Annotated in this window: 36 protein-coding genes and 1 pseudogene; 14 read left to right on the forward strand and 23 right to left on the reverse strand. The window is 72.5% G+C overall.

Annotated elements, in window-relative coordinates:
- Both MXD61_RS24410 and MXD61_RS24415 read right to left on the reverse strand, forming a co-directional pair.
- Positions 1-527, reverse strand: a 527-nt coding sequence (locus tag MXD61_RS24410; RefSeq protein WP_374629502.1) for a protein kinase, incomplete at its 3' end; no start/stop codon positions are given.
- A 10-nt stretch (positions 528-537) separates the two neighbouring features.
- Positions 538-3,192 (reverse strand): serine/threonine-protein kinase, encoded by a 2,655-nt coding sequence (locus MXD61_RS24415; RefSeq protein ID WP_248815756.1) that lies wholly within the window; start codon positions 3,190-3,192, stop codon positions 538-540.
- 318 nt (positions 3,193-3,510) lie between these two features.
- On the opposite strand from MXD61_RS24415, the gene pgi reads away from it, so the two are divergent.
- Positions 3,511-5,175 carry a glucose-6-phosphate isomerase gene (gene pgi / locus MXD61_RS24420; RefSeq protein WP_248815757.1) on the forward strand — a complete coding sequence of 555 codons (1,665 nt, stop codon included), beginning with the start codon at positions 3,511-3,513 and terminating at the stop codon, positions 5,173-5,175.
- Positions 5,176-5,361: 186 nt separating this feature from the next.
- Entirely contained in the window at positions 5,362-5,700 is a 339-nt protein-coding gene (locus MXD61_RS24425) for an STAS domain-containing protein (RefSeq protein ID WP_163550548.1), read from the forward strand.
- A gap of 57 nt (positions 5,701-5,757) precedes the next feature.
- Here MXD61_RS24425 and MXD61_RS24430 read toward each other — a convergent pair whose 3' ends face one another.
- Positions 5,758-6,183 (reverse strand): hypothetical protein, encoded by a 426-nt coding sequence (locus MXD61_RS24430; protein ID WP_248815758.1) that lies wholly within the window; start codon positions 6,181-6,183, stop codon positions 5,758-5,760.
- A gap of 296 nt (positions 6,184-6,479) precedes the next feature.
- Between MXD61_RS24430 and MXD61_RS24435 the strand changes: the two genes are divergently transcribed.
- Positions 6,480-6,815, forward strand: coding sequence for a hypothetical protein (locus tag MXD61_RS24435; RefSeq protein WP_163550547.1), 336 nt, complete (start codon positions 6,480-6,482; stop codon positions 6,813-6,815).
- 291 nt (positions 6,816-7,106) lie between these two features.
- Here the strand turns inward: MXD61_RS24435 and MXD61_RS24440 are convergent, their stop codons facing one another.
- From MXD61_RS24440 to MXD61_RS24450, 3 genes are all read right to left on the reverse strand, one after another.
- Positions 7,107-10,340, reverse strand: coding sequence for an AAA family ATPase (locus MXD61_RS24440; protein WP_248815759.1), 3,234 nt, complete (start codon positions 10,338-10,340; stop codon positions 7,107-7,109).
- Between the two features lie 116 nt (positions 10,341-10,456).
- Positions 10,457-10,723: a hypothetical protein gene (locus MXD61_RS24445; RefSeq protein WP_248815760.1), complete on the reverse strand. Its 267-nt coding sequence runs from the start codon at positions 10,721-10,723 to the stop codon at positions 10,457-10,459.
- Between the two features lie 115 nt (positions 10,724-10,838).
- The gene (locus MXD61_RS24450; RefSeq protein WP_248815761.1) at positions 10,839-11,309 is read right to left on the reverse strand and encodes a MarR family winged helix-turn-helix transcriptional regulator; all 471 of its coding nucleotides are present in this window, start codon (positions 11,307-11,309) and stop codon (positions 10,839-10,841) included.
- A 186-nt stretch (positions 11,310-11,495) separates the two neighbouring features.
- Here MXD61_RS24450 and MXD61_RS24455 point away from each other — a divergent pair, with 186 nt between their 5' ends.
- Together MXD61_RS24455 and MXD61_RS24460 are read left to right on the forward strand one after the other, a co-directional pair.
- A complete protein-coding gene (locus tag MXD61_RS24455; protein WP_163549990.1) occupies positions 11,496-12,092 on the forward strand; it encodes a nitroreductase family protein in 597 nt (198 codons plus the stop codon).
- Positions 12,093-12,335: 243 nt separating this feature from the next.
- Positions 12,336-13,106, forward strand: a complete 771-nt coding sequence (locus MXD61_RS24460) for a hypothetical protein (RefSeq protein ID WP_248815762.1) — start codon at positions 12,336-12,338, stop codon at positions 13,104-13,106.
- Here the strand turns inward: MXD61_RS24460 and MXD61_RS24465 are convergent.
- The gene (locus MXD61_RS24465; RefSeq protein ID WP_248815763.1) at positions 13,084-16,551 is read right to left on the reverse strand and encodes a patatin-like protein; all 3,468 of its coding nucleotides are present in this window, start codon (positions 16,549-16,551) and stop codon (positions 13,084-13,086) included. The genes MXD61_RS24460 and MXD61_RS24465 overlap by 23 nt on opposite strands.
- Positions 16,552-16,768: 217 nt before the next feature.
- Here MXD61_RS24465 and MXD61_RS24470 point away from each other — a divergent pair, with 217 nt between their 5' ends.
- Positions 16,769-18,601 carry an acyl-CoA dehydrogenase gene (locus tag MXD61_RS24470; RefSeq protein ID WP_248815764.1) on the forward strand — a complete coding sequence of 611 codons (1,833 nt, stop codon included), beginning with the start codon at positions 16,769-16,771 and terminating at the stop codon, positions 18,599-18,601.
- A 155-nt stretch (positions 18,602-18,756) separates the two neighbouring features.
- Entirely contained in the window at positions 18,757-19,149 is a 393-nt protein-coding gene (locus MXD61_RS24475) for a hypothetical protein (RefSeq protein WP_248815765.1), read from the forward strand.
- A 105-nt stretch (positions 19,150-19,254) separates the two neighbouring features.
- Here the strand turns inward: MXD61_RS24475 and MXD61_RS24480 are convergent, their stop codons facing one another.
- The 4 genes from MXD61_RS24480 to MXD61_RS24495 form a co-directional block, all read right to left on the reverse strand.
- Entirely contained in the window at positions 19,255-19,491 is a 237-nt protein-coding gene (locus tag MXD61_RS24480; protein WP_101836413.1) for a hypothetical protein, read from the reverse strand.
- A 120-nt stretch (positions 19,492-19,611) separates the two neighbouring features.
- Positions 19,612-21,285 carry a dihydrolipoamide acetyltransferase family protein gene (locus MXD61_RS24485; RefSeq protein WP_248815766.1) on the reverse strand — a complete coding sequence of 558 codons (1,674 nt, stop codon included), beginning with the start codon at positions 21,283-21,285 and terminating at the stop codon, positions 19,612-19,614.
- 13 nt (positions 21,286-21,298) lie between these two features.
- The gene (locus MXD61_RS24490) at positions 21,299-22,273 is read right to left on the reverse strand and encodes an alpha-ketoacid dehydrogenase subunit beta (protein WP_248815785.1); all 975 of its coding nucleotides are present in this window, start codon (positions 22,271-22,273) and stop codon (positions 21,299-21,301) included.
- A gap of 230 nt (positions 22,274-22,503) precedes the next feature.
- Positions 22,504-23,772, reverse strand: coding sequence for a thiamine pyrophosphate-dependent dehydrogenase E1 component subunit alpha (locus tag MXD61_RS24495; RefSeq protein WP_374629514.1), 1,269 nt, complete (start codon positions 23,770-23,772; stop codon positions 22,504-22,506).
- Between the two features lie 131 nt (positions 23,773-23,903).
- Between MXD61_RS24495 and MXD61_RS24500 the strand changes: the two genes are divergently transcribed.
- Positions 23,904-24,833, forward strand: coding sequence for an LLM class F420-dependent oxidoreductase (locus MXD61_RS24500; protein ID WP_248815767.1), 930 nt, complete (start codon positions 23,904-23,906; stop codon positions 24,831-24,833).
- Positions 24,830-26,014, forward strand: coding sequence for a CapA family protein (locus tag MXD61_RS24505; protein ID WP_248815768.1), 1,185 nt, complete (start codon positions 24,830-24,832; stop codon positions 26,012-26,014). The genes MXD61_RS24500 and MXD61_RS24505 overlap by 4 nt, the downstream gene beginning before the upstream one ends.
- Positions 26,015-26,093: 79 nt before the next feature.
- Here MXD61_RS24505 and MXD61_RS24510 read toward each other — a convergent pair whose 3' ends face one another.
- The 7 genes from MXD61_RS24510 to MXD61_RS24540 all read right to left on the reverse strand — a co-directional run bounded on the left by MXD61_RS24510 (position 26,094) and on the right by MXD61_RS24540 (position 33,629).
- A complete protein-coding gene (locus MXD61_RS24510) occupies positions 26,094-26,579 on the reverse strand; it encodes a Fur family transcriptional regulator (RefSeq protein ID WP_248815769.1) in 486 nt (161 codons plus the stop codon).
- A 6-nt stretch (positions 26,580-26,585) separates the two neighbouring features.
- Positions 26,586-28,334, reverse strand: a complete 1,749-nt coding sequence (locus MXD61_RS24515; RefSeq protein ID WP_248815770.1) for a hypothetical protein — start codon at positions 28,332-28,334, stop codon at positions 26,586-26,588.
- Positions 28,335-28,948: 614 nt separating this feature from the next.
- A complete protein-coding gene (locus tag MXD61_RS24520; RefSeq protein WP_248815771.1) occupies positions 28,949-30,163 on the reverse strand; it encodes a pyridoxal phosphate-dependent aminotransferase in 1,215 nt (404 codons plus the stop codon).
- A gap of 3 nt (positions 30,164-30,166) precedes the next feature.
- On the reverse strand, positions 30,167-31,048 hold the full coding sequence (locus MXD61_RS24525; RefSeq protein ID WP_248815772.1) for a metal ABC transporter permease: 882 nt from the start codon (positions 31,046-31,048) through the stop codon (positions 30,167-30,169).
- Positions 31,045-31,914, reverse strand: coding sequence for a metal ABC transporter permease (locus MXD61_RS24530; RefSeq protein ID WP_163548012.1), 870 nt, complete (start codon positions 31,912-31,914; stop codon positions 31,045-31,047). The genes MXD61_RS24525 and MXD61_RS24530 overlap by 4 nt, the downstream gene beginning before the upstream one ends.
- Positions 31,914-32,678, reverse strand: coding sequence for a metal ABC transporter ATP-binding protein (locus tag MXD61_RS24535; RefSeq protein ID WP_163548013.1), 765 nt, complete (start codon positions 32,676-32,678; stop codon positions 31,914-31,916). The genes MXD61_RS24530 and MXD61_RS24535 overlap by 1 nt, the downstream gene beginning before the upstream one ends.
- 117 nt (positions 32,679-32,795) lie before the next feature.
- Positions 32,796-33,629 carry a DUF2470 domain-containing protein gene (locus tag MXD61_RS24540; RefSeq protein WP_308222837.1) on the reverse strand — a complete coding sequence of 278 codons (834 nt, stop codon included), beginning with the start codon at positions 33,627-33,629 and terminating at the stop codon, positions 32,796-32,798.
- A gap of 238 nt (positions 33,630-33,867) precedes the next feature.
- Here MXD61_RS24540 and MXD61_RS24545 point away from each other — a divergent pair, with 238 nt between their 5' ends.
- Positions 33,868-34,203, forward strand: a complete 336-nt coding sequence (locus tag MXD61_RS24545; protein WP_248815773.1) for a type II toxin-antitoxin system VapB family antitoxin — start codon at positions 33,868-33,870, stop codon at positions 34,201-34,203.
- Between the two features lie 59 nt (positions 34,204-34,262).
- On the opposite strand, the gene MXD61_RS28580 is transcribed toward MXD61_RS24545, so the two are convergent.
- Together MXD61_RS28580 and MXD61_RS24555 are read right to left on the reverse strand one after the other, a co-directional pair.
- Positions 34,263-34,427 (reverse strand): hypothetical protein, encoded by a 165-nt coding sequence (locus MXD61_RS28580; protein ID WP_308222838.1) that lies wholly within the window; start codon positions 34,425-34,427, stop codon positions 34,263-34,265.
- Between the two features lie 313 nt (positions 34,428-34,740).
- Positions 34,741-35,385, reverse strand: coding sequence for a response regulator transcription factor (locus tag MXD61_RS24555; protein WP_248815775.1), 645 nt, complete (start codon positions 35,383-35,385; stop codon positions 34,741-34,743).
- A 99-nt stretch (positions 35,386-35,484) separates the two neighbouring features.
- Here MXD61_RS24555 and MXD61_RS24560 point away from each other — a divergent pair, with 99 nt between their 5' ends.
- From MXD61_RS24560 to MXD61_RS24570, 3 genes are all read left to right on the forward strand, one after another.
- Positions 35,485-36,171, forward strand: coding sequence for a hypothetical protein (locus MXD61_RS24560; RefSeq protein ID WP_248815776.1), 687 nt, complete (start codon positions 35,485-35,487; stop codon positions 36,169-36,171).
- Positions 36,172-36,407: 236 nt separating this feature from the next.
- Positions 36,408-37,172: a YcnI family protein gene (locus tag MXD61_RS24565; protein ID WP_248815777.1), complete on the forward strand. Its 765-nt coding sequence runs from the start codon at positions 36,408-36,410 to the stop codon at positions 37,170-37,172.
- 6 nt (positions 37,173-37,178) lie between these two features.
- Positions 37,179-38,906: a copper resistance CopC/CopD family protein gene (locus MXD61_RS24570; RefSeq protein ID WP_248815778.1), complete on the forward strand. Its 1,728-nt coding sequence runs from the start codon at positions 37,179-37,181 to the stop codon at positions 38,904-38,906.
- Positions 38,907-38,934: 28 nt separating this feature from the next.
- On the opposite strand, the gene MXD61_RS24575 is transcribed toward MXD61_RS24570, so the two are convergent.
- The 3 genes from MXD61_RS24575 to mscL form a co-directional block, all read right to left on the reverse strand.
- Entirely contained in the window at positions 38,935-40,536 is a 1,602-nt protein-coding gene (locus MXD61_RS24575; protein ID WP_248815788.1) for an RNA polymerase subunit sigma-24, read from the reverse strand.
- 406 nt (positions 40,537-40,942) lie between these two features.
- A complete protein-coding gene (locus tag MXD61_RS24580; RefSeq protein WP_374629511.1) occupies positions 40,943-42,121 on the reverse strand; it encodes a S1C family serine protease in 1,179 nt (392 codons plus the stop codon).
- 562 nt (positions 42,122-42,683) lie between these two features.
- Positions 42,684-43,079 (reverse strand): large conductance mechanosensitive channel protein MscL, encoded by a 396-nt coding sequence (gene mscL, locus MXD61_RS24585; RefSeq protein ID WP_248815780.1) that lies wholly within the window; start codon positions 43,077-43,079, stop codon positions 42,684-42,686.
- Between the two features lie 208 nt (positions 43,080-43,287).
- Between mscL and MXD61_RS24590 the strand changes: the two are divergent.
- Positions 43,288-43,870: pseudogene (locus tag MXD61_RS24590) on the forward strand (hypothetical protein); the annotation flags it as partial.

Here is a 43,870-nt window from a genome sequence, read left to right on the forward strand (position 1 = left end):
GGGCTGGTGGCGGTGGGCACAGAGCCGAGCGGTGGGCGGGCCCCCCCCCCACCCGGGGGCCGCCCGCCGGGGCGGGACGCCGCCCCCGGCCCACCCGCGCCGGGGGCCGCGCGGCGTAGCGGGGGGGCCGCCCCCGGACCGGACAGCGCCCGGCCGCGCAGGCTGCCACCGGTGAGCTGCTCCATCACCAGCAGGCACAGGCCGTCGGTCTCGACATAGTCGTAGATCCGCACCACGTGGGGATGGTCCAGCCCGGCCAGCACCCGTGCCTCGTCGAGGAACCGGGCCCGCAGGTCACGTCCGCCACCGCCGTGACCACCGCTGCCGCTGCCACTGCCATGACCACCGCTGCCACCGGCGGGGTCGAGGTCGGCGGTGGTCAGCACCTTCACCGCCACCGGACGGTCGATCAACCGGTGGCGGGCGGCGACGACGACACCGAAACCGCCCCGGCCGAGTTCGTCACCGAGTTCGTAACCGGGCAGCCCCGCCGCGATCCGGTCCAGGTCGAGCTGATGTCTGGCCATGGTCGCGGGATCAGCCGGTCTGGGCGATCGTCGTGATCGTGCCGTTCGGGTCGATCCGGCGGACCCGGTCGTTGCCGTTGTCGGAGACGAAGATCCCGCCCTCGCCGTCCACCACGACCGAGCTCGGGTTCTCGAACTGGGCGGCGGTGGCCGGCCCGCCGTCCCCGGAAAGGCCCTTGGTACCGGTGCCGGCGATGGTGGTGATGATCCCGTTCGGGTCGATCCGACGGACCCGGTTGTTGTTGTAGTCGGCCAGGTAGAACGTCTTCCCGTCGGTTCCGAGCGACACCGACGGCACGTTCAGCTTGGCGGCGGTGGCCGGCCCGCCGTCACCCGAGTAGCCCTTCTCGCCGGTGCCCGCGATCGTGGTGATGATCCCGTTCGGGGTGACCCGCTGGATGGTGCTGCTGCCGAGGTCGGCGAAGTACAGCGTGCCGTCGGACGCCACGACGAGGTCGTTGGGGCCGTCGACGCGCGCCGCGGTGGCCGGTCCACCGGCGCCGGTGTACCCGGCGGTGCCGGTGCCGACGTAGGTCGTGATGATGCCGGCCGGGTCCACCTTGCGGATGCGGTGGTTCTCGTAGTCGGAGAGGTAGAGGCTGCCGTCAGGGCCGATGGCGACCTTCTCGGCGCTGTTGAGCTGGGCGGCGGTGGCTGGGCCGCCGTCCCCGCTGTAGCCGGCGGTACCGGTCCCGGCGACAGTGGTGATCACGCCGGACGGGTCGATCCGGCGGATGCGGTTGTTCTTCGCGTCCCCGATGTAGAGGTTGCCGGCCTTGTCGCGGATGGTCGAACCCGGGCCGTCCACCTGGGCGGACGTCGCGGGGCCGCCATCGCCGCTGTAGCCACCGGAACCGGTGCCGGCGATGTCGCTGCTCACGCCGGCCGGTGTGATCCGCTGGATGCGGTCGGTCGCGAGGCTGGAAACCAGCAGCGAGCCGTCCTGGTCGAGGTACAGGCTGTACGGGCTCAGGCCCTGCACGTTCAGCGCCGTGCCCCGGTAGGCCGAGGCGGTACGAACGGTCGGGGACACGGTGTCGTCCTTGCCCCCGGAGTTCGCCACCGCCAGCACGACGCCGATGATGGCGGCGACCACCAGGACGGACGCTCCCGCCGCGAGGATCCACGGCGTCTTCGAACGCTGCCCGCCGGTTCTGGACCCCGGCCGGTGCGACCCGTGCGCGCCACCGGGACCCTGCCCACCGGGACCCTGCCCACCGGGACCCGGCCCGACGGGGGCCCGTCCACCGAGACCCGGACCGGGACCCTGCGGCCGGTACGGCGCGTTGGGCCCCGGACCGGGGCCGCTGCCGCCGAGCGGCTGGGGCGGTGGTGTCCGCGAGGGTGGGGTGTGCGGCGGTGGGGTGTTCCCGGGCGGGAAGCCGCCCCAGCCGCTGGCCTGGCCTGGCCCGCCCGCGCGGGTCGTCGGTGCCTGGGTGAACCGGCCGTCCTCGGCACCGGGCGGTCCCGCGGGATGTCCGCCGAAGCCCGCCGGTGGATAGCCGCCGGGGCGTCCCACTCCCGGTCCGGCCGGGCCCGGACCGCCCATCCCGCCTGGTCCGGACGCCGCCGGGGTGTACGGGTTCCGCGGCGGACGGCCGGATGACAGCCCGCCCGGACCCGCGGACCCGCCACCGGGCCCACCCGGGCCGCCGGGGTATCCCGGCGTCGGGCCGGCACCGGGATACCCCGGCCCCACCGGTCCCGGCCCCACCGGTCCCGGCCGTGGCCCGGGTCCTGGCCCGGGGGTGGCCGGTCGTGGCGTCGTCGATCCGCCGAGCGCCGCCTCGCGGATCTCGTCGTCCACCCGGACCTTGATCTCGGAACGCGACAGCCAGTTCGGGCCGAAGGCACGCGCGCCGGCCCGTCCGAGTTCGAGGGCGAACTCGGACGCGTCCCCGAAGCGGACGTTCGGGTCCTTCGCCAGCGCCCGCATGATCACCGCCGAGATCGGTGGTGGCACGCTGGTCAGCGGCTCGGGCATGACGGTCAGATGATGATGGGTGAGCGGCTGCACGGCCATCTGCCGGCCGAACAGCGGCCGGCCGGCGATCATCTCGTAGAGCACCCCGGCGAGCGCGTACAGGTCCGTCGACGGGAACAGTCGGGCGCCCACGATCTGCTCGGGCGCCATGTAGCGAGGTGTGCCCAGGATGGCGCTCGCCGTCGTCTCCGCACCATCGAAGATCTTGGCGATCCCGAAGTCGGTGACCTTGAGCAGCCCGTCCCCGGCGAACATGATGTTGTCTGGTTTGACGTCCCGGTGCAGGACACCGTGGCCGTGCGCGTTGGCCAGCGCCGCCGCGGCGGCGATGCCGATCGAGCAGGTCGTCTCCGGGGACAGCGGGCCGGCGGCGATCCGCTGCTTGAGCGTGCCGCCCGAGAGCAGCTCCATGACGAGTAAGCAGGTGCCGTCATGCTCGACGTAGTCATGGATGCGCACGATGTGCGGATGGTCGAGTTCGGCCAGTACCCGGGCCTCGGACAGGAAGCGGGCGCGCAGGTCGGGGTCGTCCGAGGTGTCCAGCAGGATCTTGATGGCGACCTTGCGCCCGATGAGCCGGTGCTGCCCGGCGAGTACCAGGCCATAGCCCCCTCGGCCGAGGTCACCCTCTACCGAGTAACCCGGAAGCGCCGCCTCCACCAGTGATCTGTCAATCAGCAAGGTTCAGATCCATCCGCTAACGAGGTCGGGCACGCCACCGCACCGCCGTCCCTGACCCGGCCGCACCTCGTCGCTCTCGCGGCCCTGGCCTGCAATGACACGTTCGCCGGTTTCACGGCGATCCTACGACCTCGACCTTCCCATTTCGGCGGGTGCCCCGGGACGCCCCGCCGCGTCGGATCGGCGACATGGGCATGCTGACGGTGGCCGGCGAGTGTCGGCACCGCCACGCACCGCGCGGCTCGCCACCGTCGAGATGGCCTGCTGTGGTGGGTATGGCGGCACGTGATGAACCTGTGAGGAAGGGTGTTCCACGTCATGGCGACAAGTGAGCCCACCGGCCAGGGTGGCCAGCCGGACATCACGGCGAGTACGGAATGGGTGGCCCTCGCGAAGCATCACGACGAGGTGTCGGATGCGACGCTGCGGGCGCTGTTCGACGCGAACCCGGGACGTGGAGAGGCGTTCACGGCGGAGGTGGACGGGCTCTATCTCGACTACTCCAAGAACCTGCTGACCGAACGCACACTCGAGCTGCTGATCGCACTGGCGCACCGCGCGGGCCTGCCCGAGCGGATCAACGCCATGTTCACCGGCGAGCGCATCAACATCACCGAGAACCGGCCGGTGCTGCACATCGCGCTGCGTGCCCCACGGGACGCCCACATCGAGGTGGACGGCGTGAACGTGGTGCCCCAGGTGCACCACGTGCTCGACCGGATGGGGGAGTTCGCCGACCGGGTCCGTGGCGGGCAGTGGCGTGGCGCGACCGGCGAGCGGATCACGACCGTGGTCAACATCGGGATCGGCGGTTCGGATCTCGGCCCCGCGATGGCCTTCGGGGCGCTGCGCGACCACTCCGACCGTTCGATCCGGTGCCGTTTCGTCAGCAATGTCGACCCGACCGACATCTGGGAGGCGACCGCCGATCTCGACCCGGCGACGACGCTGTTCATCGTCGCCTCCAAGACGTTCACCACCCTGGAAACGATCGCGAACGCCCGCGCCGCCCGCGCCTGGCTGGTCGAAAAGCTCGGCGACGACGCGGTTTCCCGGCATTTCGTTGCGGTGTCAACCAACACCGAGAAGGTCGCCGAGTTCGGCATCGACACGGCGAACATGTTCGAGTTCTGGGACTGGGTGGGTGGACGGTACTCGGTCGGTTCGGCGATCGGCCTGTCCCTGATGCTCTCGATCGGCCCCGCCGGTTTCCGGTCGTTCCTTGACGGGTTCGCCGCGATGGACGCCCATTTCCGCACCGCGCCGTTCGAACGGAACCTGCCGGTGCTGCTCGGTCTGATCGGCCTGTGGTACCGCGATTTCCTCGGCTACGACACGCACGCCGTACTGCCCTACAGCCAGTACCTGGACCGGTTCGCCGCCTACCTGCAGCAACTCGACATGGAGAGCAACGGCAAGCAGGTCACCCTCGCCGGACGGCCGGTGCGCGCCCGGACCGGACCGATCGTCTGGGGCACCCCGGGAACGAACGGTCAGCATGCGTACTACCAGCTGCTGCACCAAGGCACGTCCGTCGTCCCGGCCGACTTCATCGGTTTCGTCACCCCGGCCCATCCCGGTGTCGGCGCCGCCGACGGCGCGGACCAGCACGCCCTGCTCATGGCCAACTTCCTCGCCCAGACCGAGGCCCTCGCCTTCGGCAAGTCCGCCGAGGCGGTCGCCGCTGAGGGCGTCGCGGACTGGCTGGTGCCGCACCGCACCTTCCCCGGCAACCGCCCGACCAACACCCTGCTCGCCGACGAGCTGACCCCGTTCACCCTGGGACAGCTGATCGCCCTCTACGAGCACAAGGTCTTCACCCAGGGCGCGATCTGGGGCATCAACAGCTTCGACCAGTGGGGCGTCGAACTCGGCAAGGTTCTCGCCGGACGCATCGTGCCCGAGCTGACCTCCCCCACCGAAACCCCCCTGTCCCACGACAGCTCCACCAACACCCTCATCCGACGCCTGCGCAAGCACTGACCGCCACGCCCCTCGACCGCTGACCCCTGACCCCTGACCCCGGGCCTGGTCGGGCCGGCGACCCACCCATGCCGGCCCGCCAGTCCCGACAGGGCGCCGCCGCACCCCCAGCCCTCGTTATGTTACTCTCCGTAAGCGGCCGGGGGTGTTCGGCTACGCATGGTGATGGTTACGGGGGGCGCCAGGATGCGGGTCGATGCCGGGGCTCTGAGCATGTCCGTGCAACGGTTCGGCGAGGACGTCCGCATCGAACTCGCCGGTCAGCTGGACACCGCCGGCCGCCTGCGGTTCCGCGAGCAGATCGGTGAGCTGCTCGGCCGCGGCGGCGGGACGGTGACCGTCGACGTCGCGGGCCTGAACGCCATCGACATCCCTGGCCTTGCCGCCCTGCTGCGCGCCGACCTGTTGCTGCGCCGCGTCCATTCGGAGCTGCGCATCAGCTCCGCGACCCCGGCGATGCGCGCCCTGCTCCACGACACCGGCCTGGACGGACGGCTACGCGTCGGCGAACCCGGCCGCCACTAGCCGGTTTCGCGCGGATCCTGGGGCCAGCGCCGGTCGCCGGGGCCCGTGGAGGCCGGGTCAGCGGGGAAGCGCGGGTGATCCCATGGGGGTAGGCCCGGTCATCGCGGCGCTGGCGGCCGTCACGGTCGGTCCGGTCATCGCGGCGCCGGCCATGCTGGGGAGGGCCAGCGCCGGGGCGGCCACGGCCGGTCGCGGGCGACGCGGAGGAGTCGTCGGTGCGGCGTCGAGGTGAAAGGGCCCCGCGAGCGCCGGCCGGGCGGATCGATCCGGACCTGCGCCGCCGACCGCCGGCGTGTCCCCGGTGGACGTCGACCCGTCCGCGGACCGCGACGATCCCACGGCCGCCGATGTCTCGCCGGGTCGGGCAGCGGCGGGCCGGGGGTTGACCAGCCGGCGCTCGATTCCGCTCATCGTCAACATGGCTGCCATCACCACCAGCGGAAACGCGAGCGCGAGCAGCAGAACGGGTGGAGTGAGACTCACGGTGCAACCCCCAGGCCGACGTACGGATGCGGGACGGCGCGGCCAGCGCCGAGGTATGCCTTCCCCGTCGGGGCAGTGACTCACCTCCGTCACGGTTTCTCACCCGGACCGGGTTGTCGCCGTCAGTGTCAGTCTCGGTGGACGTGGTGCACCGAGAGTGGCGATCACCGGTCGTGGCCGGATTCACGAGGCTATCCGGGTCAGGCAGGGCCACCACCCGGCCGAGCAAAGCGTCACCTTTATGGACATCCCCGCCGCTGTTCCCGGCGACGGTTCGCTCGTACGCTTCGGAGACCATGTCTGTGCGGCCTGTACCGTTGCCCGCTTACCGCGGCCATCCGCACGTAGCCAATGCGGATCTGCTCGCGCGTATCCGACTGCTCACCGAACAGGTGGACTACGCCCTGGCCGAGATCGCGCTGCGGCGTGCGGCCTACTGGCGCGCCTGTGAGGATGAGGCCGACTGGCAGTGGGCCCCCGGTGGGGTCGAGGGCCTGCGCCGTCCCCAGGTCGCCGAGTCGCTCGCGCTGCTGCTGGGCGCCGTCGGCCGGCTACGCCTGTGGGCCCAGGAGCTGCACTGGCTGCATGAGCAGGCCCGCCTGCGCGGCGCGCCGGACCATCACGTCCGCTGAATGCGATGGCCCGATTACCAGCGTGTCATCTTTGACGCTGAGTGACGTATTCGTCGATCCCAGGATCGGCGCATTTCCCAATCTGGTTCTTCGACGTGCGGCGCCGCCTTCGCGATGACTCCCTCTGCCGGGACGAAGCGAACGAAAATTCGCCAGCGACCCAGGAGAAGGAGCACGAAGATCGACGTCCCCGACATTGAGTCGGGATGTATCGGGCACAACGCCGCCATCGCGCTGTGTGACAACGATGGACGGCGGATGGTCGTGCGGGAAGGGGAAGCCGGCCGCGGGTCAGGCGGTGCTGGTGGGGGCGTCGGGGGGCGGGGGGACGACCGGGGGCTGGTCAAGGGTGTCGAACAGGCGGCGACCGAGGTTGGCGGCGGCCACGTTGCCGCGGGTCAGATAGCGGTTGATGCCCTGTTCCATGCTTTCGGCGGCGTCGTCCTCGCGTCCGGCCCGGTAGAGCACCTCGGCCCGGGACAGCAGCGCGTGCGCCTGGCCGTCGAGGTCATCGGTGCGGGCGGCGAGGTCGACGGCGGTGTCGGCGAAGCGCAGCGCCTCGGCGTGCCGGGCGCGCAGCGACAGCAGCCGGGCGTGCACACCGCACCAGCCGGCCTGGGCGGGCAGCTGGTCGGCGGCGGCGGCGTCCCGGCAACGCGTGACGTACTTGCCGGCCTCGTCCACCCGGCCGAGGCGGACGAGCACATCGGCGAGCGCGGCGGCCCGGTTGGCGAACATGGCGCGTTCACCGAGCTGCGACAGGGCGCGGCAGCTGCGGCGCAGTTCGCGTTCGGCGACGGTCAGGTCGTCGGCGAGCAGGGCGACCCGGGCGGCGACGAAACCGCCGTGATGCGGGTCGACCCGGGGACCACGCAGGTCGTGGACGATCTCCTCGGCCGCCTTGAGGTGGATGCGGGCGTCCTCGAGTTCACCGGCCATCGCGGCGAGCACGGCGAGCTGGGCGAGCAGGGCCCGGCGCAGGGCACGGTCGTCGCCGGCGGCGTCGAGGGCGAGGGTCGCGTGGGCCCGGCTGGCGGCGACCGGACGCGGGCCGAGGCTGGCCAGCAGGGCGAGTTCGCGGCGCAGCGACTGCGCGGCCCGCGGCACCCCGGACTCCTCGGCGTGCCGGACCGCGTTCTCCATCGCCTGCTCGGCGGCGGCGAACTGACCGGCGGCGAAGTAGGCGCTGGCCTGACCGCGGCAGGCCAGCGCCGCGCCGACGTCGTCACCGGAACGGACGAACATCGCCAGCGACGAGGCCGCCTCCGACAGGGTGGTGGCGACCAGGCCCTCGGGGTCGGTGGCGAACAGCACCCGCAGGTGGGCGAGCCGGGCGTGGGCGCGTAGCCCGTCCTCACCGGCCCGGCGGGCCCGCTCGCTGACCTGCCGCAGGATGCGTTCGGCGTCGGAGTGGCGGCTGAAGGAGAACAGCGCCCAGCCGATGTCGATCTCGGCGCGCAACCGCAGCGGATCGATCTCGGGCAGCAGGGTGATCGCCCGCTTGAGCAGCTGGGCGGCGCTGGTCTCATCGCCCTGGCGGACCCGGTCGGCGGCCTCGATCAGGCAGGTCGCGGCCGAACGGCCGAGCTCGGTGGTCTCCGGCCCGCGCAGGCCGATCTCCACCCGGAACCGGTAGGCCTGCTCCAGGTGGTAGCCGACCAGCTCGTCATGCTCGCCGGGCCCGCCGACGAGCCGGGCCTGCAACCACTGCGCGAACTGCTGGTGCAGCTCGGCCCGCCGACGCTTGGACGTCGACTCGTAGGCGCAGTCGCGCAGCAGCACATGCAGGAACCGGTACGCCTCCACCCCGGGCAGGTCGGAACGATCGGGGTGGACGAGTTCCTTGCGGACCAGGCTCAGGCAGTGCGTGGCGACCATCGGACGTTCACCGGGGTCGGACAGGTCGATGACGGCGTCCAGGTAGAACCGTTCACCGGCGACCGCGGCCCGCTCCAGCACCCGGCGTTCGGCGGGGTCGAGCCGGTCGAGGCGGGCGGCGAGCAGAGAGGAGATCGTCGGCGGCACGGTGACGTTACGCAGACTGCCGGTGGCGATCCAACGGCTGCCCTCACGGCGCAGCAGCCCGTCGTCGACGAGGGCGGCGACCATCTGTTCGACGAACAGCGGGTTGCCCGCCGCCGACATGGTGATCCGGTTGACCAGCGCCGGGTCGAGGTCGTCCGAACCCATGAGGCTGCGGATCAGCCGCTGGCAGCGGGCCTCGGTCAGCGGCGCGAGCAGCATCGACGTGGTGTTGAACTTGCCGCCGCCCCAGCCGTGGCGATCCTCGAGCAGCTCCTGGCGGGTCAGGCAGAGCAGCATGATCGGGGCGTCCCGGGACCAGTCGGCGATGTTCTCGATCAGATCGAGCAGGGCCGGCTCGGCCCAGTGCACGTCGTCGAACCACAACACCAGTGGACGGCGGGCCGCCAGCGCCTGGAAGAACGACCGGGCCGCCCAGAAGCTCTCCTGCGGGCCGAGTTCGGCACCGCCGAGGCCGACCAGCGGGGCGAGCGCCTCGACGATCTCGGCGGCCTGGCCGACGCCGTCGAGCAGCTCACGTAGCCGGCGCCGGCCGTCCGGTGGGCTTTCGTCCGCGGACAGGCCGGTGGCCTGGCGCACCATCTCCATCAGCGGCCAGTAGGCGATGCCCTCGCCGTAGGACAGGCAACGCCCGGTGAGCACGGTGGCCCGCGGCGCCAGCGACGCGCAGAACTCGCCGACCATCCGCGACTTGCCGATGCCGGCCGAGCCGAAAACGGTGAACAGATGGCAGGTGCGTTCCTCCACCACCGCCTCGAAGGCGTCCTGCAACCGGCGACGTTCCCGGTTGCGGCCGATGACGGGGGCGGTGAAGCCGAGCAGCGGGGCGCGGCTGCCGGGGCCGGCGGTCGGGTCGACCAGGCCGGTCAGCCGGTGGACCTGCAACGGCTCCCGTTTGCCCTGGACGACCAGCGGGTCGAGGGCGGTGACGGTCACGCTGTGCCGGATGAACCGGTAGGTCGAGTTGCCGATGAGGATCTCGTCGGGCGGGGAGGCGCTTTCGAGCCTGGACGCGACGTTGACCGCGTCGCCGGTGACGCCCCCGCCGGCGACGGTCACCTCCCCGGTGTTGATCCCGATCCGCACCCGCAGCCGCAGGCCCCAGCGCTGCTGCAGGTCGGCGTTGAGCGCCTCCATGGCCGAGCGGATGTCCAGCGCCGAACGCACGGCGCGCAGCGCGTCGTCCTCGTGCAGGACGGGGATGCCGAACACGGCGAACACCGCGTCCCCGATGAACTTCTCCACCGAGCCGCCGTGGTTGTAGATGACCTCCCGGACGGTGGTGAAGAACTGCCACATCACCTGCTGCAGCGGCTCCGAGTCGATCTTCTCGCCCATGTCGGTGGATCGGGCGATGTCGACGAACATGATGGTGACGGTTTTGCGCGTGCCGCTGCCGGCGCTGGGTAGGGGGTTGCCACACTCGGAGCAGAAGCGCGCCCGCTCCGGGTTCTCCTCCGCACAGGTCGGGCACGGGACCATGTGCGGGATCGTAGGCCGATCCAGCTCCGACGCGGTGGCTGATGCGTCGGCTCGACGCGTCAGAGGTGATCCGTCCCACATCGCGCCGGGGGCTCTGCTGGGGCGCGTGCCGCCGATCATGTCGCGAGGTCCCGTCGCACCGCCAGCAGCGCACCGCCCAGGGCCAGCCCGCCCCAGCCGACCGCGGCGACCAGTGAGGTGCCCTCCAGCTCGGATGTCGGCCAGGCCAGCACCCCGAGCACCGCGGTCGCCGGACCGTGGAAACGCGCGCCGTCGAACGCCAGCTCGAACGCCCCCGCGCCGATCAGGGTGAGCAGGGCGACACTCGACGTCTTACCGGAGCCGTTCGGACCCAGAAAGCCCGTGACGGTTCCCTCGCGCACGGTAAAACTGATCTCGCGGACCGCATGGTGAGACCCGTATCGCTTGGCCAGGCGTTCGATCCGGACGACGGGGGTGACGGGAACCTCCCGGCGGATGGTCCGAACGGGACATCACCTACGGTAGCCCGTCATTCGCCGCTCCCGGTATGCGGGCTGGCGCGGTGCTGCTGACGAGCGAGGTCAGCAACTCCGCGAGCTGGGCACGTTGCGCCGCGTCCAGATGGCGGGTGATTCCCGTCACAGTCTCGCTGCGGTGTCGCCGACCCTCGTCGAGGGTCAGCCGGCCTGCGGACGTAAGGGCCACCAGCACCGCGCGCCGGTCGTGCGGATGGGCTCGGCGCTCGATCAGACCGGCCGATTCGAGCTCGTCCACCGTGGCGGTCATCGTGCGCGGGGCGACCCGCACGGCGTCGGCGAGATCGCGCAGTCGGCAGGGCCCCGTCTCCGCGAGCAGGGTGAGGATCTTGAATCGGCGCAGGGTGAGGCCAACGCCAGCCCGTAGCGCCTCGTCGACGGCGGTGCGGACACGATGGCCGGCGGCCAGTACGAGATCCACGACCTCGTCGCCGGTGTCCGGTGGCGGCATCCGCGCGGCCTCCTCAGTTATGGTGACGGTAAGGATATCTTAGGGTATCCATCCTCATCATGAGGTAGCCTCACTAAAATCGGGGCGACAGGGGCCGCCCACATCCGAAGCCCGCCCACCAGCCCCGAAGCCCGCCCATCAGCACCAAAGCCTGTCAGCACCGAAGCCCTCGGAGAAGGAGTTCACGTGGACGCACTCGACTGCCTGTTGACGCGTCGGACCGCGACCCGGCTCGTCGAACCCGGGCCGAGCACCGACCAGCTCACCGCCATCCTGCGCGCGGCCACCACCGCCCCCGACCACAAGATGCTGCGGCCGTGGCGGTTCGTCGTCGTGCGCGGCGAGGCTCGCACGGCGCTGGCCGCCGCGATCACCACCGCCGCCGAGGCCGTCGGTGGCCTGCCAGAACCGATCGTGCGCAAGGCCGCCGGCAAGGCCACCCGCTCACCGGCGCTGATCGCGGTCATCGCCGCCCGGGTAGAGGCCCGGGTGCCCGTCGCCGAGCAGGACGCCTCGGCCGCCGCGGCCGCCCAGAACATCTGCCTGGCCGCCCACGCGGTCGGGGTCGCCTCCGCCTGGAAGTCGGTTCCGCTGCTGGACAGCGCACCGGTGCGGGCGGCCTTCGGCCTGCGCGCCGGTGAGGAACTCCTCGGCTGGGTCGAGCTCGGCACCCAGGCGCCGAACGTGCCGGTCGCGCCGCGGGCCGCCGTCCCGCTCGAGGAGGTCGCCCTGGAGATGGCCGCCGATGGCGCCCTCAAACCCGTTACCGAATCGGCCGCCTGACGGTCTCACCGGACGCCCGGACGCCCGGACGCCCGGAAGCCCGGGCGGCCATCCGGGCGGCGTGGTGACGAGCCGGGCGAGCCAGGCGCGACGGCGCGACGGCGGCGGGTGAGCGCGATGGCCCGGTTCGGCCGAAGCTGCCCGAGATGACCGCGACGGTACCTAAGCTGAATCGCAGGACCGGGTCAGCCCGTCCCGATCCGGGGTAGGAGTCCACTCCCGACCTGCGACGGGAGGTTCGCCGTGTGCGCTGTGCAGGCACGCGCCCGCCTGGCCGTCACAGTCGTGACGACCGGGTTGCTCTTCGTCGCGCTGGTCGGATGTTCGGACGGGGCGTCCTCGGTGGACGAGGCGGCGGCCGGCTCCCGAGCGGCCGCGGGTGCGGGCGTCTCACCGGGGCCGGCAGGGCCCACGCCCGATCCCACCGGCCCGGGAACATCGGCCGCCGATGGCTCCGGCCAGGCGGGCGCAACCATCAGTACCGCCCCGGACGGCGCCAGCGGCACCCAGGGTGCCGGGGCCGGGGCCGGGGCCGGTGGAACCAGAACCAGCGGAGTTGATGGTTCGCCGGGTCCGGCCACGCCCCAGGCCAGCGCCGCCCCGGATGCGCCGGCAGGTGGCGGGGCGTCACCGTCCGCTGCCGGTGGCTTGCCGGCCGCGGGTGGCGGGGGGTCGTCCGGCGCGGTCGAGCCGGGCGCGGCGACGTCGAGCGGGCCGGCCGCACCCGTTCCGCTGCCCTCGGCGGTGTTCCTCGGGGAGGCCTGCAACCCGCGGCGCAACACCGGGCCTGCCGCGGCGATCAACGGTCTGGCGCTCTACTGCGCACCGGATGAGTCCTCCGGTGCCGGCGGGCGGTGGTCCACCGAGGCGCCGAGCTCCACCCCGACCCGGCCACGCCAGGGCAACATCTGTGAGCAGGCCGATGTCGGTCGGATCGTGCCCGATGCGTCCGGCCGTCCGCTGACCTGCCTCCAGGACCCGACCGGATCGCTCAGCTGGTCGGACGTCTCCTGAGCTGACGCTGCCGCCGCGCCCGGTGCCGAGCGCGGCGCGCGAGCACCGCCTCGCCGAGCGACCAGCCGCCCGGCGCCACCAGGGCGAGGAACAGCAGCGCCCAGGCCCACGGATGGTCGGCGAGGTAGGGCACGGCGTCGTCGCCCAACCAGTCGAACAGCCGGTCATGCAGGACGGGGATCGCCCCCGCCGCGGCGACGAGCACCAGCGCCCCCGCCGCGGCCACCGCCAGACCCCCCGGTAGCCGCCGCCAGCCGGGAACGCCGACGATCACCAGCCCCACCAGCGCCGCCACGACACCGAGCCCTCCCACCAGCCCGGAGCCGACCAGTGCGGCCACGACGCCGACCACCACCAGCAGCAGCCCGAAGGCGATCACCACCCGTCGACGCCGGTGCGTGATGTCGCGAACCAGTTCGTAGCCGATCCGGGCCGCGGTGCGCAGCAGAAACGCCACCGGCCACATCGGCCGCGGCAAAAACCGGGCCGCCGCCAGCCACGACGTCATCACCGCGACGATCCGCGCCAGGTCGGTGGCCAGGATCGATCCCTGCGCCGAGTCGGTGATGCGCTCGTCGGACACCGCGCAGGCCCGCAGCACCCCCTCCACCGCCGAACCCGGCAGCACCTGGCCCGCCGGCGCGGCGACGGCAGCTGCTGCCGTCGGCGGGCCGGCGCTGACCAGGGCGGCGTCGACACCGGCGAGGAACTCCGTGGTCGGCCGGGCGTGCACCCCACCCGCGATGTCGTGGCGGACCGCTTCGGCCAGACCGACGAGTTCCCGGGCCGCGATGTCGCGTTGGAAACCGCCGGCGACCCACAGTGAGGTCGCCGCGAGGCCGGCCGGAACCGGTGCGGTCAGGTCGGCGAGCACGGCGAGTTCGGCCCGGACCTCCGCGGGTGCCGGCGACCCGGCCACGTCGGCGAGCGCGTCGATCAGTTCGGCCAGCCATCTGGTCGCAGCCCCGACCGGCGACACCGTCCCGTCCGGTTCGGTTCCGTCGCCCGGAGCGCCGTCGCCCGGAGCGCCATCGCCCGGAGCGCCATCGCCCGGAGCGCCGTCGGGTGGGGGGCCGTCCGAGGTGGTGCCCGGGGGTGGGGTGCGCAGGGCGAGGTCGCGCAGCAGGATGAGTCGGCGCGGGTCGAGCAGGACACGGACCAGCCAGCCGGCGCCGTCGAGCCGGCCCCACATCCAGTCGTTCGCCCGCCAGGACGACTTGGCGAACGCGGCGAAGTTGCCCAGGCGCAGGCCGGTGAGCTTGTCCTCGGCCCAGCGACGGCTCGGATCGAGCGCGGTGGGCAGGTCGGCGCTGATCTGGACGAGCTCGACCGGCTGGTCGAGGACGGCGCCGCGGGTCTCCTGCTCGACCAGGTGCAGGTCAAGCAGCGCGATCACGGCTTCGGGTCGGGTGGTGGGCAGATAGGCGACGAAATCCGCGAGGGTACGGGCGGCCAGGGCTCGGCGCTGACCGACGGTCAGGCCGGCCGGTCGGATCTCGATGCCGGTCGGCGGCTGGTCGGTCGGGGTCCAGCGGGGCACGAGGTCGGCGAACTCGGCCCGGACCGCCTCGATCACCTCGGCCAGCGCCAGCCAGGCCGCGGCCGATCGCCCTGTCCCGGCCACCCCGACCGGATCGATGGCCAGCCACCGCCGGGTCGCCTCGGCGACGACCGCGCCCGACGTCGCCGAGGGCATCGCCGCCAGGGTGGTGCGAACCGTCGTGAACACCCCGGGCCGAGGCGAGGACGTGTAGAGCCGCCCCGGACCACCGGCCTCGCCGTCCGGTGCCGTGTGGGGAAGGGTGGCGGTGTGGATCGCGGTGGCGAGTCGGGCGAGCCGGATGCGCTCGGGCCGGGACGGGCACAGGACATAGCCCTCGTTGATCATTGACAGCAGGATGCCCTTGACGCCGTCCAACGCCGGTTGGCCGAGTCTGCCCAGCTCACCGAGGGTGTCCGGGCCGGGTAGGTGCTCCGGCAGGGTCGTGAACACCGCGGCGCGGGCGGCGTTGGCGAGCCCGGTGCGGGCGGCGGTGTCGGTGCGGACGGCGTCCGCGTCGGCCGGCCGGGGCTGGTCCGCCTGGTCGGCGAGCACCCGCAGCAACGCCTCGACCACGGGTGTGCCGATCCGCTCGGCCACCCCGCGCCGGTAGGCGTCGTAGAGATCGTCGTCGGCGAGCCGCCGGCCGCCCGCCGACGCGAGTCGTAGCAGTCGCCGACGGGTGGCCCGGGTACCGCGGACCGCGTCGTTGTGCGCGCGCAGTTCGGCCAGGTCCGTGCCGATCGACTGGTTGAGGGCCGCGTCCAACGCCCCCAGCAGGGTGACGCTGACCGGCGGGGTGGCCCGCGGGTCGTCCCAGACCGGGATGGTGCGGGTCCCGTCCGGCGCCACGTCGGTGGGGCGCGGGGACGGCACGATGTAGGTCACCACCCGGCGGACCTGCCGGTGCGCGGGACGATCGAAGATCGCCGCCAGGGCCGGCCCGATCGGCCGGTTGACGAGAATCCCCCCGTCGGACGCGTGGAACCCACGAGCGCTGTTGACATAACGCCCCATATCAGGACGATCATCATCGGGGTCGACACCGTGCGAATCCTGCGGGTGGTCCGGGTGGTCCGGGTGGTCCGGGTGGTCCGGGTGGTCCGGGTGGTCCGGGTGGTCAAGGGTGCGTCCGACCGGGACGTAGACGGGCTCGAAGGCTCCGGGGAAGGCGGAACTGGCCCGGGCGGCGAGCGCCAGCCGGGGGATCGCGCCGGGGTCGGTGAGGTCCGGCGTGCCGAAGACGAACAGGCCGCGGTAGTCGACGTCGAAGATCGTGCCACCGAGGGAGTCGGTGTGTTCGGCGAGCTCACCGCGCATGATCGTCGTGGTGATGAACAGCGCCGTCGCCCGCCCCAGCGCGTCCGCACGGGTCGAGGCCGCTGCGTGGCCGGTCGCGGCGACGGCCCGCAGGCCGGTACGCAGGGCGGGCAGGACGACCTCGTCGCCGCGCAGCAGCGACGGGAACTCGCGGTCCCGCGGTGTGCGCATGAGCGTGTCCAGCGAGCCGAGGGACAGCCACAGTTCACGCAGCGGCGCCAGCCGGGCGCCATGGGCGCGCGCGAAGCCCAGCATCGCCGCGTTGATGCCACCCGCGGACGCCCCGGCCAGCACGTCGACGTCCAACGTCACGTCGAGGATCGCCTTCAGCCGGGCGTATCGCGCGGCCAGCGCCGCGTCCACCGGATCGACGCCACCGCCGTCGGGCCGGTCCGCGTCCCGGTGCCGGCCGGGGTCGCCGGTGGCCAGGTTGATCTCGGCGGCGACACCGCCCATCCACACGGCGAGGCTCGCGCCGCCGGTCATCACGACGGCGAGGCGCACGTCCTGGGCCGTCCCGGCGCCCGCGCCGTCCACCGTCCCGCCCGCTGCCGGGGGACGGGGCTGGGCGGCAGGGTCACTCATGGTGGCAAGGGTAGCCGTGGTGGGAGATGTCGCCCGGCGAGACCGGTGCCGGCCGCGCCCGGTCACCGCCGCAGGGCCGAACTATCGGCGTTCGGGTTGTTCGACCCCACTTGTCAGCGGGTTACTCGCGGGTAGCATGGGAATACCGTACTCACGAGTAGCAAAGCCCGGGCCTCGGCCTCTGTGTGCCGCCCGGCGCTCCCGAAAGGAGCCGTCCATGGGCCACTACCGGAGCAACCTGCGCGATCTGGAGTTCAATCTGTTCGAGCTGTTCGGCGTCGATCGGGTGCTCGGCTCCGCTCCCTTCGAGGAGATGGATGTCGACACCGCCCGCGCGGCCCTCACCGAACTCGACGCGTTGGCCCGGGGGCCGGTGGCGGACTCGTTCGCCGACGCCGACCGGCATCCGCCCACGCTCGACCCCGAGACCGGCACGGTCACCCTGCCCGAGTCGTTCAAGCGCTCCTACCAGGCGGTGCTCGACGGCGAGTGGTGGCGACTGTTCGTCCCGAACCAGCTCGGCGGGCTCGGAGTGTCACCGACGGTCGCCTGGGCGGGGTCCGAGCTGCTGCTCGGAGCCAACCCGGCGGTGTTCATGTACATGGCCGGGCCGACGTTCGCGGCGATCCTGCACGGGATGGGCACCGAGTGGCAGCGCACGATCGCGAACTTCATGATCGAGCGGCACTGGGGCGCGACGATGGTGCTCACCGAGCCCGACGCCGGCTCCGATGTCGGCGCCGGGCGGACCAGAGCGCTCGCCCAGCCGGACGGCACCTGGCACATCGAGGGCGTCAAGCGCTTCATCACCAGCGGTGACTGGGACATCCCGGAGAACATCGTCCATCTCGTGCTCGCCCGTCCGGAGGGCCACGGCCCCGGGACGAAGGGCCTGTCGATGTTCGTCGTGCCGAAGTTCATGCCGGACCCGACGACCGGCGACCCCGGCGAGCGCAACGGCGTCTACGTCACCAACCTCGAGAAGAAGATGGGCCTGAAGGTCTCCACGACCACCGAACTGCGCTTCGGCGAGCGCACACCGGCGGTGGGCTGGCTCGTCGGCGACGTCCACGAGGGCATCGCGCAGATGTTCCAGATCATCGAGTACGCCCGGATGATGGTGGGCACCAAGGCGATCGCGACCCTGTCCACCGGCTACCTCAATGCCCTGGACTACGCCCGCACCCGGGTGCAGGGCGCCGACCTGCCGCGGGCCACCGACAAGTCCGCGCCGCGCGTCACGATCATCCACCACCCGGACGTGCGTCGGATGCTCATGGCGCAGAAGGCCTATGCCGAGGGGATGCGGTCGCTGGTCCTCTACACCGCCACCTTCCAGGACCGGATCGCGGCGGCGCAGGCCCGCGGGGAGAACGACGAGCTCGCCGTGCGGATCAACGACCTGCTGCTGCCGATCATCAAGGGGGTCGGCTCGGAGCGGTCCTACGAGCTGCTGGCGTCGTCCCTGCAGGTGTTCGGCGGCTCCGGCTACCTGCAGGACTATCCGCTCGAGCAGTACCTGCGCGATGCCAAGATCGACACCCTGTACGAGGGGACGACCTCCATCCAGGGCCAGGACCTGTTCTTCCGCAAGATCGTGCGCGATCGCGGCCAGGCACTGACCGCGGTGCTCGGCGAGATCCAGACCTTCGTCAAGGGGGAGGCGGGCAACGGCGAGCTGCGCCACGAGCGGGAGGCGCTCGGCGCCGCGCTGGAGGACACCGAGGGCATCATCGGCGCCATGGTCGGCCAGCTCACCAGCGCCGCCGACGACCCGCGGCAGGTCTACAAGGTCGGCCTGAACACCACCCGTCTGCTGCTGGGTGTCGGTGACCTGCTGATCGGCTGGCTGCTGCTGCGCGGCGCGGACGTGGCGCTGCGGGCGCTCGCGGGCGGTGCCGACGAAGGCCGGGACGCCGAGTTCTACCGGGGCAAGATCGCCGCCGCTCGCTGGTTCGCGGCGACCGTGCTGCCGGAGCTGAAGATGGCCCGCGCCCTCGCCGAGAGCACCGGGCTCGAGCTCATGGACCTGGCCGAGGACGCCTTCTGAGCTGAGCCGGCCCATGAGCTGGACCGATCCGGCGACCAGCCGGGAGCACCGTCTCGACACCCGAAGACCACGGACCCCGGGCACATTTCCGGGGTTCGTGGTCTTTGTGGCGTGCGGGGGTTGTATTGGGCCGATCGCCGGGTACAGCGGGCGGCATGGGAATCCCGCTGAGCCTCGCGTTCTTCACCCTTGGTGCCGTACTCACCTTCGCCGTCCGTAGCGATCCGTCCGGTCTCGATCTGGACTCGGTCGGGATCATCCTGATGCTGGTGAGCCTGGTCGGCCTCGGCATCACCCTCTACCAGAACCAGTGGCGCCGCCGGATCGTCGAGGAGTCCGTCGAGGCCGGCACGCCGTCGCCGGTGTCGGTGGACGACACCATCCTGGTCGACCCGAGCTCGCCCTACGAGGCGCCGCGGCGCCGGGAGCCCGGGCTCACCGCGGAGGAGGACGACAAGCTCAACGCGCGACGCCACCCGGAGCTGGAGCCGCAGGAGGTCGTGCACGTGGGCTCCACGGAGCCGGAGACCACCCGGCCGCGTTCCTGACCCTGCCGGACACGCCTCACCGCAGTGGCCTTGCCGGACGACTCCCACCCACCGCCCGAACGCCGTTCGACCGCTGTCCGACCAGCGCCCCTGCGCCGCCTCCGATCAGGAGGTGCGCAGGGGCGGAAAAGCCTGGTCGAGTTCGTTGCGCATGTCCCGCTTCAGCAGATCGTCGGACTCCGAGGAGGACTGCCCCTCAAGCAGGAACCGGGCCACTCGGAGAGTGAGATCGACCCGCTCAGCCAGGTTCAGCGTGCCCGTGAAGCGGCCGCTGGAGTTGGCGGAGGTCAGCACCTTGGCGACGAACTCGTCCGCGGCCTGAAGTGCCTCCACTCGCGTCATGGTTCCACCTCTTTGTGCCGGAATCCGGTCAGGGGCGCAACCGTACCAGGGAACCCCGAGTGCACAGTTGTGTGCCCCTCTCGCGTGCTTTGTGGTGACCTGGTGGCTCCGATGAGAGGATCACGACCAGGCGAGTGCGACCGTGGGGTCGGTGAGCATGGCACCGATGTCCGCGAGTACCGCGGCACCGAGGCGTCCGTCCACGATCCGATGGTCGAAGGACAGCGCGAGCTGCACCACCGTACGCGCGGTGACCTGCCCCTCGTGCACCCAGGGAGTCGGGCGGATCGAGCCGAGCGCCAGAATCGCGGCCTCGGGCGGGTTGAGAATCGGTGTGCCGATGTCGACACCAAGCGCCCCCACATTGGTGATGGTGATGGTCGCGCCGCGCAGCCGGGCCGGCTCCAGCCGATCGGCGCGGGCGTCCGCGGTCAGGGTGGCCAGCGCCTGGGCGAGACCGGCCAGGTCAAGCCGATCGGCCGCCGGAATGTGCGGCACCACGAGACCCCGCGGCCCGGCCACGGCGATACCCAGGTTCACCTGTTCGGCCACCCGGATCTCCGCCCGTCCGTCACCGGCGTCCGCCACCCAGCGGGAATTGATCATCGGATGCCGTCGGACGGCGATCAGCAGGGCACGGGCGACGAACAGCAACGGCGTGATCCGGACCCCGGTGAACTCCGGCAGCGCCGCGATCCGCTCCCGTGCCGCCATCGTCTCGGTGGCATCCGCGCTCAGGAACTCGGTGACGTGCGGCGCCGCCGCGACACTGGCGACCATCGCCTGCGCCATCGCGCGGCGCACCCCGACCACCGGCACCCGCCAGCCACCGAGGCCCTCCGCACCGCCGTCGGCGCCCAGATAGGTCGCGTCCGCCGGGATCGCCCCCGCCCGCCCCGGTACCAGCCCTGGCCCCGGCGCTGACCCTGGCAGCGGTGTCGCGGACAGCGGCGTTTCCGGCCCCGGGATGCCCACCGCCGCCGGGCCGGTCGTCGGCCAGACGGGCGGGTTCGCGACCGGGAGCGCGCGGGCCGCGACGCGCATCGCGGCCTCGATGTCGCTGCGCCGGATCGTCCCGTTGGGCCCGGTGCCAACCAGCGTGGTGAGGTCGACGCCGAGGTCCCGGGCCAGCTTGCGCACGGGCGGCTTGGCCAGCACCGCGCCGACCGTCCGACCGTCCGCGGCCGCCCGCGTGAGCGCCGGTGACCGTGCTGGCTCGGAGGACCGTGCTGGCTCGGAGGACCGTGCTGGCTCGGAGGACCGTGCTGGCTCGGAGGACTGTGCCGGTTCGGAGGACTGGGCTGGCTCGGAGGACTGGGCCGGTGGTTGTGCCGCCGCGGGCGTGGGGGTGGGCTCGCCCGCCGGGACGGGCCGCCGCCGAGGGCTCCGTCGGCGTTGTTGATGCGTCCGCGGCCCATAGCCGACCAGAACCGGGGTGCGTTCGTCCTCGGCCGGGCCCCCGTCGGCACCGGCCTCCCCCTCGGGCGCGCCTGCCGTCGCGGCGGCGCCATCGCGGTCAGAGGTGCCATCCAGGTCAGAGGTGCCGTCGCCGTCCGCGGTGCGGACGGTCAGCAGCGGGGCGCCGACGGCGAGGGTGACACCCTCCTCGACGTGCCGTTCGACGAGGACGCCGGCGAAGGGGCTGGGGATCTCGACGACCGCCTTCGCGGTCTCCACCTCCACGAGCGGCTGGTTCACCGTGACGGCGTCACCGGCCTGCACGAGCCAGCGGACGATGTCCGCGTCGGTGAGTCCCTCACCGAGATCGGGAAGCCGGAACTGTCGCTGTGCCACGAGGATCCCCAGTTCAGAACGCGAAGGAGCGGTCGACGGCATCGAGGATGCGGTCGACGTCCGGCAGGTAGTGGTCCTCGATGCGGGCCGGCGGATACGGGGTGTCGAAACCGGTCACCCGCAGCACCGGGGCCTCCAGCGAGTAGAACGCCGCCTCGGTGACCCGGGCCGCGACCTCCGCGGAGACCGACACGTTCGACGGCGCCTCGTGCACGACCACCAGCCGTCCGGTGCGGCGCACCGACTCGAGCACCGGGCCCAGGTCCAGCGGCGACAGCGAACGCAGGTCGATGACCTCCAGTGACCGGTCGTCGTCCGCGGCGCTCACCTCGGCCGCGTCCAGACAGGTCCGCACGGTCGGGCCGTAGCCGACGAGCGTGGCATCGGTGCCGGCGCGCACGACGACACTGCGATGCAGCCCCACCGCCGCGCCCGCCGCGTCGACCGCGTCCACCGAACCCGTCACCAGGTCGGGGAGGGGACGCGGGTCGACCAGCGCCTTCTCCCAGTAGCGCCGCTTGGGCTCCAGGAAGATCACCGGATCGTCGGAGCGGATCGCCTGCTGGATCATGTGGTGCGCGTCGTGCGGGTTCGAGCAGGCGACCACCTTCAGTCCGGCGGTATGGCAGAAGTACGCTTCCGGTGACTCACTGTGATGTTCGACCGCACCGATGCCACCGCCGAACGGGATGCGGATCGTCACCGGCAGCCGGATGCGCCCCGCCGACCGGTAGTGCAGCTTCGCCAGCTGGCTGACGATCTGGTCGAACGCCGGGTAGACGAAACCGTCGAACTGGATCTCGCAGACCGGCCGGTAGCCGCGCATGGCCAGTCCGATCGCGGTCCCGACGATCGCAGACTCGGCCAGCGGGGTGTCGATGACCCGGGCCTCGCCGAACTCCCGTTGCAGACCGTCGGTCACCCGGAAGACCCCACCGAGCGTGCCGACGTCCTCACCCATCACGATGACCTTGGGGTCCGCCGCCATCGCCGCGTGCAGGCCGAGATTGAGCGCCTTGGCCAGCGTGATCGGAGCCGGTTGCGCGCTACCGCTCGCCGGTCCGGTCCGCGTCTCGCTGGTCCGCGTCTCGCCGGTCCGCGTCTCGCCGGTCCGCGTCTCGCCGGTCCGTGCCTCGCTGGTCCGCGTCTCGCTGGCCCGGGCCACTTCCTGGGTCGCCAGGCCGTTCGTCGCCGCGCCGTTCGTCGCCAACTCTCCTGTCACCACGTTGCCCCGCTCCCACGCCGCTCGCCCGCCACGACCGTTCCCTCCCTCGCCCCGACACCACTGCCATCCGCGCCAGCTCCGCCACCCGCGACGTCTCTGCCGTCCGCGCTGCCGGCGCGGGCCGCGACGAAGGCCGCGCGCTGCGCCGTCACCAGAGCATTGTCGGTGACCTGGACATGGTCGAACAGCATCGCCGGATCCGGGTCGGGCAACGCGCGACAACGTACGCGCAGGTCATGCGCCAACGCGTCGGCCTCCAACGCGAGGCGCTGCTCCCGCTGTTCGTCGAGGTGGCCGGCGGCGACGAGGTGGGTGCGCAGCCGGTCCAGCGGGTCGAGTCGGCGCCATCGTTCGAGCTGCTCGCTGGCCTGGTAGCGGGTCGGATCGTCGGCGGTGGTGTGCGCGCCCATCCGGTAGGTGAGCGCCTCGACCAGCACCGGTCCGCGGCCGGCCCGCGCCGTCGCCAGGGCCCATCGGGTGACGGCGAGGCAGGCCAGCACGTCGTTGCCGTCCACCCGGACGCTGGGGAAACCGAAACCGGATGCCCGATGGAAGATCTTGGTGCGGCTCTGTCGCCGGGCCGGCTCGGAGATCGCCCACTGGTTGTTCTGGCAGAAGAACACCAGCGGCGCGCCGAACACACCCGCCCAGCCGAACGCCTCGTTGACATCGCCCTCGCTGGACGCCCCGTCGCCGAAGTAGACGATCGCCGCACCGGCGCTGTGATCGCGGGACATCCCCATCGCGTAGCCGGCGGCGTGCAGCGTCTGCGCGCCGACGACGATCGAGTACAGGGCGAACCCGTGCTCGTCGGGATCCCAGCCACCCAGGCTCGTCCCCCGGAAGATCCCCAGGATCGCGGCCGGGTCCACCCCGCGACACCAGGCCACGCCATGCTCGCGGTAGGACGGGAAGGCCATGTCGTGGGTGCCCAGCGCCCGCCCGGAGCCGACCTGGGCCGCCTCCTGCCCGCGCAGGCTCGCCCACAGGCCCAGCTCACCCTGACGCTGGAGGCTGGTCGCCTCCTCGTCGAACCGGCGGACCAGCACCATGTCCCGGTAGAAGCCGACCAGATCGGCCGGGGTGAGGTCGGCGACCAGCGCCGGCAGGTCCAGATCGACGGCGCTCGGCTCACCGATCTCGGGACGTGGATCGGACGCCGCGACGTCGACCGGCGGGTCATCCGCCGCGGGTGACATCGCCTCGGATGCCACAGTGATCCGTCGACCACCCGGGGTGAGTAGCTGCATGAGCTCCGTCACACTGAGCAACGATAGACCCTGCTGGCCGGCTGGCAACCCGATCGGCCCGTCCGCTCGGATCCGCGTGTCCGCAACGGGCCCGAGCCCCGGGAGGACCTGCCACGGGACGGGGAGCTCGGTACGGTGGCGCGGTGACGACTGCGCAGGACGCGACCCGCCCGTCGGCCCGCCGTGATCTCGGAAAGGTCGGGATCTGGAGCGGCCAGTTCGACTTCTCGCCGGCCGGTGTGGTCCGCGAGGCGATCACGGAGCTCGACGAACTCGGCTACCCCACCCTGTGGACGGGTGAGGTCAAGGGCCGCGAGGTGCTGGTCACCGCGAGCCTGGCGCTGGCCGCCACCAGCCAGATCACGATCGCCACCGGCATCGCCCAGATCCTGGCGCGCAACCCGCTGACGATGACCGCGGCCCAGCTGGCCCTCACCGAGGCCTTCCCCGACCGCTTCCTGCTGGGCCTGGGTGTCTCGCACGCGGAGCTGATGCACATCCGCGGTGCCGCCTACACCCGGCCGCTGTCCCAGATGGCCGCCTACCTCGACGAGATGGACCGGATGGCGGCCGAGCAGTACCGTGCCGTCCCCCCGGCAGCCGCCCCGCCGCGGGTGCTCGCCGCGCTCGGCCCGAAGATGCTCGGCCTCGCCCGCGACCGCGCCGACGGCGCCCACACCTACTTCGTCCCACCCGAGCACACCGCCGCGGCCCGCGCGATCCTCGGCCCCGACAAACTGCTCATCCCCGAGCAGGCGTTCGTGCTGCACACCGATCCGGGGCAGGCGCGCGAACTCGCCCGTCGGCACACCGGCTCCTACCTGCGGCTGCCGAACTACACCACGAACCTGCGTCGCTTCGGCTTCGACGACGACGACCTCGCCGGCACCGGCTCCGACCGGCTGGTCGACACGATCGTCGCCTGGGGCGACGCAGACGCCCTGCTCGGACGGATCAAGGAGCACCTCGACGCCGGCGCCGACCAGGTGGCCGTCCAGGTCCTCGACTTCGACCGCCGTGGGCTGCCCCGCCGCCAGTGGCGCGAGCTCGCCCCCGCCCTGCTCACCCCGTGATCCCGACCCGGGCCGCGCTGGTTCGGGCGGCGCTGGCTCGGGCCGCACCGGTTCGGGCGGCCGTGGCCGGGGCGGTCGGGCTGGTCATCATGCTGACGGCCTGCTCGCTGCCGTACGGCGACACCGACGATCCGGTGACGCCGACCCCGACCCCCGGCACCTCGGCCGGTGCCGCGGGCCAGGCGACGTCCACCCCCACGGCCGGCGCCACCCCGGTCGGCAACGGCCCACGCCGGCCGACCGGGACACCGGTCACGATCGCCTTCGGCGGGGACATCCACTTCGCCGGCTCGTCCGGCCAGCGTCTGGCCGCCGATCCGGCGACCGCGGTCGGCCCGATGTCGGCCACCCTGTCCGCCGCCGACCTCGCGATCGCGAACCTGGAGACCGCCGTCACCGACCGCGGCACCGCGGCGCCGAAGGAGTTCACCTTCCGCGCCCCCGCCACCGCCTTCGACGCCGTGCGCGCCGCCGGCATCGACGTCGTGAACATGGCCAACAACCACGGTATGGACTACGGCGAGGTCGGCCTGCGCGACTCGCTGGCGGCCGCCTCCGCCGCCCACTACCCGGTGATCGGCATCGGCCTGGACGACACCAGCGCCTTCACCCCGTACCGGACGACGATCAAAGGCCAGCGGATCACGGTCATCGGCGCCACCCAGGTCCTCGATGACCAGCTGGCCGCCGCCTGGACCGCAGGTCCCGGCAAACCCGGCCTCGCCTCGGCGAAACAGGTCGACAGGCTGGTCGCCGCCGTCCGCGCCGCCCGGGCGTCGACCGACACACTGATCGTGTTCCTGCACTGGGGTGTCGAGCAGCAGCAGTGCCCCGGTGACGCCCAACGCGCCCTCGAGCCGCTGCTGACCGCCGCCGGCGCCGACATCGTCGTCGGCAGCCACGCCCATGTGCTCCTCGGCGGCGGCTGGGCCAGCGACGGCGCCTACGTCGACTACGGCCTGGGGAACTTCGTCTTCTACGCCTCCGGTGGCGGCCGCAACACCGAATCCGGGGTGCTCCGGCTGACCGCGGCCGGTCGCGCCGTCACCGACGCCACCTGGGTACCCGCCCGCATCTCCGGCGGCGCCCCCCGTCCCCTCACCGGCACCGCCGCCACCCAGGCCCTCGCCAGCTGGAACGCCCTACGCCCCTGCACCGGCCTGTCCGCCAGCCCACCGTGACACCCAGCCCACCGTGACACCCAGCCCACCGTCCGCTCCGCGACCGCGCCTCGCCGCCCGCCCCATCGCGGGGGCGGCGTCAGGCGGAGGATTCGGCCGCCAGCGCGCAGCTGGCACAGGTGCCGTAGATCTCCACGGTGTGGGCGACGTCGACGAACCCCTCGGCCGCCGCGACCGCCTCCGTCCACTGTTCGATCTCAGGCCCGGCGATCTCCACCGTCCGACCGCAGGACCGGCAGACCAGGTGGTGATGGTGCGCCTCGGTGGCGCAGCGCCGGTAGACGGTCTCGCCGTCGTCGCGGCGCAGCATGTCGACCTCACCCCGGTCGACCAGCACCTGCAGATGGCGGTAGACGGTGGTCAGCCCCACCGCCGTCCCCTGCGCGCGCAGCCGGGCATGCAGATCCTGGGCGCTGGTGAAGGCATCGGTCTCGGCGAGCGCGGCGCAGACGGCGTCACCCTGACGGGTCGCCCGCACAGTGGTGCCTCGTCCGGGCGCCCCACGGCGGCGGGACGGCCCGCTACTGCCCTCTTCGGCGATGTGCACCGGCGCTCCCTCAGCCATTTTCCCCTATCTTCGTGCATGGATTGGCCAACTGTCGCGTTCCACCGGCCGATGTGGGGCATCGGCCCGCGCCGTGGCCGGGCAGCGACGTAGACCGTACAGAGTTCCGGTGAGTTCGAAGGCCTGGCTGGACGTCGTGCACCAGCCGTCCCGGCGCAGCTGGGCGAGCGCCGCCGGGGCGCCCCGGCGGTCGTAGGCAAGCACGAACACCAGCACCCCACCACCGGACGGAGGCCGCCGACCCCGCACCACGGCGGCCACATCCCCCGAGCCAAGGACCCCCGCCCGACTGGCAGCACCGCCCGCACCGCCCGCGCCGGTACCGCCGCCGATCGTGGTCAGAAAGATCGTCGCGGACCGCGGGACGCGCTGGGCGCGCGTTCCGCCGGTGTCATCGCTGAGTTCCATGCCGTACAGCCACCCGGCCCGTGCGAGCCGGCCACCGACGATCACCGTGTCGCCGGGCCGGTACTGCGCCCGAGCCGCGACGGTCACCGCCACCATCGCGTCGATCGGACGGACGGCCCCACGCTCACGCCACAACTGGCCGAGTCCCCCCGAGGCGCTCACCGGCGTCGCCACCACCCCGGCCAGGCACACGACGATCGCCGCGACCATGGCCGCGCGCACGGGCAGAGCCCGAGGGCCGATCCGGGCCGCGCCGTCATGCTGCCGGTCCAGGCTGTCGTGTCGGTCCAGGCTGTCGTGTCGGCCGGTGACGATCCGGCGGGCCGTGGCCAGCAGCTCGTCCGCACCGGCCGCGGCGACGATCACCAGCAGGGGGACGAGGAAGAGGTTCGTCCGGCAGGCACCGAACGGCCAGTACCGGGCGCCGCTGGCCGCCAGCACGAGCAACTCCGCACCGCCGAGCGCCTCCAGCAGCGTCGCGCCGCCCGGACGCCGCCACAGCACCCGCACCCCGACCAGGACGGCCGCCGTGGTCGCGGCGCCCAGCACCGTCGTCACCACGCGATGCCCCTCGACCAGGGAGTGCACCAGATTGGGGTCGTACCGGTCGATGCCGGGCGGGGTGCCACCGAGCGTCGCGAGCACCTGATCGGCGACGAAGCGCAGACCACCGACCACGCCACGTCCGGCCAGGAACTGGTCGTCCCAGAAGTGGCTCACCCGCTGCCCGGACTGGTGCCCGACGAAGAGTTTCACGTGGATCGCGGCGATGACCAGGGCGGGCGACGACCGCCAGGCGCCGCCGCGCTCCCGGCGGACGTCCCGGACGACCAGGGGCAGCAGCACGAACACCGCCGGCAGCGAGAGCAGCGTCAGCGCGCCGGCAAGCGTCCGGTTGCGCAGCCGGTGCCCGGACGCCGTCCACAGCGCCAGGACGGCGAGGGTGACGACCGCGTCCAGCACGTACGGCTTGAGCTGGGTGCCCGAGTCGACCACCGTGACACTGCCCGCGACCGCCACGGCGGCGCCGAGGGCCGCGACCACCCCGGTGAACCGGCGACTGGTCAGGTAGGTGCCCGCGGCCAGTACCGGCAGCCAGAGCGTCGCCCCGACCAGCCGCAGTGACCAGGCGTGCCAGCCCAGGACCTCCCCGGCGAGCCGAGTCAGCGCGATCGAGCCGAGCGAGGACGGTGCGTTCGCCACCTGGAGCTCTGACCAGAACGTGCCGGACGGCTCCCCCGCGAAGTGCGGCCGCCAGAGCTCGTCGTACCACAACGGTCGACCAATTCTGGTGTGCAGTGCGACGTCCACCCCGACCATGACGCCCGCCAGCACGAGCGCCAGCACGACGTCCCGTCGATGACGTTCAGCCGCGCGCACCGGCCGGCCGCGCCACGAGCCGTCGCTCCTGTCGGCCCTGGCGGCTCCCTCGGCCGCCTCGGGCCCCGTTCCACGGGATTCGTCCACAGGTTTTCCACAGAACACTCGATTCCTGTGGATGAAGCTGTGGATAACTCGGATGGCTCGTGGGCGGTGCGTCGCCGCCGAACCGCCTTCGAGGAGTGCTGCGCCCGGTGCCTCAGGTGACCGATCCGCGCCGGGAGATGACCGCGGCGAGTCCTGGCGCGGCAGGATCGTGGAGGCAGAAGCCGAGGTCGGGGGTGCGGCGGACAGCGAGGGCTTCGGCGCAGGGGAGCCGCCTTCGTTCACTCCCGGTTCACCTCCTGCTCGCTCCGCGACGGCCGTCGCACAGCGCGACGCGCAACGATCCGGGTGTTTCCGCCGGTCGTCGTGAATCCTGCCGGATCGCTCCCACGACACAGCGCTGCCCCCGACCCACGGTCACATCGCGTGACGGCATCCCGGGGTCCGACGGGCGTGCAGGGTGCACAGGGGCTGCCCCACGCCGACGGATCCTCGTCCGCGGCTGGTCGCGGGGCGTGGCGACGGCCGGGGGATGGTCAGCGCTGTTTGTAGTAGGCGAGGAAGCGGTCGATCCGGCCGACGGCGTCGGTGAGGTCGGCGACCGAGGGAAGGGTCACGATCCGGACGTGGTCGGGGCGCGGCCAGTTGAAGCCGGAGCCCTGCACCAGCAGGATGTTCTCCGCGGCCAGCAGGTCGAAGACGAACTGTTCGTCGTCGTCGATGGGGTAGACGTCCGGATCGAGGCGGGGGAAGGCGTAGAGGGCACCGCGCGGTGGCACGCAGGTCACCCCGGGGATGGCGCTCAGCAGCCGGATGACGGTGTCGCGCTGTTCACGCAGCCGCCCGCCGGGCAGCACGAGGTCGCCGGCTCCGCCGTCCTCCGTCAGCGCCGCGACCACGGCGTACTGGCCGGGGACGTTCGCGCACAGACGCATGTTCGCGAGGATGTTGAGGCCCTCGATGTACGAGGTGGCCCGCTCGCGTGGGCCGGACAGGACCATCCAGCCGGCGCGGAAGCCGGCGAGCCGGTAGGCCTTCGACAGGCCGTTGAAGGTCATGCACACGAGGTCGGGCGCCAGCGACGCGGTGGAGAGGTGCTCGACGTCGTCGTAGAGGATGCGGTCGTAGATCTCGTCGGAGAGCAGCATCAGCTCATGGCGGCGGGCGATCTCGATGATGCCCTCGAGCGTGGCCCGGTCGTAGACGGCACCGGTCGGGTTGTTCGGGTTGATCACCACGATGGCCCGGGTGCGCGGGGTGACCTTGCGGGCGATGTCGGCGAGGTCGGGCGCCCAGTCGGCGGACTCGTCGCACAGGTAGTGCACCGGCCGCCCACCACAGAGGCTGGCCACCGCCGTCCACAGGGGGTAGTCGGGCGCGGGCACGAGGACCTCGTCGCCGTTGTTGAGCAGCGCCTGCAACGACATCATGATCATCTCGGAGACGCCGTTGCCGAGGTACACGCTGTCCGGGCTGATCCCGCGGATGCCCTTGCGCAGGTGGTAGCGCACGACGGCCTCGCGCGCGGCGATCAGACCCTTGGAGTCGCTGTAGCCCTGGGCGTCCGCCAGGTGTGCCATGACGGCCTGGAGTACCTCCGGCGGTGCGGAGAAGCCGAACGGCGCGGGGTTGCCGATGTTCAGCTTGAGGATGCGCGCACCGGCCGCTTCCAACCGGGTCGCCTCGTCGAGGACCGGCCCGCGGACGTCGTAGCAGACGTCGGCGAGCTTGTCGGACTGGGAGAACTCCATCTACTAAGAGTAGGTGGGGCGTCCAACAGATTTCTCCTGGGCCGCCGGTCGCATCGCCGACTCACCCCTGGGGAGGGACCGCGCCACCAGGGAAACCGTGAAGAACGCCGCCACCGTCAGCACGATCGCCCCGCCCGCGGCCACGTTCCACTGCTCACTGACAGCAAGGCCGACCACCCCGGAGAGCACGCCGATCACCATCGCCACCGCGGTCATCGTCCCGGCGCCGGAGCACCACAGCCGGGCGGTGGCGGCCGGCCCGACGATCAGCGCCACCGCCATGATCGTGCCGACCGCCGGCAGCGACGTCACCACGGTCGCCTCGATCATCAGCAGCAGGACGAGATCCAGCGCCCGGACGGGGTAACCGGCGGCCGCGAGCGCACCCGGGTCGAACGCACCCAGCAGCAGCTCCTTGCGCAGCCCGGCGAGCAGCCCCAGGACGCACACCGTGGTCACCGCCGTGGCGACGATGTCGCTCGGGGAGACCGTGAGCACCGAGCCGACCAGAAACGCGGTCAGGTCACGGCTGAACCCGTTGCGGGTGGACATCAACGCGAGCCCCAGCGCGAAACCGCCGGCGAGCACGACCGCGGTGACGCTGCTCGTCTCCCGGCCGCGACCGGCCCCACGCGTCCCCGTCAGCACCGCGACGACCGCGACGACCAGCACACCGAACAGCCCCGCGCCGAGCACCAGCCCGATACCGAGCAGCGAGGCCAGCACCACCCCGGGGAAGGTCGCATGGGTCAGGGCCGTGGTGAGGAACGCCAGCCGCCGCAGCACCACCTGGACGCCCACCGCACCACACAGCACCCCGAGCAGCACGACCTCGAGCAACGCCCGCCGCACATAGCCGTCACCGAGCGAACCGAACAGCGTCATCGGGTCGCCGTCGCCGGCCGGGCCAGCGCGCGGTGGGCGACCCGGCCGAGCAGGGCCAGGGCGTAGCCGGCGACCAGCACCAGCACGATCGTCGCACCGGCGGACAGCCGCACCCCGTGGTCGATCGAGGCCGAGTAGCTGGCGGCCAGCCCCCACCAGGCGCCGAGCAGGCCAAGCCCCATCGCGACCGCGACGATGACGGGCAGCCGATCGGAGACCAGCCGGGCCGTCGCCGCGGGTACCACCAGCATGGCGATGACGAGCACCGTGCCGACCGCCTGCACGGCGGCGACCACCACCAGCGCGATCAGCATGTTCCCGACCAGGTCAAGCAGGGTGATCCGGTAGCCGGCGGCCCGGGCCCACTCGCGGTCGAACGCGCCGGCGAGCAGCGGGCGTCCGAGTGCGAGCAGGACCAGTACGGCGAGCACCGCCACCGCGGCGGTGACCAGGATGTCGGACCGGTCGATCGTCAGGATGTGGCCGAACAGGAACGCGGTGAGGTCGGCGGTGTAGGAGCGCTGCCGGGAGACCAGCACGACACCGAGGGCGAAGAACGAGGTCAGCAGCACGGCGAGGGTCGCGTCGTCGCTGACCCGGTCGGTCGAGGTGACCAGGGTGAACAGCCCGGCGGCGAGCACCGCGCAGACCAGCGCCCCGGGCACGATCCCGGACTGCCCGGACACCAGGAAACCGATCACCACACCGGGGAAGACCGTGTGGGTGATCGCGTCGGCCAGGAAGGCGAGGCGCCGTACCAGCACGTACACCCCGACCGCGCCGCACAGCGCACCGAGGATCAACCCCTCCACCAGCGCCCGAGCCATGTAGGGCGCGCCGAACGGCTCGATCAGCAGGTCGGTCATCACCGGGCCAGGATCAGGCCGTGATCGGCGAGTTCGAGGGCGGCGCCACCGTAGGCCTGGCGCAGCAGCGGCGGGGTGAGCACGTCGGCCGGCGGGCCGAAGGCGAACTGGCGCCGGTTGAGCAGGCAGACCCGATCGCAGGCCGACTGCGCGAGGGTCAGGTCATGTGTAGAGATGATCACTGCGGCGCCGCGGGCGGTCAGCTCCCGCACCGCGCCCAGCAGAGCCTCCTGGGAGACGACATCCACTCCGTTGAAGGGTTCGTCGAGCACCAGCACCGCCGGTTCGGACGCGATCGCCCGGGCCAGCAGCACCCGCTGGCGTTGCCCGCCCGAGAGCAGGCCGAACCGGTCGCGCGCGCGGTGCTCGAGGCCGACGGCGGCCAGCGCCGCCGCGGCGGCCGCCCGGTCGGCCCGGCCCGGCGGGCGCAGCCAGCCGATCCGCCGGTAGCGGCCCATCAGGACGACCTGGGCGACCGAGATCGGGAAGTTCGGGTCGAGCGTGTCCGCCTGGGGGACGTAGGCGACCTGGCGGCGGGCCTGCGCGGGCGGGCGGCCCAGCACGACGATCGAACCCGCCACGACCGGGACCAGGCCGAGCACGGCCTTGATCAGGCTGGACTTGCCGGCGCCGTTCGGCCCGACCAGCGCGACGATCTCACCGGGGCGCACCGTGCCGTTGACCTGCTCGACCGCCGGAAACCGATCGTAGGCGACGCTCGCGTGCGTGAAGACGATCGCGGCATCGTGGACCGGCGGTGGCATGCCGCTAATTGAAAACGGTTGTCGATGCCGGTGTCAAACGCGGCATACGCCAACACCACGGGTGTCGGACCTCGCGGCCCGCACCACCGGTGTCGAAGGATGGTCAGCCGGTCGCGTTCACCCGGCGTCGCGCCCGGCGCGTTCGAGCAGGCGGCGCAGCTCCCGGCCGAGCGAGCGTGGCTCACCGAGCGGCTCGTCGAACACGATCCGCACCGGATGCGCGCCGGTGGTGTCGACGCGCCACAGGTCCATGCCGTAACGGTCGAGGCCGCTGACGTACGCGCCGGCGATGTCCCCGCCGGGGGTGCGGCCGCCGCCGGCGAGCTGACACATCTGCTCGGCGTGGCGGGTGTTGAGATGATCGATCAGTTCGGGAGCGTACGCGTCGATGAGGTCCGGCTCGGCGAAGGCGTACGTCGCCAGGTCGATACGGCGACCCACCGCCCCGGTCGACCACCGTCGCACCCGCCCGGCCTGGTCGGCCGGCGGCAGGCACAGGACCACCTCGTCCACCGAGACGGCGAGCATCGCGAGCCCGTCGGCGACGGCGTCGATCGGGTCGACGGAGCGGCCCAGATCGGCGAGGCGACTCAGGATCTGGGCGGTGGTGCCGGGCACCACCCGCAACGTGCCGGTGAGGATCAGTCGCTCGCCGAAGTGCCCGGGCACATCCACCCAGCTGCGGCGCCCGCTCTGGGCCGCCTCGGCGATCCGCCCGTCGGCCCGGGCCATCAGCAGAGGCTCGCCGCCGTCGTCGATCATGCCCACCCAGCCGCGGGCCCGCTCGCAGGGCAGCGTGAGCAGTGCGGTGCGCCCGCTGGCGAGGACCGTGCGCGCCCGCTGGGCCAGTACGGTCATATCGTCGTCGCTGTTCACTGCGGTGACGGGGCCTGTCACGCCGATCGGGCTGTCCATGCTCACCAGACCGTCGACGCCGACGCCCTCGCCCACCGGGTCTTTCCCGCCCACTAGCGCCTCCATCACAACCCCCCGGCCATCAGGTTAGGCTTACTTAAGTCCTTGTTCGGCTGAGGGTCAAGTACCGCCGCGCCCCGTAGTGCCAGGGGTCGCGCGCATGTGGTCCCGCTGTCCGCGGTTCCCGGTCTGGGCCGACCGGAGTCCTCTCGGTGTCGCGCGGCTTCTAGGCTGTCCTGACGATGGATGTCTCGCCCTCGAGGAGGAGGTGCCGGTGATCTTCAGATTGGTCGGAGATGGTCGCCCGTACCCCGAGCACGGCCTTGGTCAGCGGGACTGGGCGGCCATACCCCCACGCCAGGTCCGGCTCGACCAGCTCGTCACGACGAAACGGGTGCTCGCGCTGGATGTCCTGCTGGACGAGGACTCGACCTTCTACGGCGACCTGTTCCCCCATGTGATCGAGTGGGGTGGGGCCCTCTACCTGGAGGACGGTCTGCACCGGGCCGTGCGGGCGGCGTTGCAGCAGCGCACGTCGATCCACGCCCGGGTGTACGTGCACACGGGTCCCCGGCTCGGCGACACGGCCCGGTCCTCGGTCGCCCGGTAGCCGCGAACGGCCGGTCCGCGGCGCCTCACGCCCCTCGCGGTGGTGTGAGGATGCTCACGTCACTGCGCCCGGTAGGAGACGTAGGCGTTGTCGCCGACCTTGGCGAACACGTAACGCGGGCAGCCGGATGACGGCTTGTAGGCCACGATCGGCCGCCACACGGGGGAGCGCATGACCATCTTCAGTCGTCCACCGGCCGTGGAGATCGCCGTGCCGGCGGTCACCTCCGGTCGATCCAGCCGCTCGTACCACCCACCGCAGTACCGGATCTCACCCGGCCGGGACGTCCAGGCCGGCGTGTGGAAAAACCACAGGAGGTAAGCCGTTCGCATCAGCAGGACGAGTACGGTAAGGATCAACAGCGACCGAATGGTGTTTCCCACTCGTCCGGGCGCGAGAATGGGGCTCACAGAAACGGCAGCCTACGGGTACCCCCGGGTTGTGTGACCATCCACCCTCACTGCGTCGCCGGTCAGCGGTCATCCGTGGTCGGAGCGTCAGTCTGGCCGCCACCCGGTGTCCGGGCAGTCCGGACGGTCAGCCGCGCAGATAGGCGAGGACGGCCAGGACCCGCCGATGGTCCGCGTTGCTCGGCTCCAGACCGAGTTTCGCGAAGACATTGGAGATGTGTTTCTCCACCGCCCCGCCGCTGACCACCAGATGCGTGGCGATGGCGGTGTTCGAACGCCCCTCGGCCATCAGCGTCAGCACCTCGCGTTCGCGCGGGGTGAGGGTGCGCAACGGGTCGTCGCGGCGGTTGCGCACGAGCAGCTGGGCGACGACCTCCGGATCCATGACGGTGCCACCGGCGGCCACCCGGCGCACCGCGTCGACGAACTCCCGCACGTCCGCGACCCGGTCCTTGAGCAGATAGCCGATGGCGCCGGCACCGTCGGCGAGCAGCTCGGCCGCGTACTGCCTCTCGACGTACTGGCTGAGCACCAGCACCGGCGAACCAGGCACCTCGCAGCGCGCGGTGATCGCCGCCCGCAGCCCCTCGTCCCGGTGGGACGGCGGCATCCGCACATCCACGACCGAGACGTCGGGTCGATGCTCCACCACCGCGGCGACCAGCCCGGGACCGTCGCCGACGGTCGCTACCACCTCGCATCCCGCGTCCGTGAGCAGCCGACGTAGACCTTCACGGAGCAGGACCGAATCCTCGGCGATGACAACTCGCACAGTCGGTGAGCGTACTGGGACGTCTGGCCGACACCGCGGGGTATGGCGGTCTGTCGGACCGGCATGGCAAGCTTGCTCCCTGTGGGGACGGGTTGGTCGGTGAACGGGGGCACGGCGCGCCTCGGTCGTGCCGCCGCGTTCGCCACCTCGTCGGTCAGCCTCGCCTGGGTCGCCCACGCGGTGGGCGGCGCCGGTCGTCCGGGCCTGGTCGTCACGGTCCTCGCCGTCGGGATACTCACCCGGCTCGCCTTCGGTCTCGCCGGTCGTGAGCGTGGGCTGCCGGCGTTGTCGTGCGGTGTCGCCGGTGCTCAGGTGGCACTGCACCTCGCGTTCGGGCTCGTGGCGCCGCACACCCACGCGGTCCAGCCCGCGCTGGGCGATCCGGCCACCGCGGCCGGGACGGCGGCGGCTGGCCTTGGCATGGCCGGGATGGACATGCCGGCGGCGGCGCACGCGGCCGGGCTGCCGGCGGCGCGGGCGGCCTGCCTCGGCCTGTTGAGCAGCCGGATGCTGCTCGCGCACGTGCTGGCGGCGCTGCTGGTCGCGGTCCTGCTGCGCCGCGCCGAGCGGGTGCTGTGGTGCGTCGGGAGCCTCGCGTCGGCGTCGCTGGCCCGCGGTCCGTTCGAGCGGATCGCCGGATGGTCGGTGGTGCTACTGGCCGGGGGAGTCCCGGCCCGCCCACCGGTCCTGCGCGCCGTCAGCCCCTGTCGGGCGCCCCGGGCGCACACCCGGCCGCTGGGGCGCGCCGCCCGCCGCCGTGGCCCGCCCCTGCCAGCCCTGCCGTAGGGGGCGAGAGCTTACCGGCGCCGGCCCGTCATGGCCGGCGCCGCACCCTGACCGCACCTGGCCGCGTCCAGTGGGGGCCGGCGTGTCACACCGGCATGTCCATCGGGTGGATGACGGCTGCGCGGGTGCGCTGTCCGGCCTTTCCCCTCCCTTCGGCGACGTCTCGGTCGCACCTTTTCCGGACTTCCGATCCCCGGGCACCGTCGTGTGCCGCGGGGACATTCGAGGGGTTTTCCATGCCTGCAGGTATTTTCCGGCCACGACGTCTCTCCCGGCTGGGTGTGCTGGCCGCGGTCGGCGCGGCCACGCTGGCCGTGGCGGTCACACCGGCCTCGGCGCACGTCTCCGTCGCGCCGGCGACGGCGGCTCCCGGCGCCTACACGACGCTGACGTTCAAGGTGCCCAACGAGCAGGACAGCGCCTCCACGACCAGCCTCGACGTCCAGTTCCCCAGCGAGGCTCCGATCGCCTCGGTCTCGGTGCAGCCGAAGGCCGGCTGGGACTACCGGATCACGAAGTCGAAGCCGGCGCGGCCGCTGCGCTCCGACGACGGCGCGGTCGACGAGGTGGTCAGCCGGATCACCTGGACCGTGGCGCAGGGCAGCCCCGGCATCCGGCCGGGGGAGTTCGACACGTTCAACGTGTCCGCCGGACCGCTGCCGACCACCGCCGGCCCGGTGGCGTTCAAGGCGTTGCAGACCTACTCCAACGGCGAGGTGGTGCGCTGGGTCCAGATCGCCGCGCCGGGCCAGCCCGAACCGGACCTCCCCGCCCCGACGATCACCATCACCGCCGCCTCGGCGCAGGGCACGGGCACGGCGGCGCCCGCCGACACCTCGAGCACCGGCGGCGACACACAGACCAGCACGGCGGCGGCCAGCGGTGGCGACAGTGACGACGGGACGGCCCGGGCGCTCGGCATCGCCGGTGTCGTGCTCGGGCTGATCGCCGTGGCACTGGCCGCGGTCTTCGCCGTCCGCACGTCACGGCGGCAGGCGTAGTCGTCCATGCGCAGGGTCGTGGTGGTGGTCATGGCGCTGGTCGCCCTGGCCACCACATCCATCGGCCTGGGCGTCGGAGTCGCCCCGGCGTCCGCCCATGCCCTGCTCACCGGCACCGATCCGCAGGGCGGCGCGGCGCTGTCCGCACCGCCCGCCCGGGTGACACTCTCCTTCAGCGAGTCGGTGCGGGTGGCGGGCGACTCGATCCGGGTCCTTGACCGGGCCGGTAACCGGGTTGATCTCGGCCATGCCCAGGGCGGCGCGAAGGCGTCCCAGGCGATGGTGGCGCTGCGCTCCGGGCTGCCGTCGGGTACCTACGTGGCGAGCTGGCGGGTGGTCTCCGCCGACAGCCATCCGGTGTCGGGCGCGTTCGCCTTCGGTGTCGGCGGCCCGCCGGACGCCGGCGCCGCGCGCGCCGAGGGCAGCACATCGGGCTCGGCCGCGGTCGGGTTCCTGTTCGGCGTGGCCCGGTTCGCCGGGTACATCGGCGTCGGTGTGCTGCTGGGCGGCTGCCTGTTCCTGCTGCTGCTGTGGCCGGCAGGGCTTCGGGCCGCCGCCAGCGGACGGTTGCTGGCCACGGCCTGGGGGCTGGCGGTCGCGGCGTCCGTCGGCCAGTTGCTGTTGCAGGGGCCGTACACGTCCGGTCGGGGGCTGGGTGCCCTCGCCGACTGGTCGAGGCTGTCGGCGACGCTGGACGAGCGTTTCGGCCATCTGCTGCTCATCCGGCTGCTCGCCCTGCTGCTGGCCGCGCCGCTGCTGCGTCAGGCGGCCCGGATGGGTCGGCCCGATCTGTGGCGACGCGGTGAACTGGCGGCGCTCGGCCTCGCGGTCGCGGTGAGTCTCGCCGCGATCGGGCACGGCGGTACCGGCGACCTGGTGGGTCTGTCGGTGGCGAGCCTCACGGTGCACGTCCTGGCGATGTCGGTCTGGCTCGGTGGGCTGGCCGTCATCGTGATCCTGCTGCGGACGGCCTCGGCGGCCGAGATCGGGGCGGTGCTGCCCCGGTGGTCCCGGCTCGCGATCGGTGCGGTCGTCGCGATCGTGCTCAGCGGACTCGTGCAGAGCTGGCGGGAGATCGGGTCGTTCGCGGCCATCGTCGACACCAGCTACGGCCGGCTGGTGCTCTACAAGGTCTGGTTCGTTCTGGGCATGCTGGGCGTCGCGGCCCTGGCCCAGCAGTGGGTGCGCCGCAACTACGGCTCCGCCCGGGCTCACCTCGCCGCGGCCGACGACGCCGGTCTCGGTACCGGCCAGGGCGACGGTGCGGCCCCGCGGGCCGACGGGCTGCCGGGGGCCGCGGCGCTGGCCGGGCTACGGCGGGGGGTCGTGGCCGAACTGGCGCTGGCCGCGGTGGTCCTCGGGCTCACGGCCAGCCTGGTCAACATGGTGCCGGCCCGGTCCAGCTACGCCCCGCCGTTCCACGGCAGCGCGTTCGCCGGGCCGATGACGGTGAAGGTGCGGATCGCCCCGACCCGGATCGGTCCGGAGTCCATCGACGTGTACGCCATCGCCGCGACCGGGAAACCGCAACGTCTGGTCGCCGCGCAGGCCCAGCTCTCGCTGCCGGCGAAGAACCTCGGACCGTTCACGGTGCCGTTGGACCTCGCCGAGACCGGGCACGCGCGCAGCGATGATCTTCAGGCTCCGCTGTCCGGTTCCTGGCAGCTGCGGCTGAGCCTGCGGCTCAACGACTTCGACGAGTACACGACCACCCTGGTCTACCGGGTGCGCTGACCTGGAACCTGATGCCGATCGCGGTGGGTCACACCGCGATCGGCGGCTGGACCCGGGCGGGGGAGGTCGGCGCCGCGGGAGTCGCCCCGGTGCCGGCGCCGCCCGTGCCCGACCCGGAGCCCGTCGACCCCGATCCGCCTGTGCCGCCGGACGACGGCGGTGCGGTGGTGGTCGCCGCGGCACCGCCGGAGCCGGTGCTGCCCGAGCCGGTGCTGCCCGAACCGGCGGGCGGGGTCGTCCCGGCAGCGGGTGTGCTCCCGGTGGTCGGGGTGCCCGGGGTCGGCGCGCCGGTGGTCGACCCGCCGCCGATGCCCGGGGTCGGGGGCTGGGTGCCGGTGCCGGTGGGGGTCGAGGTGCCGGGTGAGGGGGGCGCGCCGACGTCGCCGGGCGTCGTGGGGGTGGCTGGCGTCGGCCCGGTGGTGCCCGTCGGGGTGCCGCCGGCGGGGATTCCGACCGAGGTGGACGTCTTCGGCGTGGCCGTCGAGGTGGCCGTGCCGGGACTCGTGGTGGTGGGGGGACGAACCCCGTTCGACGTCGGCCCGGTCGGTGACGCCGGTGATGCCGGAGCCGAGCCGCCGGTATCACCGTTGCCCTGCGCGGAGACCGCGGGTGTGCGGCGGACGTCCCGCGCGACCGGCTCGATGACATGCGGCACCCGATGGCGTGCCGGGCCGGCCCCACTGGTGTAGGCGCCGGCGACCGTGGCCGCGGCGGTCGGCCTGTCACTGTCGGTGCGCCCGCCGGGTGCGGCGGGCGCGGCTGACGGCCGGGCGAAGGCCGGCGGCGTGGATGGGCTCACCACGGCGATCCGGCTCTCCGAGATGAGCTGCGGTTCGCTGGCGGGCCAGTTCATCGCCGCGGTGAGGCCGACGGCAGCGGCGGCCAGCACGGCGGCGGCTGCCATCGCGGGGCGGGTCCGCCACGGTGCGAGGGGTACGACGGTCGACGGGCCGGCGAACTCGGCGCCGTCCTCGTCCACCCGCATCAGCGGCAGGTCACGCTCCGGGGCCCGCTGCGCGGGTGGCCGTGCCGCCTCGATCGACGCCGGTTCGTACCGTGGGTGCGAGCCGGTCACCGCGGCGTCGCCGTCGGTCATGGCGGGGGTCTCGGCCGGTTCGTGACCGGCGGCCGGGGTGCTGTCCGCGGCCGGTGCGTGATGGTGGGCCGGTGTCACCATGGATCTACCGGCAGCCAGGAAGGCCGAGGCCTCGGCGGCCCGGCGGCTGGCCGCGGCCTCCGCGACGGTGGCCGCCCGGTCGAAGGTGCGGGCCAGGCCCACCCGCAGGCTCGCGGGGGCCGGCACGACCGCGCCGAGCAGCAACTCCTCCGGCGCGACCCCGTGCGGGACCGGGACACTGCGGGCCTGCGGGGAACCCGACCAGGCCAGGGCACTGCCGCGGGCCAGCTCGAGCAGCCAGGAGCGCAGCCGGGCCGGATCGCTCAGGGGGTTGAGTCGGGTGCGTGCGACCAGGGCGAAGGCTGTCCCGGCCGCGGCGCGGGCCACGGTCGGATCCCCCAGGATCAGCAGACACATGGAGAAGACATCGTCCGCGTAGAGATCGTAAAGGTCATCGAAGGCCAGTCGATCACCACTGCGGACACGGGCCACGAGGTCCGCGTCGTCGTCCATATTCTCGCGTCTCCCGGTGGACTAGCGGCGGGCCCGATCAGGGTGGACGACGCTCATGCTAGGAGGCAGCCCGCGGGAACAGGTGAACGTTGTGAGGATTTTGTTGTCGTCGATTCGACACCTGTTATCGCTTGACCACAAAAGGTGTCAGTGTTTTGGGATCTACGTGGCTTTTGTGCAACATGTGCACCCTGGGTGCGGGGGTGTGGCGACCAGCTATCCCGGGGAACTAGTCACAAGTGTGGCAAAAAAGTAGCCCATTGAGGAGATGGGTGATTTTACCTGACCGATCTGGCGCAGGTTGCTGTTCCGAACGGCATCGGCCATTCGTCACCCTGCGCCGAATCGCCCCACGATTAACCCGTCGTCGGTATGTCGGACGGCGAAGCGGGACGGACCGGGACGATCAGGACGTCGGTGGCTGCAGTGCCAGCTTCGCCGTGGTGGTCGCGGACTTGCCGTCCCGGGTGTACGTGACCTCGACGTCGTCCCCGATGCCATGCGAGCGCACGGCGGCGATCAGGGAGTCGACGTCGGGGATCGCCCGGTCACCGAGTTTGGTGATCACATCGCCGACGCGCAGGCCGGCGCTTTCCGCCGGACCGCCCGAGACCATTGTCCGAATCTGCGCGCCGGTACCGCTGGCCGCCGTCGACCGGGTGTTCTCGTCCGCGGTGGACGCGGCGACGCCGAGGTAGGGATGCTGCGCCCGACCCGCGGTGATGAGCTGGGTGGCGACCGATTCGGCGTAGTTACCGGGAATGGCGAAGCCGACGCCGATGTTGCCGGACTGCTGGGTACCCCCGAACGGGCTGCTCCCGCCGCCGACCGTCGCGATCGCGCTGTTCACGCCAATGATCTCGCCGCGGCTGTTCACCAGCGGACCGCCGGAGTTACCCGGGTTGATCGGGGCGTCGGTCTGGATCGCGTCCAGAACGGTGTTCTGCTGGTCGCGCACGGTCGAGTCGCCGGTGCGCACGGGACGGTGCACGGCGCTGACAATGCCGGAGGTCACCGTTCCGTTGAGACCGAGTGGGCTGCCGACCGCGACAACGAGTTCGCCGATGTTGAGCGAGTCGGAGTTACCGAAGGTAGCCGCGGTCAGCCCGGAGGCGTTGATCTTGATGATGGCGAGGTCGGAACTCGGGTCGGTGCCCACCACCTGGGCCGAGAAGGTGCGGCCGTCCTGGAGGGTGACCGTCAGGGTGCCACCGTCGGCCGCGCCCGACACGACATGGTTGTTCGTCAGGATGTGACCGTCCGCGCGGATGATCGTGCCGGAACCGGTACCGGACTCGCTGCTGGACTCCTCGGAGATCGTCACCACGCTCGGCAGGATCTTCTTCGCCGCCGCCGAGACGGTGTCCGACGCCGCGGGGGACGTGCCACCCTCGGTGGACGAACTGCGCTCCAGGCCGGCGGTGGTCACCACGGTGCTCCCACCGTCGTCGCCGGCCACCAGCGCCCCGACCGCCCCACCGACACCCGCCGATACCAGCGCGAGGGCGAGCCCCGCCGCCACCAGCCGGCGTCGGCGCAACGCCACCGTGCCACCCCGACCCTGCGGCCCCGACGGATCACCCATGGGGAGCTGCCCGGTCGGGGGATAGCCGCCACCCACCGGCGCCGCACCCCACTGACTGGTCCACGGCGCCCCGCCACCCGAACCGCCCGCCGGCGGCCCGTACAGCCCGCCGCCCGGCGCGCCCGGCCCGGCCGAGCCGCCCGGCGTCCCACCGGGAAGCGGAGCCGGCGGGCGAGAGCCGCCGGCTCCGGGGCTGGCGGGGCCGGCCGGTGATCCCCAGCCCCCCGTCGGCGGACCCGATGGGGGCGGGTAGGGAGCGCCGGGAGGTGGGGAGCTCTCCGCTGGGTGGTAGGGACCGGCCGGGTGCGGCTGTGCTGCCGGCGACCCGAACCCGTCAGCGGCGGGCGGGGCCCAGGGAGACGGCGAGTCGTGCCCGGCGCCGGACCCCTCCCGGCCGCCACCCGGCTGGGCTTCATCGGCGTTGTCGCTGAAGGGGGGACGCGGTGTCATGGTTGGCACTTTCCCTTGCGAGCCTGAGCGATACCTGAATGCCGACCAACGTTCGGGTTAGCGACCGTTCGCGGCGGGGCCGGCGGGCCCCGTCTCCGGACTGGTCGCGGAGTCAGGCGCCGCTGCGGCGTTCCGCCAGTAGATCACGGATTTCGGTCAGCAGCCGAGCCTCGTCCGTCAGGACGAGGTCCTCCTCCGGGGCCACCTGGCCACGAGCCCGACGCTCGGTGAGCGTCTTCAGTGGCAGGACGACGACGAAGTAGATCACGGCCGCCACCGACAGGAACGCGATGACGCTGTTGATGAACGCGCCGTAACGAAAGATGCTTCCGTTGATCTTGAAGGTCAGATCGGAGAAGTCCGGCTTGCCGAAGATCGCGGCTATCAGTGGCGTGAAGATGTTCGCCACCAGGGACGTGACCACCGCGGTGAACGCGGTGCCGACGACCACGGCGACGGCCAGGTCGACCACGTTCCCGCGCATCAGGAACTGTTTGAAGCCCTTCACTGTGCTCTCCCCCCAGGAGGTTGCTGCATTGTCCCTGCTTGCAGGGATGTCATGGGAGGATATCGACGCACGTTGGGGGGTATCCGGCGAGGTCCGCATGTCCCTGATGGGTTGTTGTCAACTAGGCGCGCGCAACGTCCTGGCAAATCCGTGGTACACCGGTGGGACGAACATATGCGTGCAGCGGCTCGGGATCGGAGGTCGTCTGGTGACGGACGGTGCGCGACGGGCCGGCTGGGAGGAGGATCAGCGCCCGCCTCCCCACCATCGCTCCAGTGGCGACGGCGCGCAGGGACGATCCCGTTCCCAGGGGCGGCCCGGCCAGTACGGCCCGACGGACGCGGGTCACGGCCCGGCCGACGCGGGCTACGGTCCTTCCCGGCCCGGCTATCCGGCTGATTCCGGTCAACCATCCCAGCCCGGCTATCCGCCGCGACCCGGTTATCCGGAGTCCGCCCGTGGCGCCGGCCCGGCTGGCGACGACGGTTACGGCCCGCCCGGCGCCCTGTACGGCCGCGGCCGCGGGCCCAACGGCTCCGGCAGCCCCGGGCCGGCCGCCTATCTGCCCGGCCCGGCCGCCGCGCCCGGATCCGCCGCTCCGGGGTCGCCCCCGCCCGGGTACGCGCCGGCGGGGCCACCCGCCTCGGTACCGTCCGCCCCGCCTGCGCCCGGCACGACGTCGATGCGTCGAGCCCTGGTTCCGCCCGTGGGTGGGCGGCACAGCGGAGCCACCGGCGGCCGCGGCGCCCCCCCGGCCGCCCGCGCCGCGGCGCGGGGGGGGGGGGGCCCCC

The organism is Frankia sp. AgPm24, assembly GCF_023243055.1.
Classification (GTDB): domain Bacteria; phylum Actinomycetota; class Actinomycetes; order Frankiales; family Frankiaceae; genus Frankia; species Frankia umida.

Bases quoted from the DNA above. Each gene is read 5' to 3' on its own strand.
- pgi (WP_248815757.1), top strand. From the start codon at position 3,511: ATGGCGACAAGTGAGCCCACCGGCCAGGGTGGCCAGCCGGACATCACG.
- MXD61_RS24425 (WP_163550548.1), top strand. From the start codon at position 5,362: ATGCGGGTCGATGCCGGGGCTCTGAGCATGTCCGTGCAACGGTTCGGC.
- MXD61_RS24435 (WP_163550547.1), top strand. From the start codon at position 6,480: ATGTCTGTGCGGCCTGTACCGTTGCCCGCTTACCGCGGCCATCCGCAC.
- MXD61_RS24440 (WP_248815759.1), bottom strand. From the start codon at position 10,340: ATGGTCCCGTGCCCGACCTGTGCGGAGGAGAACCCGGAGCGGGCGCGC.
- MXD61_RS24450 (WP_248815761.1), bottom strand. From the start codon at position 11,309: ATGCCGCCACCGGACACCGGCGACGAGGTCGTGGATCTCGTACTGGCC.
- MXD61_RS24465 (WP_248815763.1), bottom strand. From the start codon at position 16,551: ATGAGTGACCCTGCCGCCCAGCCCCGTCCCCCGGCAGCGGGCGGGACG.
- MXD61_RS24470 (WP_248815764.1), top strand. From the start codon at position 16,769: ATGGGCCACTACCGGAGCAACCTGCGCGATCTGGAGTTCAATCTGTTC.
- MXD61_RS24475 (WP_248815765.1), top strand. From the start codon at position 18,757: ATGGGAATCCCGCTGAGCCTCGCGTTCTTCACCCTTGGTGCCGTACTC.
- MXD61_RS24480 (WP_101836413.1), bottom strand. From the start codon at position 19,491: ATGACGCGAGTGGAGGCACTTCAGGCCGCGGACGAGTTCGTCGCCAAG.
- MXD61_RS24490 (WP_248815785.1), bottom strand. From the start codon at position 22,273: ATGGCGGCGGACCCCAAGGTCATCGTGATGGGTGAGGACGTCGGCACG.
- MXD61_RS24510 (WP_248815769.1), bottom strand. From the start codon at position 26,579: ATGGCTGAGGGAGCGCCGGTGCACATCGCCGAAGAGGGCAGTAGCGGG.
- MXD61_RS24520 (WP_248815771.1), bottom strand. From the start codon at position 30,163: ATGGAGTTCTCCCAGTCCGACAAGCTCGCCGACGTCTGCTACGACGTC.
- MXD61_RS24525 (WP_248815772.1), bottom strand. From the start codon at position 31,048: ATGACGCTGTTCGGTTCGCTCGGTGACGGCTATGTGCGGCGGGCGTTG.
- MXD61_RS24530 (WP_163548012.1), bottom strand. From the start codon at position 31,914: ATGACCGACCTGCTGATCGAGCCGTTCGGCGCGCCCTACATGGCTCGG.
- MXD61_RS24535 (WP_163548013.1), bottom strand. From the start codon at position 32,678: ATGCCACCGCCGGTCCACGATGCCGCGATCGTCTTCACGCACGCGAGC.
- MXD61_RS24565 (WP_248815777.1), top strand. From the start codon at position 36,408: ATGCCTGCAGGTATTTTCCGGCCACGACGTCTCTCCCGGCTGGGTGTG.
- MXD61_RS24570 (WP_248815778.1), top strand. From the start codon at position 37,179: ATGCGCAGGGTCGTGGTGGTGGTCATGGCGCTGGTCGCCCTGGCCACC.
- MXD61_RS24575 (WP_248815788.1), bottom strand. From the start codon at position 40,536: ATGGACGACGACGCGGACCTCGTGGCCCGTGTCCGCAGTGGTGATCGA.
- MXD61_RS24580 (WP_374629511.1), bottom strand. From the start codon at position 42,121: ATGGGTGATCCGTCGGGGCCGCAGGGTCGGGGTGGCACGGTGGCGTTG.